At 48.7% G+C, this 57,671-nt stretch carries 52 protein-coding genes (1 of these 52 only partly in view); 29 read left to right on the top strand and 23 right to left on the bottom strand.

Annotation, left to right across the window (positions count from 1 at the left end; genetic code table 11):
- The 3 genes from DEU29_RS04080 to DEU29_RS04070 form a co-directional block, all read left to right on the top strand.
- A protein-coding gene (locus tag DEU29_RS04080; RefSeq protein WP_133538975.1) for an MBL fold metallo-hydrolase crosses the window boundary here: on the top strand, positions 1–523 show its 3' portion. 374 nt of this gene lie to the left of the window's left edge; 523 of the gene's 897 nt are visible here — the last part of the coding sequence; its start codon lies off the left edge, out of view; the stop codon is at positions 521–523.
- Between the two features lie 42 nt (positions 524–565).
- Positions 566–1,195, top strand: coding sequence for a peroxiredoxin (locus DEU29_RS04075; protein ID WP_133538974.1), 630 nt, complete (start codon positions 566–568; stop codon positions 1,193–1,195).
- Between the two features lie 188 nt (positions 1,196–1,383).
- Positions 1,384–2,136 (top strand): sulfite exporter TauE/SafE family protein, encoded by a 753-nt coding sequence (locus DEU29_RS04070; RefSeq protein WP_133538973.1) that lies wholly within the window; start codon positions 1,384–1,386, stop codon positions 2,134–2,136.
- On the opposite strand, the gene yghU is transcribed toward DEU29_RS04070, so the two are convergent.
- Genes yghU through DEU29_RS04045 form a run of 5 tightly spaced genes read right to left on the bottom strand, consistent with a single transcriptional unit; the run spans position 2,133 to position 6,851 of the window.
- Positions 2,133–2,972, bottom strand: a complete 840-nt coding sequence (gene yghU / locus DEU29_RS04065) for a glutathione-dependent disulfide-bond oxidoreductase (RefSeq protein WP_133538972.1) — start codon at positions 2,970–2,972, stop codon at positions 2,133–2,135. The two genes, DEU29_RS04070 and yghU, sit on opposite strands and share 4 nt — an antisense overlap.
- A gap of 26 nt (positions 2,973–2,998) precedes the next feature.
- Positions 2,999–4,240: a kynureninase gene (gene kynU / locus DEU29_RS04060; RefSeq protein WP_133539008.1), complete on the bottom strand. Its 1,242-nt coding sequence runs from the start codon at positions 4,238–4,240 to the stop codon at positions 2,999–3,001.
- Positions 4,236–5,054 (bottom strand): alpha/beta hydrolase, encoded by an 819-nt coding sequence (locus DEU29_RS04055; protein WP_133538971.1) that lies wholly within the window; start codon positions 5,052–5,054, stop codon positions 4,236–4,238. Before DEU29_RS04055 ends, kynU begins: the two co-directional genes overlap by 5 nt.
- Before the next feature lie 40 nt (positions 5,055–5,094).
- Positions 5,095–6,360, bottom strand: a complete 1,266-nt coding sequence (locus DEU29_RS04050; protein ID WP_133538970.1) for a mechanosensitive ion channel family protein — start codon at positions 6,358–6,360, stop codon at positions 5,095–5,097.
- The gene (locus DEU29_RS04045) at positions 6,357–6,851 is read right to left on the bottom strand and encodes a DUF962 domain-containing protein (RefSeq protein ID WP_133538969.1); all 495 of its coding nucleotides are present in this window, start codon (positions 6,849–6,851) and stop codon (positions 6,357–6,359) included. The genes DEU29_RS04050 and DEU29_RS04045 overlap by 4 nt, the downstream gene beginning before the upstream one ends.
- A 162-nt stretch (positions 6,852–7,013) precedes the next feature.
- On the opposite strand from DEU29_RS04045, the gene DEU29_RS04040 reads away from it, so the two are divergent.
- Positions 7,014–8,579 carry a methyl-accepting chemotaxis protein gene (locus tag DEU29_RS04040; protein WP_243734467.1) on the top strand — a complete coding sequence of 522 codons (1,566 nt, stop codon included), beginning with the start codon at positions 7,014–7,016 and terminating at the stop codon, positions 8,577–8,579.
- A 25-nt stretch (positions 8,580–8,604) separates the two neighbouring features.
- Entirely contained in the window at positions 8,605–9,180 is a 576-nt protein-coding gene (locus tag DEU29_RS04035) for a gamma-glutamylcyclotransferase (protein WP_133538967.1), read from the top strand.
- A gap of 147 nt (positions 9,181–9,327) precedes the next feature.
- Here the strand turns inward: DEU29_RS04035 and DEU29_RS04030 are convergent, their stop codons facing one another.
- The 3 genes from DEU29_RS04030 to DEU29_RS04020 all read right to left on the bottom strand — a co-directional run bounded on the left by DEU29_RS04030 (position 9,328) and on the right by DEU29_RS04020 (position 13,614).
- Positions 9,328–9,648, bottom strand: a complete 321-nt coding sequence (locus DEU29_RS04030) for an ArsR/SmtB family transcription factor (protein ID WP_133539007.1) — start codon at positions 9,646–9,648, stop codon at positions 9,328–9,330.
- 70 nt (positions 9,649–9,718) lie between these two features.
- The gene (locus DEU29_RS04025; RefSeq protein WP_133538966.1) at positions 9,719–11,944 is read right to left on the bottom strand and encodes a bifunctional diguanylate cyclase/phosphodiesterase; all 2,226 of its coding nucleotides are present in this window, start codon (positions 11,942–11,944) and stop codon (positions 9,719–9,721) included.
- Positions 11,926–13,614 (bottom strand): EAL domain-containing protein, encoded by a 1,689-nt coding sequence (locus DEU29_RS04020; RefSeq protein WP_133538965.1) that lies wholly within the window; start codon positions 13,612–13,614, stop codon positions 11,926–11,928. The genes DEU29_RS04025 and DEU29_RS04020 overlap by 19 nt, the downstream gene beginning before the upstream one ends.
- Before the next feature lie 133 nt (positions 13,615–13,747).
- On the opposite strand from DEU29_RS04020, the gene DEU29_RS04015 reads away from it, so the two are divergent.
- Positions 13,748–14,803 (top strand): AI-2E family transporter, encoded by a 1,056-nt coding sequence (locus DEU29_RS04015; RefSeq protein WP_133538964.1) that lies wholly within the window; start codon positions 13,748–13,750, stop codon positions 14,801–14,803.
- Positions 14,804–14,805: 2 nt separating this feature from the next.
- Here the strand turns inward: DEU29_RS04015 and cfa are convergent, their stop codons facing one another.
- The 3 genes from cfa to DEU29_RS04000 form a co-directional block, all read right to left on the bottom strand.
- Positions 14,806–15,921, bottom strand: a complete 1,116-nt coding sequence (gene cfa, locus DEU29_RS04010) for a cyclopropane fatty acyl phospholipid synthase (protein WP_133538963.1) — start codon at positions 15,919–15,921, stop codon at positions 14,806–14,808.
- A gap of 124 nt (positions 15,922–16,045) precedes the next feature.
- On the bottom strand, positions 16,046–17,215 hold the full coding sequence (locus DEU29_RS04005; RefSeq protein WP_133538962.1) for an ammonium transporter: 1,170 nt from the start codon (positions 17,213–17,215) through the stop codon (positions 16,046–16,048).
- 10 nt (positions 17,216–17,225) lie between these two features.
- On the bottom strand, positions 17,226–17,564 hold the full coding sequence (locus DEU29_RS04000; RefSeq protein WP_133538961.1) for a P-II family nitrogen regulator: 339 nt from the start codon (positions 17,562–17,564) through the stop codon (positions 17,226–17,228).
- Positions 17,565–17,802: 238 nt separating this feature from the next.
- Here DEU29_RS04000 and DEU29_RS03995 point away from each other — a divergent pair, with 238 nt between their 5' ends.
- Both DEU29_RS03995 and glpQ read left to right on the top strand, forming a co-directional pair.
- A complete protein-coding gene (locus DEU29_RS03995; protein ID WP_133538960.1) occupies positions 17,803–18,870 on the top strand; it encodes a cysteine synthase A in 1,068 nt (355 codons plus the stop codon).
- A gap of 12 nt (positions 18,871–18,882) precedes the next feature.
- Complete coding sequence (gene glpQ / locus DEU29_RS03990; protein WP_243734466.1) at positions 18,883–19,929, top strand: glycerophosphodiester phosphodiesterase; 1,047 nt, start codon at positions 18,883–18,885, stop codon at positions 19,927–19,929.
- Here the strand turns inward: glpQ and DEU29_RS03985 are convergent.
- A complete protein-coding gene (locus DEU29_RS03985) occupies positions 19,904–20,371 on the bottom strand; it encodes a GNAT family N-acetyltransferase (protein ID WP_133538959.1) in 468 nt (155 codons plus the stop codon). The genes glpQ and DEU29_RS03985 overlap by 26 nt on opposite strands.
- Entirely contained in the window at positions 20,361–21,821 is a 1,461-nt protein-coding gene (locus DEU29_RS03980) for a RimK family protein (protein WP_133538958.1), read from the bottom strand. The genes DEU29_RS03985 and DEU29_RS03980 overlap by 11 nt, the downstream gene beginning before the upstream one ends.
- Before the next feature lie 77 nt (positions 21,822–21,898).
- Between DEU29_RS03980 and DEU29_RS03975 the strand changes: the two genes are divergently transcribed.
- Positions 21,899–22,405: a TIGR03546 family protein gene (locus DEU29_RS03975; RefSeq protein ID WP_133538957.1), complete on the top strand. Its 507-nt coding sequence runs from the start codon at positions 21,899–21,901 to the stop codon at positions 22,403–22,405.
- A gap of 2 nt (positions 22,406–22,407) precedes the next feature.
- Positions 22,408–24,168 (top strand): TIGR03545 family protein, encoded by a 1,761-nt coding sequence (locus DEU29_RS03970; protein ID WP_133538956.1) that lies wholly within the window; start codon positions 22,408–22,410, stop codon positions 24,166–24,168.
- 393 nt (positions 24,169–24,561) lie between these two features.
- Here DEU29_RS03970 and DEU29_RS03965 read toward each other — a convergent pair whose 3' ends face one another.
- From DEU29_RS03965 to DEU29_RS03955, 3 genes are read right to left on the bottom strand one after another with little or no spacing between them, the layout of a single operon-like run.
- Entirely contained in the window at positions 24,562–25,740 is a 1,179-nt protein-coding gene (locus DEU29_RS03965) for an E22 family MetX-like putative esterase (protein ID WP_133538955.1), read from the bottom strand.
- Positions 25,737–27,392 carry a long-chain fatty acid--CoA ligase gene (locus DEU29_RS03960; RefSeq protein WP_133538954.1) on the bottom strand — a complete coding sequence of 552 codons (1,656 nt, stop codon included), beginning with the start codon at positions 27,390–27,392 and terminating at the stop codon, positions 25,737–25,739. Before DEU29_RS03960 ends, DEU29_RS03965 begins: the two co-directional genes overlap by 4 nt.
- Positions 27,393–27,401: 9 nt before the next feature.
- Entirely contained in the window at positions 27,402–28,694 is a 1,293-nt protein-coding gene (locus DEU29_RS03955) for a GntP family permease (protein ID WP_133538953.1), read from the bottom strand.
- 223 nt (positions 28,695–28,917) lie between these two features.
- Between DEU29_RS03955 and DEU29_RS03950 the strand changes: the two genes are divergently transcribed.
- Together DEU29_RS03950 and DEU29_RS03945 are read left to right on the top strand one after the other, a co-directional pair.
- Entirely contained in the window at positions 28,918–31,131 is a 2,214-nt protein-coding gene (locus DEU29_RS03950) for a TonB-dependent receptor (RefSeq protein WP_133538952.1), read from the top strand.
- Between the two features lie 129 nt (positions 31,132–31,260).
- Positions 31,261–31,917 (top strand): response regulator transcription factor, encoded by a 657-nt coding sequence (locus DEU29_RS03945; RefSeq protein WP_133539005.1) that lies wholly within the window; start codon positions 31,261–31,263, stop codon positions 31,915–31,917.
- Here the strand turns inward: DEU29_RS03945 and DEU29_RS03940 are convergent.
- Complete coding sequence (locus DEU29_RS03940; RefSeq protein ID WP_133538951.1) at positions 31,867–35,232, bottom strand: PAS domain-containing hybrid sensor histidine kinase/response regulator; 3,366 nt, start codon at positions 35,230–35,232, stop codon at positions 31,867–31,869. The genes DEU29_RS03945 and DEU29_RS03940 overlap by 51 nt on opposite strands.
- 2 nt (positions 35,233–35,234) lie before the next feature.
- Positions 35,235–35,852: a trimeric intracellular cation channel family protein gene (locus tag DEU29_RS03935; protein ID WP_133538950.1), complete on the bottom strand. Its 618-nt coding sequence runs from the start codon at positions 35,850–35,852 to the stop codon at positions 35,235–35,237.
- A gap of 158 nt (positions 35,853–36,010) precedes the next feature.
- Between DEU29_RS03935 and DEU29_RS03930 the strand changes: the two genes are divergently transcribed.
- The 12 genes from DEU29_RS03930 to DEU29_RS03875 all read left to right on the top strand — a co-directional run bounded on the left by DEU29_RS03930 (position 36,011) and on the right by DEU29_RS03875 (position 46,331).
- Complete coding sequence (locus tag DEU29_RS03930; protein WP_133538949.1) at positions 36,011–37,534, top strand: sigma-54-dependent transcriptional regulator; 1,524 nt, start codon at positions 36,011–36,013, stop codon at positions 37,532–37,534.
- A gap of 128 nt (positions 37,535–37,662) precedes the next feature.
- A complete protein-coding gene (yajC, locus tag DEU29_RS03925) occupies positions 37,663–37,998 on the top strand; it encodes a preprotein translocase subunit YajC (RefSeq protein ID WP_133538948.1) in 336 nt (111 codons plus the stop codon).
- Positions 37,999–38,026: 28 nt separating this feature from the next.
- Positions 38,027–39,871 (top strand): protein translocase subunit SecD, encoded by a 1,845-nt coding sequence (gene secD, locus DEU29_RS03920; protein WP_133538947.1) that lies wholly within the window; start codon positions 38,027–38,029, stop codon positions 39,869–39,871.
- Between the two features lie 8 nt (positions 39,872–39,879).
- Positions 39,880–40,827, top strand: a complete 948-nt coding sequence (gene secF / locus DEU29_RS03915) for a protein translocase subunit SecF (protein ID WP_133538946.1) — start codon at positions 39,880–39,882, stop codon at positions 40,825–40,827.
- A 47-nt stretch (positions 40,828–40,874) separates the two neighbouring features.
- On the top strand, positions 40,875–41,654 hold the full coding sequence (gene yaaA / locus DEU29_RS03910) for a peroxide stress protein YaaA (protein WP_133538945.1): 780 nt from the start codon (positions 40,875–40,877) through the stop codon (positions 41,652–41,654).
- A 34-nt stretch (positions 41,655–41,688) separates the two neighbouring features.
- Complete coding sequence (locus tag DEU29_RS03905; RefSeq protein ID WP_133538944.1) at positions 41,689–42,600, top strand: DUF3014 domain-containing protein; 912 nt, start codon at positions 41,689–41,691, stop codon at positions 42,598–42,600.
- Entirely contained in the window at positions 42,597–43,199 is a 603-nt protein-coding gene (locus tag DEU29_RS03900; RefSeq protein WP_133538943.1) for a lysophospholipid acyltransferase family protein, read from the top strand. The genes DEU29_RS03905 and DEU29_RS03900 overlap by 4 nt, the downstream gene beginning before the upstream one ends.
- On the top strand, positions 43,199–43,849 hold the full coding sequence (locus tag DEU29_RS03895) for a GNAT family N-acetyltransferase (RefSeq protein WP_133538942.1): 651 nt from the start codon (positions 43,199–43,201) through the stop codon (positions 43,847–43,849). Before DEU29_RS03900 ends, DEU29_RS03895 begins: the two co-directional genes overlap by 1 nt.
- Before the next feature lie 59 nt (positions 43,850–43,908).
- On the top strand, positions 43,909–44,373 hold the full coding sequence (ribH, locus tag DEU29_RS03890; protein WP_133538941.1) for a 6,7-dimethyl-8-ribityllumazine synthase: 465 nt from the start codon (positions 43,909–43,911) through the stop codon (positions 44,371–44,373).
- A gap of 10 nt (positions 44,374–44,383) precedes the next feature.
- Entirely contained in the window at positions 44,384–44,803 is a 420-nt protein-coding gene (nusB, locus tag DEU29_RS03885) for a transcription antitermination factor NusB (protein WP_133538940.1), read from the top strand.
- 59 nt (positions 44,804–44,862) lie between these two features.
- On the top strand, positions 44,863–45,858 hold the full coding sequence (thiL, locus tag DEU29_RS03880; protein ID WP_133538939.1) for a thiamine-phosphate kinase: 996 nt from the start codon (positions 44,863–44,865) through the stop codon (positions 45,856–45,858).
- Positions 45,855–46,331, top strand: a complete 477-nt coding sequence (locus DEU29_RS03875) for a phosphatidylglycerophosphatase A family protein (RefSeq protein ID WP_133538938.1) — start codon at positions 45,855–45,857, stop codon at positions 46,329–46,331. The genes thiL and DEU29_RS03875 overlap by 4 nt, the downstream gene beginning before the upstream one ends.
- Here the strand turns inward: DEU29_RS03875 and dxs are convergent.
- The 3 genes from dxs to DEU29_RS03860 are packed head-to-tail and all read right to left on the bottom strand — an operon-like array spanning position 46,326 to position 49,301.
- Complete coding sequence (gene dxs, locus DEU29_RS03870; RefSeq protein ID WP_133538937.1) at positions 46,326–48,167, bottom strand: 1-deoxy-D-xylulose-5-phosphate synthase; 1,842 nt, start codon at positions 48,165–48,167, stop codon at positions 46,326–46,328. The genes DEU29_RS03875 and dxs overlap by 6 nt on opposite strands.
- 13 nt (positions 48,168–48,180) lie before the next feature.
- Positions 48,181–49,065: a polyprenyl synthetase family protein gene (locus tag DEU29_RS03865; protein ID WP_133538936.1), complete on the bottom strand. Its 885-nt coding sequence runs from the start codon at positions 49,063–49,065 to the stop codon at positions 48,181–48,183.
- Complete coding sequence (locus DEU29_RS03860) at positions 49,062–49,301, bottom strand: exodeoxyribonuclease VII small subunit (RefSeq protein WP_133538935.1); 240 nt, start codon at positions 49,299–49,301, stop codon at positions 49,062–49,064. The genes DEU29_RS03865 and DEU29_RS03860 overlap by 4 nt, the downstream gene beginning before the upstream one ends.
- 207 nt (positions 49,302–49,508) lie before the next feature.
- Here DEU29_RS03860 and pomA point away from each other — a divergent pair, with 207 nt between their 5' ends.
- From pomA to DEU29_RS03840, 4 genes are all read left to right on the top strand, one after another.
- Positions 49,509–50,276: a flagellar motor protein PomA gene (gene pomA, locus DEU29_RS03855; protein WP_133538934.1), complete on the top strand. Its 768-nt coding sequence runs from the start codon at positions 49,509–49,511 to the stop codon at positions 50,274–50,276.
- 5 nt (positions 50,277–50,281) lie between these two features.
- Positions 50,282–51,214: a flagellar motor protein MotB gene (locus DEU29_RS03850; protein ID WP_133538933.1), complete on the top strand. Its 933-nt coding sequence runs from the start codon at positions 50,282–50,284 to the stop codon at positions 51,212–51,214.
- 106 nt (positions 51,215–51,320) lie between these two features.
- Positions 51,321–52,781 carry a tRNA uracil 4-sulfurtransferase ThiI gene (thiI, locus tag DEU29_RS03845; protein ID WP_133538932.1) on the top strand — a complete coding sequence of 487 codons (1,461 nt, stop codon included), beginning with the start codon at positions 51,321–51,323 and terminating at the stop codon, positions 52,779–52,781.
- A 16-nt stretch (positions 52,782–52,797) separates the two neighbouring features.
- The gene (locus tag DEU29_RS03840) at positions 52,798–53,163 is read left to right on the top strand and encodes a VanZ family protein (protein ID WP_243734465.1); all 366 of its coding nucleotides are present in this window, start codon (positions 52,798–52,800) and stop codon (positions 53,161–53,163) included.
- A gap of 2 nt (positions 53,164–53,165) precedes the next feature.
- Here the strand turns inward: DEU29_RS03840 and srmB are convergent, their stop codons facing one another.
- Together srmB and DEU29_RS03830 are read right to left on the bottom strand one after the other, a co-directional pair.
- Complete coding sequence (srmB, locus tag DEU29_RS03835; RefSeq protein WP_133538930.1) at positions 53,166–54,380, bottom strand: ATP-dependent RNA helicase SrmB; 1,215 nt, start codon at positions 54,378–54,380, stop codon at positions 53,166–53,168.
- Positions 54,381–54,442: 62 nt separating this feature from the next.
- Positions 54,443–55,291: a universal stress protein gene (locus DEU29_RS03830; protein ID WP_133538929.1), complete on the bottom strand. Its 849-nt coding sequence runs from the start codon at positions 55,289–55,291 to the stop codon at positions 54,443–54,445.
- A gap of 143 nt (positions 55,292–55,434) precedes the next feature.
- Between DEU29_RS03830 and DEU29_RS03825 the strand changes: the two genes are divergently transcribed.
- Positions 55,435–57,612, top strand: coding sequence for a S9 family peptidase (locus tag DEU29_RS03825; protein ID WP_133538928.1), 2,178 nt, complete (start codon positions 55,435–55,437; stop codon positions 57,610–57,612).
- Positions 57,613–57,671 lie beyond the last annotated feature (59 nt).

The raw sequence follows: 57,671 nt of genomic DNA, 5'->3' as shown, positions 1-57,671 counted from the left end.
GTTCGATCCGACAAAAGATTTTGACCATCTGTTTAAAGAAGGTGACAAGTTCAAAATTGGTGAGCTTGAGGTAGATGTCTGGCTCTCACCGGGTCACACATTAGGCTCTATTACCTATGTTATCGGTGATGCGGCATTTGTCCACGATACCTTTATGTATCCGGACAGCGGTACCTCGCGGGCTGACTTCCCGGGCGGCTCTTCGAAAGATTTGTGGGACTCGTTGCAACGGATTTTGAGCCTGCCAGACGAAACCCGTCTATTTGTCGGACATGATTACGGCAAAGGTGGCCGTGAAGCGCAATGGGAAGCCACCGTGGCGCAACACAAGCAAAGCAATGTTCACCTGTCAGGTGATGTGAGCGAGCAGCAGTACCGCTCGGTTCGCGATGAACGTGATGCGACATTGGCATTACCGGACAGAATGTTACACGCACTGCAAGTTAATTTACGCGCAGGGCAATTACCACCGGCTGAGAATGATGGAGAACATTACTTCAAGATTCCAGCCAATAAATTTTAATCACTGATTAAATACATTGATACAATACAAGAGGAAATTATTATGAGTTTACGTATTGGTACTATCGCACCAAACTTTAAAATCGAAACGACTACCGGCACGATTGATTTTCATGAGTGGGCGAAAGGTTCATGGACATTTTTCTTCAGCCATCCTGCGGACTACACCCCGGTGTGTACCACTGAAATGGGCCGTACTGCACAGTTGGCACCTGAGTTTGCAAAGCGTAACGTTAAGCCTTTAGGCCTGTCGACGGATACAGTTGAAGAGCACCTTGGCTGGATCAAGGACGTTAACGAAACACAGAACACCGTGCTTGAGTTCCCTATCGTCGCGGACAAAGACAAGAAAGTGGCAGAACTGTACGACATGATTCACCCGGATGAAGACGACAACGCAGCGATTCGCTCGGTATACATCATCGATCCGGATATGAAAATTCGTCTGACCATGACTTACCCAATGACCGTGGGTCGTAACTTTGCAGAAATCCTGCGGGTAATCGATGCGCTGCAGACAACCGATAGCCAGGAAGTTGCCTGCCCGGCAGATTGGGAGCCCGGGAAGCCTGTGATCATTCGTCCAAGTGTTTCGGATGATGATGCTAAAGTTAAATTTCCACAAGGCTGGGAAACACTGCGCCCATACTTGCGCTTGACTGATATTAAATAGGGCCTGCGGCCGGTTTAGGCTCGCTGTGCTCGCGGTTTGGGGCCTGCGGCCGGTTTAGGCTCGCGATGCTCGCGGTATAGGGCTGCGCCGGTATATAGCTGGTGTGGCCCTTTTTTATGCTTTCAATTAACGAATAAATAAATTAAAATAGTTATAACGATATTCAATTAAGGAATATGAGGTAATTTATGTTACTCGCCATTTTAGGGGCTGTGATCATTGGTCTGTCATTAGGGCTATTTGGCTCGGGCGGTTCGATATTGACGGTGCCGGTGTTGATGTATTTGGTCGAGATGCCTGCAGATGTATCCATTGCATCATCGCTGTTGATTGTGGCGGGTATCAGCTTGTTTGGTTCTATTTCTTATATTCGCCGCAAAACGGTTAGCTGGAAGCACTTCTGGGTGTTTGGTATTCCGGGAATGATCGGCACCTATGGCGGCGCTTGGTTGGGTACGATAGTTGATAGTCGCTGGCAGTTATTGGTGTTCTCACTATTGATGATTGCGGCGGCGGTGTTGATGTGGCGCAGCAAGCCTAAGCCTGTTGAGCAGCAGCCGCAAATGAATTATGCCAAGGTCACCTTAGAGGGATTAATTGTCGGTATTATCACGGGTTTTGTGGGTGTTGGCGGTGGCTTTTTAATTGTTCCTGCATTAGTACTACTCGCCGGCTTGTCAATGCCGGTAGCGATTGGTACCAGCCTACTGATCATAGTCATTAAGTCGATCGCAGGGTTCTTCAAATATTATGCGGTGATGGCTGCTCAGGATGTTCAGTTTGACTGGTTTATTATTGGTTTGATGATTGCTGGTGGTGTTTTAGGTAGTGTATTCGGCTCTAAACTGGGTCGTTCATTGCCAAAAGAAAAACTGCAAAAAGGCTTTGCAGTTTTCCTGGTGGCTATGGGCATCTTTGTTATCGCCAAGTCCGTTATTTAATCAAAGTCTGCAGCTGAGTGGCGTTCGCGCAACTGTTCGCTCTCATCGCCCCACACTTTGTTTACGCGGCGACCACGTTTAACCGCCGGGCGTTCATTGATGCGGTTGGCCCAGGCAATAACATTTTTGTACTCATGTGCCTGTAAAAATTCAGCCGCGTCATAAACTTCGTTCAGTACCAAAGCGCCGTACCATGGGAAGATGGCCATATCGGCAATGGTGTATTCGTCGCCGGCGATAAAGTCGTGTTTAGCGAGCTGCCGGTCAAGTACGTCTAGTTGTCGCTTAACTTCCATAGTGTAACGGTTAATCGGATATTCCAGCTTCTCTGGTGCGTAGGCATAAAAATGCCCAAATCCACCCCCTAGCATTGGCGCACTTCCCATTTGCCAGAATAACCAGTTTAAACACTCGGTACGCTTGCCGGGTTCGTTGGGGATAAAGGCGTCAAATTTTTCGGCCAGATAAAGCAGTATTGAACCTGACTCAAACACGCGTGTTGCGGGAGTTTTTGAAACGTCCAGTAAGGCGGGGATCTTAGAATTAGGATTAATCTCGACAAAGCCACTACTGAATTGCTCCCCCTCAGTAATATCCACACTGTAGGCGTCATATTCGGCAGCAGCAATGCCTTTTTCCAGCAGCTCTTCAAACAGTATCGTGACCTTTTGGCCGTTTGGCGTTGCTAACGAATACAGTTGGTGAGGGTGTTCGCCTGCGGGTAATGATTTATCATGGGTTGCGCCGGCAACCGGTCGGTTAATGTTAGCGAACTTACCACCGCTTTCTTGATCCCATGTCCAAACTTTTGGGGGCTGGTATTCGTTAGTTGACATTAAAACCTCCACTTTAGATTAATTCGTTAGGTTACTGCCTGACGCTTTGACCAGCGCGGCTCTTTATAAGCTTCTGAAGCAATCACGTCATTAATCGCCTGCACCGCATGCCAGATATCTTCAAAACTGTTATAAAGTGGTGCAAAACCAAAGCGAATATAATTTGGCGCGCGAAAATCAGCAATCACCCCACGGTCAATGAGTGCCTGGCATAACTCGTAGGCGTAATCAAAAGCATAGCTCAATTGACTGCCACGCTGCTCTGGTTCTGTCGGTGACAGGCGCTGTAACTTATCCTGTAAGCCGTGTTGCTCAATGAGCTCGTCAAACAATGACCCTAATTGTAACGACTTAGTACGCACCGATTGTAGATCCAGATCGGCAAACAGTTCTAATGCAGCATCGACTGCGGCCATAGAAATAACAGATGGCGTACCGGCCAGAAACTGCTTGATTCCGGTATCGGCTACATAGTGGGGACTGAATTCGAACGGTGAACGGTGACCAAACCAACCAGCGATAGGTTGTTGCAGCCGGCCTTGCAGAGCCCGGTTGACGTAAACAAAGGCTGGAGCTCCCGGTCCGCCATTCAGGTATTTATAAGTGCAGCCAACAGCCATATCCACTTGCCAGTCGTTTAGGTGTATCGGCATAACACCGGCGCTGTGGGCTAAATCGACAATAATTAATGCACCGTGTTGGTGTGCCTTGCGCGTTAGTGCAGCAATGTCGAGTCGTTTACCGCTGCGAAAGTTAACTTCTGTTACCAATACAATGGCAACCGAGTCGTCGATTTGACTCAGTAACTGTTCCTCTTCAACATCAACGAAGTGACACTTCTCGCTACCCAGCAAGCCCTGCAGGCCTTGAGCAATGTATAGGTCTGTGGGGAAGTTATCACTGCTGGAAATAATTTTATTGCGCTGCCTGCTGGTATTAAACTGCACGGCAGCGCTCAGTAATTTAAATAAATTAACCGAAATAGAATCGCAGCAAATCACGTCGCCTGGGTTGGCACCAATGACGGGTGCAATCTTATTACCGACTTGTTGCGGTAAGCTGACCCAGTCATGGGTATTCCAGCTACTGATTAAGTCTTCACCCCACTGTTGTTCGGTAACCGCTTTGACGCGCTGCTTTACGCGCGTCGGTAAGGCGCCTAGTGAATTACCATCAAGGTAAATGGTATTTTTGGGTAACGAAAATTGATCACGATAAGAGTGCAACGGATCTTGCTTGTCTAACGTTTTAATTTCGTCGAGCTTAATCATTAGTTAACTGCTCCAGGGTGTCCAGCAAGGTAGTAAAGGCTTTGGTATTGGGATGAACCCAGTCAAAGTGTCCTGCTTCGGGTACGACTTTTACCGCAGCCCGAGGTAACTTTGCAGCGTAGGATGGCGCCACAATGCGATCAGCATCGCCTTGTAATAAGGTGGTATTGCTGTGAGCCGAGTAGTTGACGGGATTCGCATCCCGGTAAGCGTCGGCACGTTGCTGTGGTGTGCCACCCATAAAATCAGCGGTAACACGTTCACAACTGTTCTTGCCTTGCGCATAGGCATTAATATCGGTTATCGCAGCCAGGCCGATAACCCCATCGATTTGCTGCTTAAAGTCTTCACTGCTTGCTAATAATAAGCCCAAATGTCCACCGGCAGAATGACCCATAACGACAAGCGGGCGCTTTGAAGTCCGGTGCGTTAAAACTTCAGAAAAACCGCGTTGAATATCGTTATAGGTGGTCGGCCAGCCGCCGCCAGTATCGCCGGTGCGGCGATATTCGATTGAATAAACTGAATAGCCGGCCTCATTAAGCGCGCTACTCATCGCGTAAGTGTGCTTTATATCGTAAGCAGACAACCAGCAGCCACCATGAATAAAGACAATGTCAGCTTTGGCATCAGCGGCGGTCCAGTGCATGACTTTTTGGTTCTCGTCATGGCCATAAACAAGCTGACCGGATGGCTCGTTAAAAGGTTGATCAAGCACTGCGCTAAAACTGACATTTTGGTCAGCCGCGGCTGACGGTATCAGTAATAACGCAAAGGTAATAAAAAAAGTGTACCACTTGATAGTTGTCATGAATGCGCCTGTTACCACAAAGAGTCGTGGAACTATACAACTAACCTTTGCCAGGCTCAACGCTAAGACTTGCTAACTTCGCAACAGAGTTCCGGATGTCAATGCCGCTGGGCTCCTGGAACACAGCCAGGCCAAAACGCGGTAAAATGGCATACAAGTGGTCAAAAATATCAGCCTGGATGCCTTCATAATATTCCCACCGAATATCATTGGTAAAACAATAGATTTCCAGCGGCAGGCCCTGTGGCGTAGGGCTTAGTTGGCGCACCATCAGGGTCATGCCCTGATGAACTTTAGGGTGATGGATCAGGTAGTTCTGAACATAGGCTCTAAAGGTACCAATATTGGTCATGTGGCGACCATTCATGGCGTCTTTGCCCTGACTGACAAGCTCACGGTTCCAGTCGTTAATCTCACATTGTTTGGTATTGACGTAGTCTTTTAATAGCGCCAGTTTGCTTAATTCGTTGAGTTTATCCTGGTTGAGAAAATCGATACTGGTTTGATCGATAAACAGCGAGCGTTTTATACGGCGGCCACCCGCATCTTGCATGCCGCGCCAGTTTTTAAAAGAGTCAGATATCAGACGCTTAGTGGGGATGGAGGTAATGGTTTTATCCCAGTTCTGAACGCGTACGGTGTGTAGCGCCATATCAATAACTTCACCGTCGGCATTAACCTGGGGCATTTCAATCCAGTCACCGACGCGGATCATATCGTTTGATGACAGCTGAATGCTGGCAACAAAAGATAGAATAGTATCCTGAAAGACCAACAGTGTTACCGCACCCATAGCACCGATACCGGACAGTAAAATGACTGGTGACTTATCAATTAACGCGGCAATGATCAGAATGGCAGCTATCAGATAAACAATAATCTGGGCAATCTGCAAATAGCCTTTTATTGGCTTTAAATAAGATCCGGGGCGGCGCATGTAGATTTCATTAACGCTACTCATCGCGGCGCTAAAGGCACGAGCCACAGTTAATGCAATATAGGCTATGGCAACGTTACGGATAACGGTAACGACCCACTCGGGCAACTCGGGGACATAGGCGATACCGGCTGACAATATCAAGGCCGGAACAACTTGTGCCAAGCGCCCAACAATAATTTTTAAGCCGACACTTGGGTCACTGCCTAGTTCGGTACGCGACAGCAGTTTGCTGACCCCGCGCAGCAGGATGTGCTTAGTAATAAACTGCGATAGCCAAACCGCAATAATCAGGATAGCCAGGGCAGCCATTGTGTAGGCCCAGGGCTGTTGGTCAGCCCAGTCTGTAAACCACTGAGGGTAATTCATCGCTGTTGCTCAACTTGACGCTTCAGTTCCGGACGAAGTCCCAGCATAAATACTACCTCAGCAACGACAAATAGCGGGCCAATCGCTAAACCGATAATGTCGTCGACAAATGCCGGTTTACGGCCTTCGTAATAATGCCCGATAAACTGAAAAGTCCAGCCAACAATGAATAAGCCGATTCCCCAGCTGAGCCAGGCTAGGGTACTCATCGCAGCAATGTCACGGCCCAGACTTAGGCAGAGCCACAGCAGCACAGTCATCAACAGACCGAGCTTAATGTCTAGCCGAATATAGAAAATGACAGCGGCAAAAACCACAATATTGGCCGGCGTCAGCAATAGATAGGCCACCGAGAACTCGGGACGGCTGAGTAACGTCAAAATGGCGATAACGATCATCGGTATGCCGACTAAGTGGGTCATGATATTACGGCGGTCACGATGGTAATCGCCGTATTGGGCTAAATGTTCAGCAACGGTTTTGTTGCTCATGGCTTGCTCCGTCCGCAGCTAGAGTTAATTGTGTAAAGAGTGCAATGTCCTTTGTCGTGTGTCAATTAATACGGCTATTACGACTATCGTCGGGTTTACTTTGTATGTTTTTTGCGCGAATCATAGCCAAGTAGACAATTTTAGCGTTGAGGAGTTAGACCATTGAGTACGCGCTATTTGGTTTGGATAGTAGCCGTTGCCAGTGCTGTTGGGTTGGTGTTGTTGCCACTTCTGTTTCAGGAATCAGTTTTAATGATGTTCATAAACGCGATGTTAATGGCGTTATTACTGAGCTCGATGTTTGTACTACTGCGTCGGCAACAACAAATACAGACGTCGGCTGCGTCTGCTCAGGATACACAGCCGCTCGATGACACCTTACGTTACGTCACTGAAAACTCCGGTTCTAACGCGATTGCTACCGCTGAGCTGAGTTTTGCAATTAGTGACCTGGTAAAAGTGATTAGTGCGGTCAATGAGCGATTAGATGAGTCGGCAGCGTCTGCTAATCAAGCGCAACAGCAGGCAGAACAAATTAACCTGGCGACGGATTCGGTTGCTGCTACCACGGAGCAAACCAAGACCATTAGCGAACGTGGCAAGTTGTCTATGCAGCAATTAGCAAATGGTATTAGGAAGATCGTGGAACAAAATCGCGAAGCTGCGGCTACGCTGGACGAGCTGCAACAAACCGCTGATAAAATTGCCAAGGTTACGGATGTGATTGAAAGCATTGCAGAACAAACCAATCTGCTGGCATTAAATGCATCAATTGAGTCGGCTCGAGCGGGAGAACATGGACGCGGATTTGCGGTGGTTGCCGACGAGGTAAGAACGCTCGCGGGACGAACGGGCACAGCCACTGTAGAAGTATCTGAACTGGTTGGTAGTATTCGTACACGTACGTCGGCGGCGGTAACAAGTATTCGACAATTAGCCGAGGATATTAGCGTGCAGGCGGCTAGTAGTGAACAGTTGTCGGAGCAACTACAGCAGCTCGCGGAGCAGTCATCAGATGCCAGTGAAAAAGTAGCAACGATGGCTAGTTTATCGACCAATAACCGTGAATTGATGCAAGCGAACGCTGATAATGTGCTACATGCGTTAAACGACCTCAGTACACGCAAGCAACAGCTGGGACAAGTAGAAAAGCAGGCAAAACAATTAGAGCAGCAGTCAGAGCAACTATTTGGGCTACTGGTTGACGAAAATGATGGTACCGAACATGGTGAAATATTCCGTCTTGCACGTGCGGCTGCTGATCAAATTGCAGTTTGTTTTGAGAATGCGCTGGCGCGCAATGAATTAACCCGCGAGCAGCTATTTGATCGCAATTATCAGCCAGTCGAGGGCGTCTCTCCGGCAAAGTATGAAACCGCATATACGGCATATCTGGCACAACACCTACCGCCCATTCAAGAGCCAGTGCTCGGTCAGAATAGTGATCTTATCTATGCGATTACCACGGATCCCAATGGCTATGTTGCGCGCCACAATGATCGTTTTAATCAGCCTTTAACCGGTGATTATGAGCAAGACTTAGTGGGTAATCGTTCACGTCGTATTTTTGATGACCCAACGGGTAGCCGCTGTGGTGCTCATACGCAGAAATTGCTATTGCAGACTTATAAACGTGACACAGGTGAAGTCATGCACGACCTTTCCGTTCCGATTTATGTGGAGGGTAAACATTGGGGAGGTTTTCGGGTAGGCTATAGGCCTGCATAACGATGCCAACAAGCGAGAAAGCTGTATGCCGCATGACACCACCGCGATCAATAAACAACGTCAGGATTTAAGTCAGCATGAGTCCGTTTGGCTGTTTGGCTACGGGTCACTAATCTATAAGGTAGATTTTCCATACCTTGAACGCCAACCTGCTTCTATAGAGGGTTGGAGTCGTCGCTTTTGGCAAGGCTCGCATGACCACCGTGGCACACCGGAACAGCCAGGCAGAGTGCTGACATTAATAAAAACTCCCGGCGAGCGTTGCACAGGCATGGCCTACCGGGTTAGTCCGGACGTCTTTGAGCACCTGGATCATCGCGAGAAAAACGGCTACTTGCGCTTTTTTACCCCAATGACATTTACTGACGGAACTCAGGCTGAGGGCTTGGTTTACATCGCTACAGAGGATAATGCAGCGTTCTTAGGTGAAGCTGACGAGGCTGATATCGCAAAACATATAGCTGATTCAGTAGGACCCAGCGGTAAAAATACCGAGTACTTGCTAAAGCTGTCGGATGGGTTGGCCGAACTCGGGGTCACTGATCCTCACGTCGAGGCGATTCGTCGTCATCTTGAACCGATGTTACAGGACGAGCCTTAGGTTGGTCAGCAATTGAACCTATGCACATGCGGCAGTCGCCGTCAGCCGGGGCCGATGCCTCGACATAGCGCAGCTTGTGTGACGAGCGACCGCGATTAGTGGACACTTGATAAATGCGGTCTCTATCGCGATCGTTGCTATCTGTGGTCATACTGATGTCTCAACTGATTTTGCGTTGTGACAGTATAAACTGTATAGAAGATTCATTATTTTTTCCGTACGCTCGTCAGCTAGCTGATAATGAATGTATTTACCTTCACGTCGCGTGCTGACCAGGTTTTGTTGACGCAAGCGGTTTAAATGTTGCGACAACATCGGCTGGTGTAACTCGAGTCGTTGCTCGATTTCACCTACAGTAAACTCACCTTCGCTAAGTAAGCATAAAATTAATAACCGGTCAGGGTGCGACAACAGTTGCATCACTCGCGCCGCCTGAGCGGATGAGGCTCTCATCACTTCCGGGTTCATAGTCACTATTATCTCTTAAGTTAGAATCGTTCCCATTAATAATAACAAATGTTGTACTTAACAGGGGATATTAGTCGAGGTTAATTAGTTCACCGACAGGTTTTGCGGGATGAATTAAATGACCCTGCCACTTCTGACAGCCAAGTTGCAGTATCAGTTCCAATTGCTTTTCATTCTCGATACCTTCGGCGATAACCTCGACACCGGCTTCTTTTGCAATTTTAATCATTGCCGCCACAATGCGTTGCGTGCGTTCATTATCGGTCAGGCTTCGAACTAAGCTACGATCGATTTTTACGGTATCAATGGGGTAATCGGCTAAATAGTTTAAACTAGAAAAGCCGGTACCAAAGTCGTCAATAATTACTGCGATACCGAGTTGTGATAACTGCTGAATGGTGCCGTTGATGGCCTCATCAGCTTCATTAAGCGCGCCTTCTGACACCTCTATCGCCAATCCACCTTGTAACTCGGGATTATCGGCTAGTTGACGCGCAAACTCACTGCTCAACTGGCTGGACAGCTGTGAAGTTGATAAATTTATGGACACCCGTTTGATGGGCGAATTGTCATCTTGCCATTGCGCTAATTGGTTGCATACCGATGACAATACCCAAAAACCGATTTCAGTTAAGGCGTTGCCATGCTCCGCATGGCGCAGGAACTCACCGGCACTCAATAAACCGAACTCTGGATGATGCCAGCGCAACAGCGCTTCGGCGGCGACAACGCGGCGCTGATCGTCCAGGATAGGCTGGTAAAACATTTCGAGTTGTTGTTTTTGTAAGGCTGACTGAATATCCTCGGCCAATTGCAATTGTGTATGTGACGGCTGCTCGACATCCTGCTGAAAAATGACTGCATTACTGGCGTGACCATGGCGAGCGGCTAACATAGCCGCTCTGGACTGAGTGACCAGTTGCTCACTATCATAACCATCCAGTGGATAGATACTGGCACCTGCGCTGCAGGTTAGGTGAAACTGTGCATCGTGATTAATAACTAATTTTTGCTCGAAAACTGAGAGTAACTTATCGCTAATAACCTGAACATCAATGTATTCAGTGATGTTATTAATCAACACAATAAACTCGTCGTTACCGGCGGAGTAAAGTTTACTGCCAAAAGGCAAGGCCTCTTTTAAGCGGCGGGCTATGCGTTGCAATGCCTGAGCGCCAACTAGCCCACCATAGCGCTTGGTAAGCTGATAAAACTGGTTGATGTTAATGGTGACCAATGCGGCAAGGCGATCATCAGGTAAGCTGTTGATCAACTCATTAAAGCTCTCATGTAAGTTACGAAGGTTGGGTAAGCCCGTTGTTTCGTCGTGATAAGCCTCTTGCACAAGCTGGTGATATTGTTGCTCGATATGAGAGAGGTCGGCCAGACAGGCAATTAAGCGGTCGGTTTTGTCACACTGTTTTACAATAAGTTGTGCTTTAAAACGTGTGAAATCCTTGCGTCGGCCCACAACAGCTAGGGTTTCGCCGGGCTCAAATGTGGCACTTTTCTGTGAATGAACTGGGGTGAGAATATCCTCCAGCCGTGTACCTTTGACTTCGTCGTTACTCAGGCCGATGATTTTCTCAAAATGTTTATCAATGTGGCTGACGCGTCTTTCGTTATCTAACTCCGCCTGGCCAATCATAAAATGTTGGCTGATCTCAGTATTGGGAGAGTCGGCAGGGGAATTAAATTCCGTCGAAATATTTAGCCAGGAGCCTTTTATGCGCTTGCCGGAGTCGTCGTCCTGACGGATTTGATCGCGGATCCAGATGTAATGCCCATCGGCATGTTGAAAGCGGTATTCGTAAAGAAATTCAGGTTCTTCGACGCCGCGAATTGCTTTTTTAACTACCGTATTGCGGTCCGCCGGATGTAAATGATTGAACCACCAGTTTGACGCTTTAATTTCATCGACAGAATAACCTAAAAGCTTTTCTGCATTCTTGCTAACCCAATGCACTCGAAAATTATCGTTCTCACGACGTAACTCAAAATGAATAGTAGGGCTATTCTCCAGGTAATCACTGAGCAAGTCAGTGGGTCGGCGGTAGTGTTTTTGCCAGGAGCGACCATATATGACAATAAAAATAACCGATAAAACAATTACCACCCACGGTTGTGCGTGGCGTAACCAGAGCGTAACGTCATCAGGTAGGCTCGCCCATTCGGACACGACAATCATGATAGCTTCCATGGCTACAATCAAGGTAACATACAACGCAACAGAGCGAAGCGTTGAGCGTTGGTACCAAGGTTTGTCTTGCTGCTTGCTCATCGTATTCTTGCCCATGGTATTTCGTCTTTTGGCTGTGCTTTACTCAAAATAGCGCCTTGTAACTCCTCACAACCAATTTGTTTTAATAGTAATAACTTACTACGGTCATCTACCCCTGTCGCGATCGTTTTTAAGCCGCGCGAACGTGCCATTTTAACCATGGATGACAAGGCCCGTTTTTTATCGCTGTTAGAGGTCGCCTTTTTAACCAAGTCTTCTGAGAGCTTCACGGCATCGACGGGCAAAACGAATAAGGACTGTATGGTAGAAGCGCCTTCACCAAAATGATCGGCAATAATGTTTACACCAATACCACGTAGTTTTTCTAAATAACGTTTTGCTTTATCGGATATTCGCATCAACGACTTTTCACTCACTTCCAGGCTGAAGTCGCGGGGCGGGAACTTGGATTCCTGTAGCTCTCGGGCGACCGCGTTGAGGACGTTGGGCTCGACGATATCATTTAAGGTAATGTGCAGTGAAACGCGTACCACAAAGCTATTCTTTTGCCATTCGCGAATATCTTCAAAGGCTTTTTTCACCATCCACGACGTAAATTGTTCGGTTAACGCTGCTTCTTCTATGAGAGGTCGGAATTCATCGGTAGTCATATCACCGCGCTTGGGATCGGTCCATTTAACAATGGCCTCTAAGACCGAAAAATAGCCGGTATTGGCGTTTAGCCTTGGCTGGTAATATAAGCGGATGTCATTGCTTTCGATGGCTTCGGTTAGCTGCCGTGAGAACGACACGTCGGAAATAGATTCTATGGCATCGTCCTGCTCTAAAAACGAAAAGTTTTTATTTTGTTCACGGGCTTCGAACGCGTGGTGTTGTGCTTGCTCGACAACTTGCTCTGCTTTTTCTTTGACTTGCCCGCGGTTGGTGCGCAGAACACCGGTTGCGCTATCAAGTTGATAGGGTACACCATCAATGACAATAGGGCGTTCGAGTAACTTTTTTAGTTTTTGTTCGAGTTCTTTGTGAGAGTGCTGCGTGTCAGTACTCACACCAACTAGTTCGTTATTAGAGGTCTGCCCAATGTGAGCTGACTTACCGATAATATTGCGTAGTTGTTCTGCTAACTGGCGCATTAGCTTTTCGGTTCGTTCAGTACCTATTTGATGCTGGATACGCTCCATGTTTTGCAGCTTAAAGTTAAATATGTCGACTAAATCTTTGGTATCGGCGTCTTCTTCGTTACCTATGGATTTGAGTTGCTCAACAAAGGCTGCCATATTGGGTAGCTCAGTACCCTGGTAGGTATGTTTGGCTTTTTTCTCCAATGCCACCAGGTCTTTAACGGAATTCGCTATAAGACCGGCAATTAATGGCATTAAGGTCAACAATAATAATCTCAGTAGCCAACCGGTACTAATTTCGCTGTCGGCAAATGCGGCATCGGCGAATGACAGAGGACTTAAAGCAACTCCGCACACAAATCCGCCGAGGGCGCCAATACGAGGCCCGAGTAATAGCCCGGCAAAAAATAGTGGCACATAAATAAGGTGTTCGTAGACACTGGGTAAGCCCGTTGTCGTCTCGATAAGTTTTACGCACGCAGCGACAACAATAGCCAACACAAAACCAATAAACACCTGTTTTTCGGCGTTTAACTTGGTAAAGTCAACAAGGCTCTCGCGGCACCAGGCCGCAAAGCTGTATGGATCGTTGGGTTTGGTCATTGTTGTTAAGTAGACTAACCTTTTTGTTCTATATACGGTTACAGAGTGTTAATTAAGTTGCGTTGTGTCAAGCATTTAGCATGCGTAATATCATAATTACAACAGTATAACGTACGTTTTAAAGGAAACTTTAATGAAAGACAAGTTAGAAACGCGTTCATTTATCATTATGCTACTGCTGGTAAGCATCGCGTTTTTATGGGTGCTTAAACCTTTCTGGATGTCGATTTTCTGGGCTTGCGCGGTGGCGGTAATTTTTTACCCATTACAACGTAAGTTACAACATTCTTTGGGTGACAAGCCCAACCGCAACGCGCTATTAACATTGCTCATTGCCGTTGTGATTGTGGTGATACCCGTGTTGGGCATCGCTTATTCCTTTATTCAGGAAGGTGTTCAGTTTTATCAGAAAGTAGATTCGGGCGAGATTCGCCCCGGTCAGTTTATTCAGCAGATAGAGACGGCCTTTCCGTTTATTCCGGAGTTACTGGAAAAACTCGGTATAGAAACCGATAACCTGCGCCAGAAAATTTCTGAGTTCGCGGTAAGTGCCAGCCGCACACTGGCAGAACAAGCGCTGACGGTGGGGCAGAACACCTTTAGTTTTGTGGTGAGCGTTGCGTTAATGATTTACCTGGTGTTCTTTTTACTACGTGACGGGCATTTATTGATTAATTTAATGGTGCGAGCGTTACCGCTGGGAGATCAACGTGAACGCGAATTGTTTGGCAAGTTCGCAGAGGTAACCCGGGCCACGGTAAAAGGCAATATTGTTGTCGCCATGGTGCAGGGCGCACTGGGCGGTATAATATTTGCGATTCTCGGTATTCCGGGGGCATTGCTTTGGGGTGTGGTGATGGCCTTTTTATCGCTTATCCCAGCCGTTGGTGCCGGCATTGTTTGGTTGCCGGTAGCTGTTTATTTGCTTGCTACGGGTAGTGTATGGGAAGGCGTCGTATTGATCACTTACGGTGCGGTGGTTATTGGCTTAGCCGACAATATTTTGCGGCCCTTACTAGTGGGTCGCGATACCAAACTGCCTGATTATATTGTTTTATTTTCAACCCTGGGCGGACTATCACTGTTCGGTATCACAGGGTTCGTGATTGGGCCGCTGGTAGCGGCCCTGTTTATGGCGTTTTGGGATATTTTCATGCGTGAATTTAACGTTGACGGGCAGTCAGGTTAAAATCAGTAAAAAGGCCGTTCGTATCCCCCCTCAAGGCCTTGCGGTGATAACACCCACTGCCATAGCTGGATATCGCGGGCGCGGAATGCGCCTGCGCAGGACAGCAGGTAGTAAGTCCACATGCGGTAGAAGTTATCGTCAAAATCGCCTTTGATTTCCGGCCAGGCCTGATCAAAGTTGGCAAACCAGGCCATTAATGTTCTGTCATAGTCAGCACCGAAATTATGCACGTCTTCGCATACAAAGCGCTCTTCAATAGCCTGTCCAATTTGTGCGATAGAGGGGATCTCGCCGTTAGGGAAGATATAACGACTAATCCAGGGGTCGGCGGCAGTATCGGATACATTCTTGCCGATGGAGTGTAGTAAAAATAACCCATCCTCTTTGAGGCAGCGTTGGGCGACGGTCATGTAGTCGTCGTAGTTTTTTTGTCCAACATGTTCGAACATACCCAGGCTGATGATACGATCGAAGCGTTCGTCGAGGTCCCGATAGTCTTGCAGTCTAAATTCAACCGGTAACCCTTCACACCGTTGTTGGCCCAATGCAACCTGCTCTTTAGATATGGTTACGCCAACACATTCGACCTGGTAATTCTCAGCTGCATATTGCATAAAACTGCCCCAGCCACAGCCTATATCCAATACCCGCATGCCGGGCTTTAGGCCGAGCTTTTGGCAGCATAGCTCTAATTTATCCCGCTGCGCGTCATTCAGGTTATCGCTGTGACGCCAGTAGCCGCAGGTGTAAACCATACGTGGATCCAGCATGTGTTGATAAAGCTGATTACCGATGTCGTAATGGTGTTGGCCGACTTCCCAGGCTCGCTTGCTGTCCTGTAAGTTAAACATACGCGCTTTCAGGGAATGAAATATCAGCCGCGCCGGATTAACTTCGTGTTGAACCCCGGAACGAAGCAGCCGGTGAAAAAACTGGTCCAGCTTGGCAACGTCCCAAAGCCCTGCCATATAAGATTCTCCCAGGCCTAGATTGCCCCGCGAGAGTGCCTGATCAAAAACGCTTTCATCATGCACCTGCATATCCCATGGGCGTTCGCCATTGATACGGATATCGGCGCGAGCTAACAGCTCTTCCACATAAGCTTTCGAGGTTGCCATGTGATTCCCTTTTTTGAGAATGTTGTTGTTATGGTTAAAAAATTAGCGCATTCAACAGGAATACGCTAACAGGATGTACAACTTATGACAACGCTCAGCCCGATGGGAGCAACTATGTCGGCAATTACCGTGGACTTGAGCGAACAAATTCGGGATAGGCTTCAACGCCACAGTCGACGCTGTCAGCACCTTGGTACTCCTGTTCCTTCGAAACACGAATGCCGATAATTTTGTGCAGAATCCACCACACGGCCAGGCTGGTAAAAAACATCCATGCGAAGATAACCGCGGCTCCGCTGAGTTGTCCGCTAAAGGTGGCTGTGCTGTCACTAAGCGGCACAATCAGCAAGCCAAAAATGCCGCCAACACCGTGTACCGAGAGCGCGCCGACAGGGTCATCAATGCGTATTTTGTCGAACAATAGAATTGATACCACGACGACTAAGCCCGCAACGAAACCGAAAACGGCAGCGAGTTCAGGGGATGGTGTGGCAGGTTGCGCGGTTATCGCCACTAAACCGACTAACGCACCATTTAGGATCATGGTAAGGTCGGCTTTTTTGGCTGTTAGTTTGGTTAATAGCAGTGCGCCTAAGGTACCGGCCGCCGCCGCACTATTCGTGTTTACAAAAATCAGCGCAATGGCATCAGCATTACCTGCTCCGCTTAATTGTAACTGCGAGCCGCCATTAAAACCAAACCAGCCAAACCACAAGATAAAGGTGCCTAATGCAGCCAGTGGCATATTGGCACCCGGAAAGGCCTGCGGTTTGCCGTCTTTGTATTTACCGCGGCGTGGGCCCAACACAATAACACCAGCTAGCGCAGCAGCGGCGCCGGCTAAGTGAACAATGCCCGAACCCGCAAAGTCAACGAATCCCCATGCTGATAAAAAGCCTCCGCCCCAACTCCATGCGCCCTGAACTGGATATAGAAAGGCGGCCAGGACGATGCTAAACAACAAGAAACTAATGAGCTTCATGCGCTCAGCAACCGCACCGGAAACAATAGAAAGAGCGGTTGCCACAAAAACACTTTGAAAGAAAAAGTCCGCGGCGTCAGCGTAGGTATCAGAACCGCCCTCGCCGTACATGAGCTGATAGCCGATGAGTAAATAACAGACACAAGCCAGTGCATAGAGGGTGATATTTTTAGTTAAAATCTCAGTGGTATTCTTAGCCCTTACCAGCCCGGCTTCCAACATGGCAAAGCCTGCGGCCATCCACATAACTAAGGCACCGGATATTAACAGGTAAAATGTATCAAGGGCAAAAGCCAGGTTAGTTGATTCCATTATCTGCTCCTTACAGCGCTTGCTGATCAGTTTCGCCGGTGCGAATGCGGGTACAGTGTGTCAGTTCCCAAACAAATACTTTGCCGTCGCCAATGTTGCCGGTATGAGCATGTTCAGCTATCGCCTCGGTTACGCGCTCCTCCATGTCATTAGCGACCGCTATCTCAATGCGGATCTTGGGTAAAAAATCGATTTGGTATTCGGCTCCGCGGTATAGTTCGGTATGCCCCTTTTGCCGGCCAAATCCACGCGCTTCGGATATCGTCATGCCGGTGCAGCCGATATCGGCCAGCGCGCGACGCACGTCATCGAGTTTAAAAGGTTTAATTAATGCAACGACCATTTTCATTGTTGTCTCCTGGATATGGACTAACGATGACTAGCGTTACAATTGTCGTGCCAAACTATAATGCTTTGAAAAATAAAAGATTATTGTAATTTTTTGAATTTACCCGGAACCGAGCTGGTGCATCCTGCGGTGCAGTTGCACCGCAGATGTGCATGGCTTATAACGCAAAGTTAGTTGAACCAATAACAGAGTGACGAGATACTATATTGAACGAACATATCAACGTGAGAGGGCGCCAATGTTAGTAGGCCAGCGCATGAGTGACTTGATTGGGCAAACTGATCTGGTAAAAATTCCGTCGCTATCCAAGCTTACCGGTAGTGATATTTTCTTAAAGTGTGAATTTCAAAATCCGGGCGGGTCGATTAAAGATCGTGCCGCTAAGCAGCTCATCGAAGACGCTTTTGAGCGCGACGAATTACGTCCGGGTATGACGGTAGTTGAAGGAACAGCGGGCAATACAGGTATTGGCTTGGCGCTGGTGGCAAAGTCTTACGGCTTGAATATGCTGGCTGTTATGCCGAATGACCAATCGCCGGAAAAGGAACGCATGATCGCCTTACATGGTGGCGAGCTGATGGCTGTCGACCCGGTGCCGTTTAAAAACGAAAATCATTTTTACCACACAGCCCGCCGTATAGCCGAAGAACGTGACGATTACTGGTGGGCTAATCAGTTTGAAAACACCAGTAATGCACGTGCCCATTACTTGCACACCGGCCCTGAAATCTGGCAACAGATGGAGGGTCGAATTGATACCTTTGTATCGGTCGCAGGTACCGGTGGAACCATCGGCGGCAACTCGATGTTTTTTAAAGAACAGGATGAAAACGTTGATGTCTGGCTGGCTGACCCGGACGGCTCCGGTATATTCGAGTTCTTAAAGTCAGGTGACTATGTATCTGAAGGCGGCTCGATGACCGAAGGAATCGGCATAATGCGGTTAGTCGAGAACTTTAATCAGGCAAAGATTGATCATGCCGTTAATTTGCCGGATCAGGACTTGGTTACCTTGTCACGCTATTTGCGTGAACAGGATGGCATTGTGTTGGGCAGCAGTTCTGCATTAAATGTTGCCGCGGCACTGGCTGCGGCGTTGCATAAAGGCAAAGGCCAGCGCATTGTTACCTTTGCCTGTGACCTGGGCGAGAGATCAGCAAGTAAGCTGTACAATGAAGCCTACTTAAAAGGCCGTGGTCTTAACCCACAGCCTGAGCCCATTGAACAATTGCTCGAGCGCTATGGCAACTTGGGTGATAAAATCATATCAACACATTGGCGCGGGCAAGCAGCGCGCGGTAAATAAAAGGTGAGGCTAATGCGGCTCAAGTTAGCAGTTGGTGTTTTTTCGTGTTTGTTGGTGGCTGCGCAGAGTGTTGTTGCCGCCAGCATGCAATCGATGGATGCAGCTGCCGAAGTCGGTTCATTAAAGACGCTCTCGGTACCTGACTTTATTGACGTGGCTCACCGGGGAGCGTCGGGCTACCTGCCGGAGCATAGTCGCGAGGCTACCGTGATGGCGCATGCGCTGGGTGCCGATTACATTGAACAAGACGTGCAGTTAAGTCGTGATGGCATTCCGGTTGTTCTGCATGATATATACCTTGATGCGATTTCGAATGTGGCAGAGGTTTTCCCTGATCGCCATCGTCCCGATGGCCGCTACTACGTTGTTGATTTCACCTTAAATCATTTGCAGCAGCTGACCTTGTCAGCCCGCCATAACGAGGCGGGTGAGCGTGTTTACCCCGCTCGATTCAGTGCATCTGACCTAACCTTTAAAATTCAAACGTTAGCAGAGAACCTGAGTCTGATTCAGGAGATGAACCGGGTCAGAGATACTAACACCGGCGTGTACGTTGAAATCAAAGCACCACGTTGGTACCACCAACAAGACTACGATATTACAGCGTCAACAATGCGGGTATTAGAAGAGGCGGGCTATAAAGATGATGCGTTGCCGACGCCTATTTATCTGCAATCGTTTAATCCAGAGACATTGCGGCGCTTGAAGCGAGAGTTTCACGTTAACTATCCGTTGGTTCAGCTAATAGCAGACAATAGCTGGAACGAGAGCGATGTTGACTATGATGCGATGAAAACATACGCCGGGCTGGAATCGTTGTCCGCTTATGCCGACTCTATTGGGGTATGGTTAGATCACGTGTTGGTCGGTGTAAAAGACGGTGAACCGCAGTGGAGTGGTATTTTGGATGATGCCAGTCGCGCTAAATTACCGGTGTTCGTATATACCTTGCGCGCTGACGATTTGCCGGACGGCGTAAGCTCCCATAAGCAATTACGTGAATGGTTAAAAAAAGCAGGTGCAGTTGGCGCCTTTAGTGATTTTCCAGACCAAAAGTAACACGCATTTTAAGACCATCGGTGCCGTCATCGTAATAGCCGGGCAGCAAGTCGATGGTCTCAAAGTGATAGTGTTGGTACAGCGCAATAGCGGCGCGGTTATCAGACTTCACTTCCAGTGATAGTCCGCGACACTGCGCCTTTTTAGCTTCAATAATAACGTGTTCTAACATCGCTCGTGCCAACCCCCTGCCGCGATGATGCATGTCTACAGCTAACGAGTACACACGCCAGTACCGGCTATTGCTGCGGCTTAATGCAACGGCATAAGCAATGACATTTTGTTGCTCAATGACAACCCAAAAATGTGCAGACGGGGATTGCATCAGTCGCCTAAAGTTACGACGACTAATGCGGCTGTAATCAAAGGTTCTTTGTTCAAGCCGCACCAGGCTATCCAGGTCATCGGCTGTTGCGCGTCTGATGGTCGGGTTATTGCTCATCCAGTCGACGTCCGAAATCTGCCATGATAAGGCGGTAAAGTTCGTAGCCTAAATGCTTATCCTCAACGCCTGACTCAATTGATGGATTATCATTAATCTCGATAATCACCGGACCATCACGGGTCATTTTTACATCAACCCCATATAAGCCATCGCCAATCAGCCGGGTTGCCTGCAAAGCGACTTTAACCACGTCTTTGGGGGCCTGATGAACCCCAAAAGTCTCGAACGAACCACTCTTGGCACGCGCTGACGACTCTTTATGGTTATAAATCTGCCAATGGTTGCGTGCCATAAAATATTGGCAAGCGTATATCGGACGGTTGTTAAGTACACCAATACGCCAGTCATAATCGGTTTTAAGAAACTCCTGTGCCAGCAAAATAGTCGACTGTTCAAAGAGCTTATTGGCTACCTGCTCAAATTCTTCAGCGTTATCGGCTTTCTCGACACCAATCGAAAACGAACCATCCGGAATTTTGAGCACAACGGGATAACCCAGCGACTCACCTAACGCGGCATAATTAAGGGAAGTACCACTTAGCAGCAGTTCGGTTTTAGGCATACCGACATTATGCTGTTCTAACAGCTCTTTTAAGAACACTTTATTAGCGCACTTCACAATGGATTCTGGATGGTCGATGACGACCATGCCATTCGCTTCGGCTTTTTTAGCAAAGTGGTAGGTATAATGATTTATGCGCGTAGTTTCACGAATAAATAGCGCATCAAACTCTAATAAGCGACTGTAATCCTCAGCTGTTATCAGTTCCGCCTCAATGTCCGCCTCTTTCGCTGCTTTAATAAACTGTGTTAGTGCTTTTTTATCACTGGTTGGTATGGCTTCGTCAGGGTTATAAAGAATCGCTAAGTCGTAACGGTATTCCTTTTTGGCACGAGCTTTTCGCCACACGCGTTTATTAAAGGCGTCGAGCGAATCGCCAAAAAACGTTTGTTGCTCATCAGATAGTTGATTGAGTTGCCCCGCGGTGAGCGAGTGAATATACCAACGGCTCTCGTGGCGCAACTGTACCCGCAGAATCGGGCAGGGATAGCGTTCGAATAATTGTCGCGCAAAACCAGCAAAGGCGGCAATGGGAGAGACGCCAAAACAAATGATCAATTCGAGCGTATTATCGGTATAGTTAAGAAGATACTTAGACGCTGTTTTATCCAGCACATTCGTCAACAGCTGGTAGTGACGAAAATTATTTAAGTCATTGATCGTGGTTACCGATGGCAGCACACGTTGCCCACGAGCCTCGCCCAGCAAGCTAACATAGTAGCCGGTGGACAAATAGCTGAGGTCATTACATAAGTTGACAATATGCGAGCGCGCTTTACTTTTTTGCGTACTCAAATATTCGTTAGCCGTTAACAACGATTGGCTGGGGTAATAGGGTTGCCAGTCGTCGATATCATTGATCACTACGTGAACGTGTTGCTGCATAAAGTGAAAAGTTAGTTGCGAGAGAGACTTAAGCGACACTATATTAGAAAAGGAAATAAAGACAAGGAGCTTTGTGTATGTTGACGTTGTTGGCCAAACTTTTTAAGGCCCTGAATTCAGAGACCAGTCCCTGGGCGTTGGCTATGGCAATGGTGCTGGGTATGTTTTTGGGTCTGACGCCGCTATGGCGAGTACACAACCTTGTGATTTTACTGGGGGCATTAATTTTTCGGGTCAACCTGACGCTGTTTTTGCTCTCGTTTGGCTTGTTCTCGGGTATTGCCTACCTGCTCGATCCCATGTTTCACGATTTTGGTTTAGCTATTTTGCAAGCATCAAGCTGGCAAGGTATTTATGAGGCCGCGTACGCAACGGCGGTGGGTCGGGTAAGTCAGTTTTACCACACCATTACCATGGGAAGTTTTGTGTTCAGCTTGTTAATTAGCCCGGTTGTTGCGGTGGTGACCTATTTTGTGGTCAATAATTACCGCAAACGCATTCAAAAAGCCTTGCTAAAATTAAAAGTGGTGCAAATGTTGCGAGGCAGCCGCTTTTGGCAACTGTACACGGATTTACGGGGGTAGTGATGAAGCGTAGTGTAATTCGTTGGCCGGGATTGGCCGTATTTGGTGGCATCGTCGCGTTGATAGTAATTGTATCGTGGCTGTTTTTAGACGCGATTTTAAAAGTCTCGATGGAATATGGACTTGGCCGTGTCAATGGTGCGGAAGTCAACATAGCGCGGGTTGAGCATGAGTGGTCACCGCTAACTCTTAGAGCCTATGGCGTTCAGGCAACAGATGCCGCCAAGCCGACTCACAACCAGGTACAGTTGGAAAGCTTCAGCGCGGACATATCTGCAGCCGAGCTTTTATTAGGACGTATTCATATCGAACAGCTTGACGTGCTGGGTGTGAGAGTTGATCAACCGCGTGAACAAGGCGAAGGCGAGGTTTATGTCACGCCGTCAAAAGATGATGTAAAAAACTGGGCATCGGCAAACTGGGAGCAATTGAAAGTATCATTGCCCTCGACCGACGAAATCGTTCAGCAAGTTGGCCTGCAAACCGATCAAGTGTTGGCCGACGCGGAACAGAAGATTGAGCAGCAGCGGACTCAGTTCAATGACGCTAAAGCAGCGTTACCGGATAAAGAAAAAATTGCCGCCTACCAGCAACAGATTAAAGAAATTACAGAGGGTGACGTCGAGGGCTTAGGCGATGTGGCCGCGCGGAAGAAAAAACTCGACCAGTTGAAGGATGCTATTCGCGAAGATAAAGCCGCAATAGAACGCTTTAGAGCGCAGTTAAGCGAATCTGCTGAGATCGTAAAGACGCAAATAGCTCGTGTTAAAGATGCCCCGGGTAACGATATCGATCGAATCCAAAACTTCTTTCAGTTAAACGAAACCGGTCTGCAAAATGTTACCGGCTTACTCTTGGGTGATAGAGCACGTCAGTGGAGTGAGTATTTACTACTAGCATACGAACAACTCGCACCGATGCTAGCGCGTTCAGCCAATTCGCAAACAGTAGAAAAGGCACGTGGCGCTGGCGAAAGCTTGTCATTTGTCGAGGCTGATGCACCGCCTGAATTCTGGATTAAGAATGCCCGCACCGAAGTATTGATTGCAGGCACAGCGGTTAATATCGATTGGCAGAACATTACTCATCAACATAATTTACTCGGCCAGCCAACAACCTACCAGGCGCGGGTAGATAACAGTGATCTGTGGAACGCGTTTAACCTGGATGGTGAATTGTCGTTACTGGAGTCGGGCATTGATGCCAAGCAACAATGGCAGTTAAAAGGCGCTAACCTGAAAAGCCTGGGGCTGAGCGAAAGCGACGAGCTGACCGCGTCAATCGCGTCAGCGCTGCTCGACAGCGACGGCACCGTGTTAGTGCGTGGCAACCAACTTGATGGTGAAGCCATTATTCGCATGCTGGATTTAGAGATGCTGGCGCAGGGTAGCAGTAAAATTACCAATGCCATCGCCGCTGCATTAAAGCAATTGAACCGGCTGGACATTAATACCGAAATTGCCGGCGATATCCTAAGCCCAAGCTTAAGCTTAAACTTAAACTCCGACCTAGACCAACAGCTCGGCAAACTGCTGGGTGACACCGCCATGGCAGAAGCACAAGGCAAGCTGAACGAAATAAGAGCCGACTTGACCGCCAAAGTTGAACAACAGCTAGGCCCCAACACCGAGTTGCTACAAAACATTACGCAACTCAACAGCCAGGCCGGCGACTTCAACCAACAGCTGGAAGAACTGTTAAAATCCAAAATCGAAGACAACCTAAAAGACAAACTCAAAGACCGCCTCTTCGGCAACTCGTAGCTCGCGCATCCTGCGCGAGGGGGGCCGGGGCGTACGGGCCAATAACGGCGGGCGATTGACACTCCTTAGCCAAGGGACGCCCGCAAGTACATCCCTGTAGGGCTTGACTGGCGCCATCCATGGCGCCAGACACCCTTGGCTAAGGAGCTGCTCAATCACCTTAACGCCGTTTTTGACCCGTACGCCCAGTCACTTCCAAGCATTTATTCCAGCAGTCAGCAAGACAAGCCCTTAGTCAGCAGCGTTCCTGTATTCAGGGGGTGTTGGAGGCCATGGATGGCCGGAAACAAGCGTACATGGATGTACTTGCAGCGTCCCCCTGAATACAGGAACGCTGCTGGCTAAAAAGGGCTTGTCTTGCTGACTGCCACGCCCTCGCGCAGGATGCGCGAGCTACTGTAGGAAGAATTTTAACTTGTCGGCTTTTTGCTGGATGCTGTAGATGCCGTCCAGGTGGCCCCAGGGGCCGTCGATATGATCGATTTCGACTTCTTTATCCAGTGCTTTGAGTTGTTCGGCGGCGTTTTCTGCCATGTAAGGCATTAGCAGTAAGTCGTTGCTGGCGGGCAGGAATAACGTTTTTGCACTGATGTTGTTCAGGCCTTCTTTTAGTGTTTGCTGGTGGCCGGCAATGAACAATTGATTGGCACGTACCAAGTACAAAATATGATTGGCATCGGCCAGCGGGGCGCGTTGGCGGCTGCTGTCATAGAGCCATTTGGCTGCTGGTAGCTGGTTGTTAACGGTAGCCAGACCTTCGGTGGGCAGGGTTTGCTGGGCTGGCGCTACCTGGTTGAAAATCGTTGGGTACATTGCGCCGTGGGTGATTAACGCTTGTGCCATGGTGACTCCATCTAGCGGTGCTTCGCCGTCGTAATAATCACCGGCGTTCCAGTTGGGATCCAGTTTTATTGCTTGCGACCAGGCTTCCAGGCCGGCTATGGTCCAGGCATCCATGGATGCCGTGCCGATTACCGATACCATGCGCTCTACCCAATCAGGATAGGCTGCAGCCCACTCAATGGCTTGCAGTGACCCCATTGAAGCACCGATAACCGCGTGCAATTTATCAATACCCTGTGATTCTAATACCGCCTTTTGCACGTTGACGAAGTCGCGGATGGTGACAACCGGGAAGTCGAGACCATAAGGTTTGCCGGTTTCCGGGTTAATACTGGCGGGGCCGGTAGTAACAACCGTGGGTAAATTGGGGTAAGCGTTAACCAGCGAGTCAACACTCACGACATAAAACTCATTAGTATCTATGGCCTTACCCGGACCAATAATGGCGTCCCAATAACCGGCCTGAGCATCATCCGGCGTATACTTACCGGCGGCGTGACTGTTTCCCGAAAAAAAGTGGGTGACTAAAATCACGTTGTCTTTAGCTTCGTTTAGTTCACCATAGGCTTCCCAGCCGACTTTAACATCACGGATGGTTTCGCCGCCGTGGGTGGTGTACTCATCCAGGGTAAATGTCTGTTTTTCTACCAGTAGTGATTGCTGAGCGATACTCGCGACACTAAATAGCCCTGCAAAAAGCAGGCTACCCAGTTGAATTAATGGTTTCATTTTACGATCTCCGTTGAGTTTTCTGTTAGGTAGTTTTGGTAGGCTTTTCGCAACTCATTTTTTACCAGCTTGCCGGTGCCGGTATGCGGCAATTCATCAACAAATACAACGTCGTCCGGCGTCCACCAGCGGGCTATTTTGCCATCCAAAAATTGTTTGATTGCGTCTTTTGTCAGCGTTTCGCCTTTATTAAGGACCACCAGCAATAGCGGACGTTCGTCCCACTTAGGGTGCTTGACGCCAATAACACAGGACTCATTAACGGCGGGGTGTTGGCTTACAATGTTTTCGATATCGAGAGAACTAATCCATTCACCGCCGCTTTTAATCACATCTTTTTTCCGGTCCACGACCTTCATAAAGCCTTCTTCGTCAATCACCGCAATGTCGCCGGTTGCCAGCCAGCCGTCGGGAAAGCTGCTGAGGTCGTCGTTACGGAAGTACTGCGAGGCAATCCAATGCCCCCGAACCTGAAGCTCGCCGCGGGTTTCGCCGTCGTGCGGCAAGGGTTGGTTATCGGCATCAACAATACGTGCGTCAATGCCAAACACCGGCCGTCCGGCGGTGGTTTGTATGCGATACTGCTCATCTTTACTGCGTGACAATATGTCGGCCTGGGGTGGGGCTGAATGTACTAGTGGACCCGTTTCGGTCATGCCCCAAATAGGTTGCCAGTAAACACCGTAGGTTTGGTCATAGGTTTTAACCAGCCCCAGTGGTGATGCCGCGCCGCCGACGCATACGCGTTCTAAACTGGGTATATCCAGACCATTTTCAGCTAAATAATTGTGCAAGGTTAGCCAAATGGTTGGCACACCTAACCCAACCGTGACGTTTTCTGAACGGATCATTTCAGCCATTGCTTCGCCAGACGTTCCATCGCCGGTAAATACTAACTTACAACCTGAGATAGGCCCGGCATAGGGTGCTCCCCAAGCCGCTACGTGGTACATGGTCACCATTGGCATCAGTACCGTGTTGGTGCTTAAGTCGAGCATGTCACGACTAATGGTTGCCTGAGCATGCAGCACCATCGCTCGGTGAGAAGCAATAACGCCTTTGGGGTTTCCTGTTGTACCCGAGGTATAACACAATAATGCTGCGCTATTTTCATCGATGTCAGGCCAGTCATAATCGCGGGGCTGCTCTTCAATAAGAGCCTCGTAGCAGTGAACATTGGGTAGCGATGTTGATGGCATATGGGCTTTATCGGTCATAATAATAAAGCCTTTTACCTGAGGCAGCTGGCCAGCGATTTGCTCCAGCAATTCAACAAAGCTCAAGTCAACAAAGACCCAGCCACTTTCTGCATGGTTGATAATCCAGCTAATCTGCTCAGCAAACAGTCGTGGGTTGACGGTGTGCATTACCGCACCGATGCCGCTAACGGCGTAATAGAGTTCCATATGACGATAGGTATTCCAGGCAAGACTGGCAACACGCTCGCCGGGGCTGATGCCTAAAGCCGTTAACGCATGGGCCATTTGTGCGCTACGCCGGTAACAATCGGCATAGGTATAGCGGTGGATGTCGCCTTCTAAACGGCGCGTTACAATTTCTTGTTTGGCATGGCGGGCAGCGCCGAACTTAAGCAAGTCAATAACTTGCAACGGCCGCTGCATCATGTTTCCTGAGGTTGGTGATACTAGCATGTTTATTCCTTACAGCATGAATAAGCCAATAGCGACAGCAAGTCCCATTAACGGCACAACAACCGTAACCGCGGCAACAGCCCAGTATGCTGCACTGTGTGTCTCGTTACAGATGGCGCGGATGGTAGTAACTACGTAGCCATTGTGAGGCAGCGAGTCGAGTGCACCTGACGAAATAGAAACAATACGATGCAGTTGGTCGGGATTAACGCCGGCCTGCAAGTAATGTGGACCGACTTCCGGTAGTGCAATAGCCTGTCCGCCTGATGCCGAACCGGTTAAGCCGGCGATGACACTTACTGCTACAGCGGCACCGACGAGTTCGTTGCCGGGTAAGTTGGTCATTGCGGTTACTGCGGTATCAAACGCAGGTGTGATCTTGGCAATACTGCCAAAACCAACCACTGCGGCGGTGTTACCAATGGCAACCAGAGCGCCGGTAGTTGCTTCGGATATGGCTGTTTGGGGACGATGAAAGTGTTTAAAGTTAATGATGGCAATAGAAATGACGCCGCCAAGTAAGGCTACGATCAATGCGTTTTGTGCCAATGTGTCATGAAAACTAAACGATAGCCCCAGCACCACAAGCAGTGGAATAAGGCTTAAAATGGGACGCGGTAGCTTACGATCCAGTAACACCGGATCACCCTCACGGGCTTCAAATTTTTCGCCATTGGCAATTGCCCGGTTGATAATTTTACGTAACCACCAGTAGCCAAAGGTTGCCATTAATACAGCAACCACCAGGCTGACCTCCCAGGCTGCATAAGGCGATGTGCCCAGATATTTAATGGGGATCCAGTTCTGAATTTCGGGTGAGCCGGCCGAGGTCATGGTAAATGTGACGGAACCAAACGCCAGTGCGGCAGGAATAAACCGACGGGGCAAGTTGGCATCTTTAAATAGTGACAACGCCATGGGGTACACGGAAAATGCCACCACAAAAACGCTGACACCGCCATAGGTCAGGATCGCACAGGCCAGAACTACCGCCAATACGGCTTGTTTACGGCCGAGTTTGTTGATAATCCATTGCGCGACGCTATCGGCGGCGCCGGTATCCTCCATAAACTTACCGAACATGGAGCCGAGTAAGAACATAAAGAACCAGGCGGCGACAAAGCTGGCAAAGCCATCCATGTAGGCAGCTACAAAATTAACCTCACCAGTAAATAGCGGTATGCCACTGCACAAGGCAACGACGACGGCACACAAGGGCGCACTGATAAACAGGTTCATTCCCCGAAGGGTAAGGATAATCAGCAGCACCAGGCCACCGACAAGTCCAATCATACTTAACATGAGATACCTCGCAACGAGTCAATAGAAACAGCCATGCTCCAGTCGTTGCATGAGCTGTATTGTGCGCTATCTACAAAATTTGCCCCATAGTACTATGGTACAGATCACTTTTTTAACAAATTGCGCTAGCTTAATAACCAGCCATGACTCTGGTCCGTTCAGAACACAACGTTAACAGCAACGGAAATCTAATAAGAATGACAATATTGTCAGGGGAACAACAATGAATACACCCAAATTTAAACATTCGTTAGTCGCAGCGGCGGTCGCTACTTTGCTCTCCAGCCCAATGGCTTTGGCTCAGGAACAACAGGATACAACGGAGGCCGAAGACGGCAAGCTGGAGCGTATTGAAGTCACCGCGCGCCGAACCAGTGAAAGCTTGCAGGAAGTGCCGGTTGCGGTAACCGCCTTCGGTGAAGGCGAACTCGAGCGTGATGGCATCGAGGATATTACTGAACTGCAATATAAAATGCCGAACACAACCTTCCAGGTTAGCCGTGGTACTAACTCTACCCTGACGGCCTACATTCGTGGTGTGGGTCAGCAGGATCCATTGTGGGGTTTCGAACCGGGTGTCGGTATTTATATCGATGATGTTTATGTCGCCCGCCCGCAAGGTGCGGTGCTGGAAGTGTTGGATGTGCAGCGGGTAGAGGTGCTGCGCGGACCGCAGGGAACTCTGTATGGTAAGAACACCATCGGTGGTGCCATGAAGTATGTCACCCGCGAATTGACCGGCTATGACGAGTTTGAAGTAAAAGGAACCGTCGGATCATACAGCCAGGCAGATTTAAAAGTTTCCGGACAGACCGCGCTGGCTGACAATTTTTATGTTGGCGGTGCGTTCGCGACCCTGAATAGTGATGGTTTTGGCGAGTTCGTTAATACCGGTGACGAGAACTATAACAAAGAGTTAATGACCGGTCGTCTGAATGCGAAATGGCTGGTAAGCAAAGACATCAACGTTAAATTTGCGGCTGACTGGACCAAAGACGACTCCAATGCGCGTGGTGGACATCGTGAGCAAGAGTCTCTGCTTAGCGACGAACCGCGACTACATGACGTTTACGACGCCTACACAGCAATGCCTACCTGGAACGAAGTCGAGACCGAAGGTTATTCAATGACCGTGGACTGGGCAATTAATAACGACTGGATGTTCAAATCAGTAACGGCATACCGTGAGGGTTTAACCAATACCAACATCGACTTTGACTCAACGGTTAACCCAGTACTGCTCGTTCCTGCTATCTACGAAGATGAGCAAACCACGCAGGAATTCCAGTTCATGTATCGTGACGATCGTTTGGACTTTGTCGGTGGACTATATTTTTACGACGGCGAGGCTTGCGGTGAATTTGGAACGGTCTTAGGTTTACTGGGTCTATCGATTGATAATGGTGGTTGTGTTGATACATCCAGCGAGGCATTATTTGGACAGGCGACTTATCAGCTTGATGACCAATGGTCAGTGACTGTAGGCGGACGTTACACGCGGGACGATAAAACTGCTGATGTTTACCGTTACACCTATGCCGGCGTTAAGTTTCTTGACCGCGGCAATTACTCCGCTGATCCGATTGTAATCAACTCTGACTTTACTACCCAGGCAGACTGGAGCAAGTTCAGTCCGCATGCTAGTGTCAGTTACCAGGTCGATCCGGCCGTTATGCTGTATGCAAGTTATAGCAATGGCTTTAAGTCGGGCGGTGTTGACATGCGCGCAGACGTATCACTAAACCCTGATGCCTCGAACCCTTACGATCCAGAAACTGTGGATACTGTAGAATTTGGTGTTAAGAGTGAGCTACTCGATGGACGCATGCGCGTAAACGCGGCGACCTTCTTCTCCGATTATCAAGACATGCAGGTAACCGTACAGCGCGCGATTGAGGGCGGTGGTGTGGCCTCTCAGGTGTTAAATGCTGCTGATTCGACGGTACAGGGTTTTGAAATTGAGTTGACTTTTGCCGCGACATCAACGCTGAACTTTACCGGCTCTTTGGGTTATATCGATGCCGAGTTTGATTCAGTTGAATTCTTTAACCCCGAAACCCAGCAGGTTGAAGATGTGTCCGACTTGTGGTCATTCCAAAATACGCCAAAAGTAACGGCTAACCTTGGCTTTACCAAAGAGTTTGCGCTGGAAAGTGGCTCATTGGTGTGGTCGGGTAGTGTTTCTTACCGCGACGATACACAAATCTTTGAAGTGCCGTCACCATTGGATGAAGAAGCTTATAGCCTAACCAATACCAGTCTGGTGTGGTATTCAAACTCTGGACAATGGACTGTTGGCTTGCACGCCAAAAACGTGCTCGACGAGGAATATCGTGTGTCAGGTTATAACTTCGGTTCGACCTTTGGCGAAAATATCGTCACTGGTTACTACGGCGACCCGCGCACGGTGTCACTGTCAGTTGGCTATCGCTTCTAGTTAATCTGGCAAGCAAACCCTCTCGTGGTTTGCCGGCGGTTAGGCCACTCCCTGTGAGCCTGGCCGCTGGCATTTTTTTAAAAAGTGGTTAGCATGGTCATTATCAATTCTTCAACACCGACAACACCAATGGCCAGAGCTATAATTGCTGACGATCATCCGTTATTTCGCGCAGCGATGAAACAAGCCATCGCCGACTGTTTATCAGCAGATATTATCGAAGTTTCAAGCTTTCAACAGCTTGAAGAAGTATTGCCGGAACACCCCCAGATTGAACTGGTTTTTCTCGACCTTTCCATGCCGGGCAATCAAGGCCTGACAGGCTTGTCGCTACTGCGCAGCCAGTATCCGGACGTGCTGGTGGTCATTGTCTCTGCCAACGAAGATACGCGCGTCGTTCGTCAGGCGATGGCACTGGGTGCCAGCGGCTATATTCCTAAATCGGTGCCCTTACCGGAGTGGAAAGTAGCTGTGCAGACGGTATTAGCTGGTGATAATTGGCTACCTGCGACGATGCAGAACGTTATCGATGATACGGATGAAGAAATGACCGCGTTCGCCAATAAACTGGAACAACTCACGCCACAGCAATTTAAAGTACTTAAGTGCATCGCTGATGGCTTGTTAAACAAGCAAATTGCTTACGAGCTGGGCGTGCAGGAGACAACGATTAAACAGCATGCGTCAGCGATTTTGCGCAAGCTAGATTGCATCAACCGTACGCAAGCTGGCATTTTATTCAGGCAAATGCTGGCTGCTTCTGAGTCGTTTGATGAGTCTTTTTAAAGCGCCACTTTTTAACGGCTTAGGAATAAAATGTGCGCCTATTTCCAGCGCCTGCTCGCGTAATTGCTCGTCAGGATCAGCTGAATTAATAATGGCAGTGACATCAGCATGCCACTGATTGCGCAGCGTTTTAACCACCTCTATACCGGTTAAACCGTCATCCAGATGATAATCGACAAACAGTAAGTCAACGCGTTGAGCTGATTTGGCCTGTGCCAAGTTTTGTGCGGTTTGTACGTCTGCCCCCCATTGTTCCAACAGTGACGCCGTCGCGTTTAATACGCGAGGATCGTTATCAACCACCAAAACCCGCACGTTATTTAACAATGCTTCGTTAACCAGGGCTGGCGCCTGAGTGCGTTCTTCAAGAGGTTGCTTGCTCCAGCTTACGACCGGGAGTTTTATGCTAAAGGCTGTGCCCTTGCCGGGTTTAGAATACAGATCAATGCTGAGGTCCATGAGCCGGCAAATACGTTCCACAATGGAGAGTCCCAAACCAAGCCCGGGGTTATCACCGCCAGATTGCAGTTGATGGAACTCTTTAAAAATTTCTTTCTGCTTATGCTCCGGAATCCCTTCGCCGGTGTCGATAACCCACAGTTCAAGTTGTTCGCCGCGGCGTCTGCTACCAACGACAATGCGACCCTGGTGGGTATACCGCAGCGCATTGGAGAGGAGGTTTTGAATGATACGGGTGAGCAACTTGCGATCACTGGAAATTGATGCAGAGCTGTATAAATAACTTAACTTTATGCCTTTTTCCGCTGCCATCGCGTGGTATCGCTCAACCAGCGGAGTCAGAATAGAGTCAAGCGAGATAGTTTGTGGTTCGGGCTTAAGATTACCGGCATCAAGCTTGGTCATATCGAGTAGCATGGTGAGTAATTCTTCAGCATGATCCAGTGAACGACGCACATTTAATACCATCGGTGCTTGTTGCGGGTTACTTTGTGCCTGTAGCATTTCGCAGAATAAGCTGGCGGCGTTAAAGGGTTGCATCAAGTCATGGCTGACGGCGGCAAAAAATCGCGACTTACTCTGATGCGCTCGTTCCTCTGCTTGCTTAGCCTGCAGTAACTGCTCGGTTCGTTCGTTAACGCGCTGTTCCAGTTCGGTATTGATACGTTGCAATGCTCGCTGAGCCTGCACCCTTTCAGTAATGTCACTGTAGGTGGTAACAAAGCCGCCGCCGGGCATGGGATTGCCCTGTAGCTCGATAATCGAGCTACCCTGGGCGCGCTGGTATTTATAAGCACTACCTTCGCGTAAGTAGGTTAAGCGCTTTTTAATTTCAGTCGCGGTATCGCCATTTTCAACGCCACTGAGCAGGCCACGGTCCGCGTTGTACTGCAATAACTCTTTAACCGGCATACCGGCGCGTACCAAACCATCGGGGTAATCAAAAATTTCCAGATAGCGACGGTTCCAGGCTACCAGACGTAAATCACCATCAATAACGCTTATTCCCTGCGGGATATTTTCGACCGAGGCTTGCAGTAATTCACGATTAAATTGATAAAGTTTAGATGCCTCTGTTGCCCAGTCAACGACCTTGGTTACCGGCAAATCCTGTTGCTCAGAAATGGTGTCTAACAACAGCCGTGTCGCTGAGGTTCCGATAATACTGGCAAGTTCACGCTCTAGTCGCATTAGGGTGGGAGCAGGAACACCGGTGTAACTATCGTGACTGACCAGATCAATGGCCAGTTTGCGCTGCAGGGCGCTCAGTTGGGTCGGATTGTAAAGGCGCTCGAGCAATAACCGTAACCGTTGCCAGGTAATGCTCGGCTGACGTGAGAACTCTGCATTGAACGCTGAACCACTACCTAGCTCGGTTACCGGCCGCGAGCATAGCGAGACGACGATATAAGTGAGTAGGTTTAACGATAAGCTCCATACAACGCCATCAGCAACCTGTACGTCAGAAATCGGATTAGCCGTATCCAGTGCCGGTATAAATAATAATAAAAACCAAACTAAGGTGCCTAAACTCAGCCCGCTAAAAACAGCTAACTGACTATTGCGTTGCCAAACCACACTGCCGACGATACCCGGACCGAGTTGTGCCAGCAGAGCCAAAGACAGTAGCCCCGAGTTAACCAGCGGTAAAGAGTCGATGGTTAGTTGGTAATAAAAGTACGCAAGCAGCATAACAACCACAATGGTGATGCGGCGAACCCAGAGAATACGGCCAGGTGAGAAATTAAACGTGGTTAACCGTCGACGCGCAATGCGCAACCACAATGGCATCACCACATCGTTAGAAATCATGATGCTCAGTGCCAGTAGCGCAATAATCACCATGCTGGTGGCAGCTGCCAGCCCGCCGATAAAGGCGGTAAGGGATAAGCTTTGCGAGCCGCTGGAAAGCGGAATAACCAGCATAAAAGTATCGGTGGACGCTTGTTCCGGCGCGATTAATAATGCTGCCAGGGCAATGGGCAAAATAAAGAGGTTAATGGCAAACAGATACAGCGGAAAACCCCATCGCGCAATACGAAGTTCGTCGCTGTGGGTGTTCTCTACATAACTGACATGAAACTGACGCGGTAAGCAGAACATAGACAGTGCACCCAGTAAAATATGCACGACATAGATGTATGTGCCACTCTCGGCGCCCTGCAGCGCTTCACGTGTCAGGTCGTTATTCAAGCTCTGTGTCAGTAGGTCGGTAAAGCCATCGAACAAACCGTAGGTCGCGTAAAGCCCAACCACAACAAACGCGATAAGTTTGACTACCGATTCAAACGCAACGGCGTCCATTAAGCCACCGTGCTGCTCGGCTAAGCTGAGTCGTCGCGTGCCGAATAAAAAGCCGAAACCAATCATCACCAGTGCAACTAAGGCCGACAGGTCAAACATCCAAAACGGCTCATGTTCAAAGCCGGTTACCGCAGCAAAACTTGCGGTAACCGCACGTAGTTGCAACGAGATGTAAGGAACCACTGCAATTAATGCGATAATTGCTACGATGCTGGCCAGTAAGGGGGATTTGCCGTAACGAGTACCGATCAGGTCGGCAATGGATGTGATATTCTGCTTTTTACAATAATTGAGTAATTTCAGTTGTACGCTATGCAAGACTAAAAACACAAAAATGGCACCGATATAGGTAGGGGCGAAGGCCCAGCCATAATGTGCCGACTGCGTTACGGTGCCAAAAAAAGCCCACGACGTGCAGTGAACCCCTTGTGCCAATGCATAGCGGTAGGGCTTAGGAGGTTGCGTGGAGGTGCGGTCACCGCGATAGGCAATGGTAAATAAAACCAGCAGGTAAACAACGGCAACCGCGACGGTTAGGGTAACTGAGAGCATGGTTAATGCGGCTCGTTATGATCGGGAAACACGGGTAGCGACCATAGATACTTTATCGCACCCAGCCGTATTACAAGCGTCGACAACATACCGGCCGCCAGGGCAATGACCGGATAGTAGGGAACCAACAGCACATAAACACTCGCACCCACCAGACAGGTTGTTGCATAAAGCTCGCTTTTTAGCACCATGGGTATATCTCTGGCCAGAACGTCTCGTATCATGCCGCCAAAACAAGCCGAAATAGTGCCCATAATGACTGCAATAAATGGCTCAAATCCTGCCGCTAATGCCTTTTGTGCGCCCATTGTCGCAAAGAATGCTAAACCGACCGCATCGGCGATTTGCAACGTGGTCATCGGGATGTATGCTTTATAGCGTAACCAGATAATAGTTAACAAAGCGGCGACAAGAATCGTGTATATATACGTTGGGTCGTGAGCCCAGAATACCGGCAGGCCGAGGATAAGATCACGGACGGTACCGCCGCCAATGGCGGTGGTTGATGCCAAAATAATAACGCCGAATCCGTCCATGTGCTTACGAAAGGCTAACAGCGTGCCCGCGACTGCAAATACCGCCACGCCAGCTTGGTCTGTCCAATAAAATATAATGTCCATTTGGGCTGCAATCCATAACGTACTTTTTAATGCAGTTTGTCATTATAACGGCGAGATTGGTAGCATTGGGCGGTTTAAATTATTTGGCTATTTTATCATCAATCTCGTACAATGAATTATCTAACGAGACGTCGTAATGCTAAGGACTAGCGCTAAAGATGAATGTTGCAGAAATGAAAACCCAACATACTGACGACGATATTGCTTGTCGTGTAGAGTATGTGCCCACGTTAATTATCGCACTTCACCCGGACCTGGAGCGAGTCGGCGAGACAGCCCCTCTGCTTGGTATGGTTACTGACGAGCGGGATTACGTTAGCCGTAATCGACCCGACTTCAGTAAAAATGGTCATGCGGGAAAACCATTAAACGACCCTCATTTAAGTCGCTCCCCGGTAATCATCCAAAAGGACAATGATGACGTGTACCGGATTCGGGGACATTCAACCAGCACGCGTGTTCGTATTGAAGGTCGTGCGCAGCAAAGTGAATATTTACTGAGCCAGAGCGATATAAGCAGCGGGGTTACTATCACCCTGAGTAATAAAGTCGTTTTGCTACTTAAGCTTTTGCCGTTGCAAGACAGTCGGTTAAAAAAAGACGCCTTGTTAAAAGGCATCAGTCCGGATATTCATGCGTTAACGGGTAAGCTTGAGCACATCGCGCAACTGGATATTCCGGTGATTATTCGGGGCGCAACAGGCTCGGGGAAAGAGCAGGCCGCCTATAAAATTCATTGCGATAGCTCACGCTGCGACAAGCCATTTGTGGTGGTCAATCTGGCGGCGATTCATGATGTGGTCGCAGAAGAAGAACTGTTCGGTGTAAGCCGTTCGGGGCAAACATCGCCGGGCTATTTTTCGCAAGCCGAAGGCGGGACGTTAGTACTCGAAGATTTAGAGGATGCCTCTGAAGTTGTAATCTCAAGCTTATTTGCTGCACTGGCGAGTGGTTCTTATGTGGCTGTTAATGGCGATCAGCAGCAGCCGGTGACCTGTCGTATTATTGCCACTAGTATTTATGATGCCTGCCCTTGTTCACATGGTTCCAAATTGTGGCAATTAACTAATTTACTTGCTGCTTATCAGGTATTCTTAGCGCCATTAGGCGACAGGCTGGAAGACGTAAGTATTTTGTTTTTGCACTTTGTTAAGCAACAGTGGCAAAAGATTTATCCGGGTCGACCATTTGAGTTGCGGATACCTCCCGCTATTATTGCCCGGATTTTAAGTTTCAACTGGCCCGGTAATGTACGGCAGCTGCGCAATGTTGCCCGGCAGGCGGTTATTGATAGCCGTGAACAAGAATCGCTACAGTTAGATCAGCAACTGTTGTCTATATTAAAGCCAAAACCCAATCTTCGTGATGTGACCGATACCGTTAAGCATAATGGCAATGGTCGCAAGCCCAATACCATTGGGCGTGAGGAATTGACCGAGGCATTGCAGAAAAACCGCTTCGAGTTGCAGGCAACGGCGCGTGAACTATCGATATCACGTGCGTCGGTTTATCAGTTAATACAACGCTTTGATGGTTTAAGAACTGCCCAGGATCTGGCTGAGCAGGAGCTAAAATCGTGCTACGAAAAATATCGCGGGGATACCGAACAGATGATGTGGGAACTGCAGGTTTCTCAAGTTGGTATGCGGCGGCGATTGAAAGCCATGGGTTATGATATTTGATTGAGTATTCTTTCCTGCCAAATTTTTGCTAGACTATCCGACCTGTTCCACTTGTAATTGCGGCACCTTGTCCCTATGTATGACAGGGTGCAATAAAACAATATAAATTAATTTGATTGGGGAAACTTATGAGCTTTTTTATTAGTCCTGCTTATGCTCAAGACGCTGGCGCAGCGCAAGGTGGCGGTATGGAACTTATCTTCATGCTGGTCATGTTCGGTCTGATTTTTTACTTTTTAATTTATCGCCCGCAAGCGAAGCGCGTTAAGCAGCACAAAGAGTTGGTATCATCGCTAAGCAAAGGCGACGAAGTTCTTACCCAGGGCGGAATGGTTGGTCGCATTACAAAAGTAAGCGATGACAAAGATTTTATCGTGATTGCATTGACTGAAGAAATGGAAGTCACCGTGCAAAAGGCAGCGGTAACCTCGGTACTACCTAAAGGCACCATGAAGTCACTGTAATTGCAGTAACAACAAAGGCAGGCACGACGTGTTAAATAAATACCCGTTGTGGAAAAACCTGCTGGTTATTTTTGTCGTTCTGGTGGCAGCGCTTTATGCGCTGCCAAATATTTACGGCGAAGACCCAGCAGTTCAAATTTCCGCAGATCGACAGGCCACTATTGATACCGCGACACTTGATCGTGTACGCAATACGCTCTCAAGCGAGAACATCTCGCCAAAGTCAGTTGCTTTAGAAGAGCAGCAGATCCTGGTTCGACTTAACTCTGACAACGAACAGCTCAAGGCGCGGGAAGCGTTAGTTGACGCATTGGGCGATAATTATATCGTTGCGCTTAATTTGGCCCCGGCAACGCCTGAGTGGCTAAAAGCCGTTGGCGCACAACCCATGAAACTAGGCCTCGACTTGCGTGGTGGTGTTCACTTCCTGATGGAAATCGACATGGATGAAGCCATGCGCAAAATTCTTGACGGCATGAAAGACACCGTACGCAACGAATTACGTGAAGAGCGTATTCGTTATACGGCTGTCGATGTTGATGGCACTGGCGTTCGAGTCGAACTTCGCAGTGACGAAGCTTACCAGGCGGCTGCGACTTACTTGGATAATCGCTACCAGGGTTACCAGCTGTTCGAAACACCCGATGAGCAATTGCTTGAATTGCGTATGACCGAGCAAAAGCTGGCGGAAACTCGTGATTATGCGGTATCTCAGAATATCACGATCATGCGTAACCGCGTTAATGAACTGGGCGTGGCAGAGCCGGTCATTCAACGCCAGGGCTCTAACCGTATTGTTGTTGAGCTACCGGGTGTGCAGGATACGGCGCGAGCTAAGGAAATTCTGGGCGCTACTGCGACGCTTGAATTCCGCATGGTAGATACTGAAAATGACGTGCGCGATGCGACCAGTGGTCGCGTGCCATTCGGCAGTGAATTACTGCCAATGCGTGACGGTCCGCAGCAGTTGCTAAAAGAAGATGTCATTTTAACCGGTGATCATATCGTGAATGCTGGTGTTGGTTATGATGAGTATAACCGCCCGCAGGTTAACATTACTTTGGACGGAGCCGGCGGTAACAAAATATCGATGGCAACCAAGGATAATGTTGGCAAACCCATGGCAACCGTATTTATTGAGTACAATGCCACTGGAGAGCGCGACGAGAACGGTAATTTACAGTTCACTAAGAGCGCTGAAGTAATCAACGTCGCGACTATTCAGTCACGCTTGAGTAGTAGCTTCCGCATTACTGGTGTCGGGGCGCAAGAGGCGCAAAACCTCTCCTTGCTACTTCGTGCCGGGGCTTTGATCGCACCCATTCAAATTGTTGAAGAACGCACGGTCGGCCCGAGCCTGGGTCAGCAAAATATTGATGCGGGTACGCAAGCCATCATGTGGGGCTTTATCTTAGTGCTACTGTTTATGGTCGCCTATTACCGTAAATTTGGTCTGGTTGCGAACTGTGCACTAGCAGCAAATCTCGTGTTGATCATTGGTGTTATGTCGATGATTCCAGGCGCGACACTGACCTTACCGGGTATGGCAGGTATCGTCTTAACTGTTGGTATGGCAGTGGACGCAAACGTGTTGATCTTTGAGCGGATACGCGAAGAAATCAAAGACAAGCGTAGTCCACAGCAAGCAATACACCACGGCTATGACAGCGCCCTATCGACCATTGCCGACGCCAACGTGACCACACTGATTGCGGCATTAATCTTGTTCGCGATTGGTAATGGTCCAATCAAAGGGTTCGCGATAACCCTGGCAATCGGTATTATTACCTCGATGTTCACAGCAATCGTCGGTACGCGCGCTATTGTTAATTCAGTCTGGGGCGGTAAACGCCTGAGCAAACTCTCGATTTAGGCGATATTATGCGAGAAATAATAAGTACAGACGAACGAATTCCGTTTATGCGCTTCCGGGGCGTGTTCGCGATAATCAGTGGCTTACTGCTGGTTGCATCGATTGTGTCCTTGTCGGTTAATAAGTTGAATTTTGGACTAGACTTTACCGGCGGTACTTTAATCGAAGTTGGTTTTCAGCAACCGGCTGATCTGAATCAAGTGCGGTCGGTACTTGATGATAACGGCTTTGGCGACGCGGTAGTGCAAAACTACGGTACTCAGCAGGACTTGTTGATTCGTCTCGAGCCACGCACTGACGTCAAAGCAGAGCAGCTTGGTACAACTATACTCGACGCGTTAAGGGCAAATATCGATGCGGGTATCGAAATGCGCCGTATCGAGTTTGTTGGCCCGAACGTCGGTGATGAGTTCATCGAACAAGGCGGCCTGGCGATGTTAACGGCGCTGATCTGTATCCTCATTTACATCGCATTGCGCTTTGAATGGCGCCTGGCGGTGGGTGCAGTTGCAGCCTTGGCTCATGACGTGATTTTAACGCTGGGTTTATTTTCGTTCTTGCAATTAGAATTTGATCTTACCGTGTTGGCAGCATTGCTGGCGGTGATAGGTTATTCGATAAACGATACCGTGGTGGTGTCTGATCGTATCCGGGAAACCTTCCGCAAATATGCCAAGCTAACCCCAATGCAAACGGTTAACAGAGCGTTAACCGATACATTGAGCCGGACATTGGTAACCTCGTTAACCACCATTTTAGTGTTGTTAACGCTATTCTTTTTAGGTGGGCCATTGATCCACGGCTTCTCTACCGCGTTACTATTTGGTGTTGTTATCGGTACTTACTCGTCAATTTTCATCGCGAGTTCGGTTGCGATAACCTTTGGCGTGAGCCGTGAGGACTTGATGCCAACCGAGGTAGAAAAAGAGGGTGCCGATCAGGACCCATTGCCTTAACCCAGCGGTTAGGGCAATAGCCTTTTTGCTAAAGTGAGGAATAAAAAATGCTAGCAGTATTGTCACCGGCGAAAAACTTAGATTATGAGACGGAATACGCTTCAGTCGATGTAACACAACCACGGTTACTGGATGATGCTCAGTCTTTGGTGGAGGTTTGCCGTGATTTGAGTCCACAACAGTTGGCTTCACTGATGAAGATCAGCGATAAACTGGCCGGCCTCAATGCTGCTCGCTTTAGTGATTGGCAGTTGCCGTTTGACGAGGGTAACGCAAGACCTGCGGTATTTGCGTTTAACGGTGATGTTTACGCAGGCCTGGATGCTGCAACCCTGGATACACAAGCATTGACCTCGGCGCAGCAACAGTTACGTATTCTTTCAGGTTTATACGGATTGTTGCGGCCGCTCGACTTGATGCAAGCCTACCGTCTGGAAATGGGCACAAAGCTAAACAATCCCCGTGGCAAAAACCTCTATGAGTTCTGGGGCGATACCATTACCGAGTTGTTAAATAACGACTTGCAAGAGCAGGGCGCTGATACGTTGGTTAACCTGGCTTCTAATGAGTACTTTTCGGCGGTAAACGTTAAAAAGTTAAACGCGACCGTGGTGACACCAGTATTCAAAGACGAAAAAAACGGTCAGTATAAAGTGATCAGTTTTTATGCCAAGAAAGCTCGTGGCTTGATGGCACGCTTTATGGTGAACCAAAAACCACAATCTGTGTCTGACTTAAAAGCGTTTAATTTGGCTGGATATCAATTTGACGCCGATGAATCCAGTGATAAACAACTGGTATTCAAACGCGCAGAAGCTAATCGGTAGGCTCCTTAATCCTTGTAGCAATGGCGGAAATATTATGACAGATAATAATACGGAACAGCAGCAAGAATATGCCGATGGTGCGGCTTCAAAAAGTCGTACTACCGTTATCGCGGTTGCTATTGTTATTATTGCGGTAATTATCGCCGTTGTATGGTGGTGGCTGCCGGCAGACCAGCAGACCACGACCGAAAAAGTAGCGGAACCTGCCAACACAGTGTCTGAGACGGCAGTAGTGGATGAACAGCAGGCCACAACTGAACCTAAACCGGAACCATCGCCTGCAGCCGTTGAAGTTGATGAGCCCGAACAGGCTGCAACGCCTGAGCCCCAAGCAAAGCCCGAACCAGAACCTGTCCCCGAGCCACAGCTACCGGCGTTAGATGAGAGCACCCCAACTGTGTTGCAAACTCTGGACACCAGCGGTGTGGTAATACAGCCGTTGAAGAGCTCACAACTGGTTCGCGATGCAGTAGTCATTATCGATAATTTGCGCAACGGTACGCTGGTTAGAGACAGAACCATTGTTCAGCGTCCCGACGGCCGTTTTCAAGTGATGGAAATAGACGGGGAACTCTATATTGATGAGCGCAGTTATCAACGCTACGACGCATTGGTTGACTGGTTCGTCAGCATCGAAGAGCAGGCACTAATTGAAAATTACGAACTGTTTAAACCGCTAATGCAGCAAGCCTACGGCGAAATCGGTTATCCAGACGCTGACTTTACCGATGCGATGTTGGACGCAATTGATGTATTGCTGGCAACACCGGTACCAGAAACATTGGTTCAGGTAAAAGATGACGAAGTTATGTATACCTATGCTGACCCTGCTTACGAGGGCTTGCCGCCTGCGCAAAAACAATTGTTACGCATGGGGCCTGACAACATAAAACGTATCAAGCAGAAATTGCGCGACATTAGACGAGTATTTAAAGCAAACCTATGAATGAGATAGAGAAGGTTCCAGCCCACGCAAAAGGCGAATTCCCTACACGTAAAGGGCGGTTTTTAAAGTGGGTTGGCCGCGTTGGGTTACGGTTATTCGGAGGCTGGAAGATCAATGGCCAGATGCCGGATGTCAAAAAAGCGATAATTCCGATAGCCCCACATACTTCCAACTGGGACTTTCCTGTGGGCGTGTTTGTGATGCTGGCACTGGGATTAAAACTTAATTATCTTGGTAAAGCCAGCTTGTTCCGTTTTCCTATTAAGGGGTTAATGTTAAAGCTGGGCGGCATTCCGATTGACCGCAGCGCGGCCAATGGCGTCGTGGGTAAAATGGTGTCGGAATTTGAAAGTCAAAATGAACTTATTTTGGTCATAACGCCGGAAGGAACCCGAAAAAAAGTCCAGCAATGGAAGAAAGGCTTCTTACATATGGCCAAACAAGCTAATGTGCCGATTATTCCTGTAGCGATGGATTTTGCTCGTAAAGCTATCGATATTGGTCCGGCAGTCATGGTTGCTGGTGAGATAGAAAAAGAACTGGAACGCGTAAAAAGCTTTTTTGCCCATGCTCAGGGTAAGCGCGCGGAGTATAGTTGATGAACCGGCTATTGGCTTGCTGTGGCATTGTTATAGTCAGTCTGTGTTGGGGATCATTCGTCAATGCCGCTGAATTTTGGCAATCCGGTTGGTCGACACCGCAAAAGGCGGAGTCGTCATCATTGCTAGTGCGCCCCATTGAGGCTGCCGATGCAGAGCGTCTCTTCCATAGCTATATGGGGTCTCAACGCTATCTCTATAGCCAACTCGGTTGGAGTTGGCCTTCAGAAAAAAGCTCCTTAGAACAAAACCAATCCATGGTAAAGCTGCATCTAAAACAGTGGCAGCAACAAACAGCGTTTACCTATCTTGTTATTGATCGCGAGCGCGATATGGTGGTCGGAGCGGTGTATTTTGTGCCCGTTCCGGAACAACGCGGTCAATCAGGTACAATACAGGGCAGCAAATTTAATGCAGAAATTACCTGGTGGCTTACTGAACCGGCCGTTAATGCCAGCCTGCATAATGACCTGTTTCAACTATTAGTGGATTGGTTACGTTCCAGCTGGCCCTGGCAGCAAGTTTTATTCCCCGTCGCCGACAACAACCGCGTGACCATTTCATTATTAGAGAGCAGCTCAGCACGGTTTGTTGGCCAAAACCGTGATACTCAGGAGCGCTTCTATTCTTATACTTTAGCGCGCAAATAAACCGCAAATAGACGGATTTTATGCTATTATTCGCGCCAAATTGAATAAGGGAAATTGATATGCAAGTTATCGAAGGCGGTATCGCCGCTAGCGGAAAAAAATTCGCCATCATTGTTTCACGGTTTAACCACTTTGTTGTCGAAAGCTTGTTAGATGGTGCAGTTCAAACATTGCAACATTACGGCCAGGTCAGTAGTGATGATATCACCGTGATCCGGGTGCCAGGCGCCTATGAAATGCCGGTCACCGCAAAAAAACTGGCTGCATCGGGTGATTACGATGCGATTATTGCTGTTGGAGCGGTAATTCGCGGCGGCACGCCGCATTTCGATTTCGTTGCAGGTGAATGCAATAGCGGATTGGGTCGCGTTGCTACTGAGTTTGGACTGCCTGTTGCTAATGGTGTTATCACCACCGAGAACATCGAGCAGGCGATTGAGCGAAGCGGTTCGAAAGCCGGCAATAAAGGCTCGGAAGCTGCGCTGAGCGCGCTCGAAATGGTTAACGTTTTAGCCAAGCTGTGAGGAGAAAATAATGAAACCTGCAGCACGACGTAAAGCACGCAAATTAGCGGTACAAGCGGTCTATTCCTGGCAGTTGTCACAAAATACGTTTTCTGACATCGAAGCTCAGTACCTGACAGACACCGACACCAGTAAGGTTGATGTCGACTACTTCCTCGATTTATTGCGTGGTGTTGGTAGCTATTATAAGAGCCTCGATGAATCGATAGCTCCTTTTCTGGATCGCCCAATTAAAGAGCTTGACCCGGTCGAATTGGCAGTGCTGAGAATTGCCGCGTTCGAGTTAAGAGAGCGTCTGGATGTACCTTATAAAGTAGCCATTAACGAAGCGATTGAACTAGCTAAATCCTTTGGCGCTGATGACAGTCACCGTTTTGTTAATGGTGTGCTGGATAAAGCGGTTGACTCTCTGCGCCCTGTGCGTCAGTAATTTAAAAATCAACATAGCGAGCAGCCTACGGCTGCTCGCGACCCGCCACGGCTTTCCCCATGCAGAACGAATTTAACATTATCGAACACTACTTCAAGCGTCAGGAAAAACAACGCAGCGACGTGGTCATAGGTATTGGTGACGACGGTGCTGTTACCCAAGTTCAGCCTGAACATCAGTTAGTCACGGTTACCGATACGCTGGTTGAGGGGGTGCACTTTGATCAGACCACGCCCGCCCGCGCGGTTGGGCACAAATGTATCGCGGTTAACCTAAGTGACTTGGCCGCAATGGGCGCTGAACCTTGCTGGATCAGTTTGGCGCTAACGTTACCTGATATCGATGAATTGTGGCTAAATGAGTTCGCCGCGGGATTACACGAGGTTTGTCAGTATTACGGCTGCACCCTGATTGGTGGTGATACGACCCGCGGTCCGTTAACAGTTACGGTAACAGCACAGGGACAATTACCAACCGGTTCGGCACTGACTCGAGATGGTGCAAAGGCCGGTGACTGGTTGTATGTGAGTGGCCCCCTCGGGGACGCGGGGCTAGCACTTGATATCACCCAACAACGCTATCCGAAAGCGAGTCCGCACCTGCAAAAGCTGGTTGAGCGCTTGCACTATCCAACGCCCAGAGTAGCCCTTGGGCAATCATTACGCGGCGTCGCCAGCGCCTGTATAGATGTGTCGGATGGATTATTAGCCGACCTGCAACATATTTTGTCAGCCTCCGGTGTTGGTGCTGAAATAGAATTAGACCGATTACCGCTGTCGTTAGCGATGACGGAAACGTTATCGCAAGAAGATGCATTTGTTAAAGCACTTACGGCCGGTGACGACTATGAATTGTGTTTTACGGTCGAAGAGTCTAATCGTGGACGGCTGGAAACACTAACCGCACACCTTAAAAATCGCCCAATTTGCATTGGACGAATACAAAAGGTGGCGTCGGAACCAATTACCTTTAAATTGTTCGGTGAGGAATACACATTAAGCTTGCCGCGTTCCGGTTATAATCATTTCGCCAATATTGAGGCTGACCCATCATGAAGCGCTGGCCCGGAATCAGTCTGCTTAACCCAGTACACTTTCTGGCGCTGGGTTTTGGTAGCGGGCTGATAAAAAAGGCGCCTGGCACCTGGGGCACGGTGGCAGCTATTCCAGTGGTAGGGTTATTAAGTTTGTTCCCGCTTTCTGTGATGGCTGTATTTATTGTTGTTGGAACGTTGGCGGGTATCCTTATTTGCCGTAAAACCGCTGACAAAATGGGGGTTCATGACCATCCGGCGATTGTCTGGGACGAGATTATCGGCTATGCAATCGCGATGTTTGCGTTACCGTTTAGCTGGACTTATGTGCTCGCTGCTTTTGTTCTATTCCGTTTTTTTGACATTTTAAAGCCCTGGCCTATTGGCTGGGTCGACAAGCGACTGACGGGCGGTAGCGGAATTATGATGGATGACGTATTAGCAGGCATCGTCAGCTGCCTGCTAATACACGCCGGGCAGCACGCGTTGTTATAGCTGCGATTTTATTTGAGCTTCGATGCCAGCGGCGTCTAAACCAAGCTCGGCCCTAACCTGATCTTGCGAGCCATGCTTAATAAATTCGTCAGGTAGCCCCAGAGTTAGCGTGTTAACTGATAATTTGTGTTGTGCCAACACCTCCAGCACAGCACTGCTGGCGCCACCGCTAACCGCATTTTCTTCTACTGTCACAATAAGTTGATGAGCTCTAGCTGCATCGATGATCGCTTGTTCATCTATCGGTTTTACAAAGCGCATATCGATAACGGTCGCATCCAGCTCCTCAGCTGCTTGCATGCAGTCAGGTAACAACACCCCAAAGTTCAAAATGGCAATGTTTTTACCTTGCCGAACAGTGTTTGATTTACCGAGGGTTAACTGTTGGTCAGCTTCGCGCAAGGTAACGCCGTTACCACTACCGCGCGGGTATCTTACTGCGGCGGGGCCTGCGTAATGATAGCCCGTGTATAACATATCACGGCATTCTTGTTCATCACTGGGCGCCATGACCACCATATTAGGAATACAGCGCAGATAACTCAGATCAAATGCACCCTGATGGGTAGGGCCATCAGCACCGACCACGCCAGCCCGGTCGATAGCGAACAACATATCGAGGTTCTGAAGTGCAACGTCGTGAATCAGTTGGTCATAAGCGCGCTGTAAAAATGTCGAATAGATAGCGACTACAGGTTTAAGACCGGCAATGGCCAAACCTGCCGCATAAGTAACGCTATGCTGTTCGGCTATAGCAACATCAAAATACTGCTGCGGGAAACGTTTTGAGAACTCAACCATACCCGAGCCCTCGCGCATTGCGGGAGTGATCGCCATGAGTGCAGAATCCTGACTCGCAACATCACAAAGCCACTGGCCAAAAATTTCTGAATAACTGGGAATGCCCGGGGCTTTCACCGGTAATGACGACAGCGTGGGATCAAATTTTGGCACGCCATGATAACCAATCGGGTCGTTTTCCGCCGGCTGATAGCCTTTACCTTTTTGCGTCACAATGTGAAGTAGTTGCGGACCTTTTAAGTCGCGCATGTTGGCCAGGGTCTCGACCAGTTCGTCAACATCATGACCATCAATCGGGCCAATATAATTAAAGCCAAGCTCTTCAAAAATCGTTCCCGGCGCCATCATGCCCTTCATGTGCTCTTCGGCGCGGCTGGCGAGGTGATGAATTTGCGGCAGTGGCTTGAGTAACTTTTTGCCTTGTTCACGTATCGAGGTATAGACTTTACCCGACAATAATCGCGCAAAGTGTCGGTTAAGTGCGCCAACATTTTCCGATATCGACATGTCGTTGTCGTTAAGCACCACCAGCATGTCGGGTTTAATATCACCGGCGTGATTCATGGCCTCAAAGGCCATGCCTGCCGTCATTGCGCCATCGCCTATGATAGACACGACTTTTTCCCGGCTGCGACGACGCTCAGCTGCAACAGCCATACCCAGAGCAGCAGATATTGAAGTACTCGAATGGCCGACCGAAAGCACGTCATAAGGGCTCTCGTCCCTCCAGGGGAAGGGGTGTAAACCATCTTTTTGACGAATCGTATGTAGCTGCTGTTTACGGCCGGTTAAAATTTTATGCGGATAGGCCTGATGGCCAACATCCCAGACCAACTTATCGTCCGGGGTGTTGTAAACATAATGCAAGGCAACGGTCAGTTCGACGGTTCCCAGGCCCGACGCTAAGTGGCCACTACTTTTGCTCACCGAGTTTAGTAAAAATTGGCGAACCTCATCACAAACCTGCTTGAGTTGGTGCTTGGGCAGGCGGCGTAAATCCGCAGGTAACTCGATACGGTCAAGAAGTGAAGTCATAATACTCTTTGGTTTAATGGTCCCGGGTTAACAGAACCGTAGAAAATTGTTCTAGCTGTGTAGTATTGTACGGTATATCCGCTAGCGACTGTAGTGCTTGTTGGTGCAATAAAAGCAGTTTTTGCCGGGCGCCGTCAAGCCCGAGTAGCTTAACGTAAGTTGATTTCTCGGCAAGTTCATCAGAACCCTGAGGCTTCCCTAAAACATCGGTAGAGCTGGTGACATCCAAAATATCATCCTGAATTTGAAATGCTAACCCCAGCTGTTGTGCGAATTCACTAAATTGTCGCCGATAAGCCAGGGCATCTTCTTCGCCACACAAAGCACCCAGCTCAGCACTGGCTTGAATCAATGCCCCTGTCTTGTGCAGATGTACCTGCTGCAATTCGTTTTCTGATAGTGTTTTATGAGTGGCTGCTAAATCCAGTGCCTGACCACCGCACATGCCGTTACCACCGCTGGCTTTGGCTAGCACATGCATCATCTGTAACTGGCGCTCCGGAGTTATGTTGGGCAGAGGCTGCGATAGCAACTGAAAAGCGAAAGACTGCAGGGCGTCACCGGCTAATATAGCTGTGGCCTCGTTAAATTGAATATGGCAGGTTGGCTTACCTCGCCGCAGGGCGTCGTCATCCATGGCCGGCAAGTCGTCATGAATCAGCGAGTATGCGTGGACTGATTCGATGGCGCATGCGGCAGTTAATGCGGCTGACATATCACCACGGCATATTTCAGCTACAGCCAGTGTCAGATAGGGCCGGATACGCTTGCCGCCAAGTAACACGCCGTACCGCATCGCTGCGGCCAGGGACTCGTCAATGCTGGCGCGCTGCAAATGTTCATCAAGGGCGTGGTCAACGCGTTGGCGAACGTCCTCGGTAAGCGATTTGATACTCACTCACTGGCCTCATGATCTTGTAATTGTTGCTCGCCGTTTTGCGCAATCAACTGTTTAACTTTTAGTTCCGCTTGTTGCAGTTGCTGCTGACTGGAACGAGAGAGGGCGATAGCCTGTTCAAACTTTTTTAATGAATCTTCCAGCGGTAAATCACCATGTTCCAGTTCATTTACCAGTTGTTCAAGTTGTTGTAGCGCCTGCTCAAAAGATGGTTCTTGTGTTTTTTTATCAGTCATAATGTGTGCTCGTTGCCAGCGGATAGTCGCCATTATCTAATAAAGATTTAGCAATGTCAGCCGATGATAAGCTAACTTGGCGCAGGAACTTTGTGTAATCGCTTGTCAGCGGCGCCGTGATGATTAAAAATGAACGTACTGCAATGGATAGACTAACGCGCTGCAACCGGAATACCGGCCAGCTTAATTGATTTCGGGGGACGCTGAGTGGATATCGCAACGCTGATAGGAATTATAGGTGCAATAGGTTTTGTTGTTGCGGCTATCGTGTTAAGCGGAGACGTGGGCCTGTTTATCAACGTACAGTCCATTCTTATCGTGGTGGGTGGTTCCCTGTTTGTGGCGTTAGCCAACTTTTCCTTAAGCCAGTTTTTTGCCACCGGTAGAGTTATGGCAAAAGCTTTTTTCTTTAAAATTGAGCACCCGCAAGAGCTTATCGACACCGCTGTTGAAATGGCAGATTCCGCCCGTAAAGGGGGCTTTCTGGCATTGGAAGAGGCAGAAATACCAAATCGATTTTTCCGTAAAGGTATCGACATGCTGGTCGACGGGCATGATGCCGAGGTGGTTCGCCAGACACTTTCTAAAGATATTCAGATGAGCTACACCCGCCACGAGGAGGGCGCTCGGTTCTTCTCGGTTCTAGCCGACATCGCACCGGCGATGGGTATGATCGGTACTTTGATCGGTCTGGTGGGTATGTTATCCAATATGGATGACCCTAAGGCTATCGGCCCGGCCATGGCAGTTGCGCTACTGACCACACTCTATGGCGCCTTTATGGCGAACGTGTTCTGTATCCCGGTTAAAAACAAGTTAATGCTACGTGCTGATCAGGAAAAGCTGAATCAACAATTAATTCTGGATGCCATTTTGGGTATTCAGGATGGTCAAAACCCGCGGGTAATCGAAGGGATGCTGCGTAACTATTTAGCAGAATCGAAACGAGCCACCGCGGATGAGGGCGACGAGTAAAACGCATGGCTGTAGCAGCGGAAGACAAAGAAGAGTGCAAATGCCCGCCCCCGGGGTTACCGGGCTGGATGGCGACGTTTGCCGATCTTATGACACTGTTGATGTGCTTCTTCGTGTTGTTGCTGTCGTTCTCCGAAATGGATGTGTTGAAGTTTAAACAAATAGCAGGCTCGATGAAGTTTGCCCTGGGTGTACAAAACAAAATCGAAGTCAAAGATATTCCCAAAGGAACCAGCGTTATAGCGCAAGAGTTTCGTCCGGGACGCCCTGAACCGACGCCAATCGAAACGATTCAGCAGCAAACGGTAGAGATGACTCAGCAAATGCTGGAGTTTCAGGAGGGCGAGTCTGACTTTGCCGGTGGCCAGCAAACGGAACGTGGTGGACAGCAGGCAGAAAGTGAAGAAGACAAACAAAGCGCTGAGTCGGAGAGCAACTCAGAAGCCGCTAGCGAAAAAACCAAAGAGTTACTGGAACGAATTCAACGTCAACTGCAACAAGAAATGCAGGCCGGCACACTGGAGCTTGAGCAGTTTGGTCAACAGATTTTAATTCGGATTCGTGAGCGCGGTTCATTTCCCGAAGGCTCAGCGTTTTTGCAGCCACAGTTTAAACCGGTAATACGCGAGGTGGCTGAGGCGTTAAAAGATATCCCGGGCGAGATTACGATTTCCGGACACACCGATAATCAGCAGTTGGTATCGGAAATTTATACCTCTAAGTGGGACTTGTCGGCCAAGCGAGCTGTTGCTGTAGCCGAGGAAATGTTGCAAGTCGAGGATTTTGAAGCAGACCGTCTGGTCACTATGGGTTATGCAGACACTAAACCCATCGTGCCGAATAACTCGGCAGCTAACCGCGCTCAGAATCGCCGTGTCGATATTGCAATTATGCAGGGTAAAGCAAAAGAGTCAGATCCGGTTAACGTGGTGGAATAGCCGTCAGTCTAAAAATTTCGTATAATAAGCAGGTTTTCTTAATTAGCCGCCATCGGCGTTGCAAAACGTTATGGCGGCTTTGTTGTTTGTTTTAATTGGTTAATCTATGAAATTTGTTGCTCGCCTCCACGCAGAAATTACTATCAAAAGCCGCTCTGTCCGCAAACGTCACGGTAAAGTACTGACTAACAATCTGCGCAAGGTGTTGGCTCGTGACGATGCCGATGTTTATGTAAAGTGGTTATGGGACCGCATCGAGGTTTCGGTTACACCAGAATCGGCTACTGACGCCAATGCTATCGGTAAGGCGATTGCTGAGGGGGTGAGCTGTACGCCCGGTATTTCATGGTTTGCAGAAGTACAGGAACGAACGCTGGGCGACTTTGATGATGTCGCCAATTGGGTTGGCGAGCACTGGGCCAAAAGTCTGCAAGATAAGAGCTTTGCTGTGCGGGTAAAACGCAAAGGTCATCACGAATTTAAATCGCAGCAACTCGAGCGCTATGTTGGTGGCTACCTACTAAAGGCCGCACCTAATAGCCGGGTGCAGTTAAAAGATGCCGATACCGAAATTAACTTGCAGATTACCGACCAGACGATTTATTTGCTGGGCGACCGGCAGGAGGGGCTGGGCGGTTTTCCGATCCCAACCCAGGAAACTGTCGTTAGCCTTATGAGTGGGGGTTTCGACTCCAGTGTCGCAAGTTTCGAATTCATGCGCCGGGGTGCGCGCACGCATTTTTGCTTTTTTAACTTGGGTGGTGACGCGCACGAGGTAGCTGTAAGGCAAATTAGTCATTATTTGTGGCAGCGCTATAGCTCATCGCATCCGATAAAATTTGTCAGTGTCGATTTTGCGCCAGTGGTTGAAGATATTCTCAGTCATTGCGATAACGGCGTAATGGGTGTGGTATTAAAACGGCAAATGTTACGAGCAGCCTCGCATGTTGCGCGCTTTTTAAAAGCTCAGGCGCTTGTTACGGGAGAGGCCATCGGTCAGGTATCCAGCCAAACCTTGTCCAACTTGCGGGTTATAGATTCGGCTACCGATGCTTTGGTGCTGAGGCCATTGATTACTAAAGATAAACAAGAAATTGTTGATGTCGCTAAGCGCATAGGTACCGAGGCATTAGCTAAGTCGATCCCGGAATACTGTGGCGTTATTTCGATAAAGCCTACGGTCAGAGCCTTACCTGACGAAGTCGAAGCAGAAGAGGCGAAACTGGATATGGACTTGCTCAAGCAGGTTGTCAGGAATGCGGATGTGCTGAGTATGCAGGATATTGCGGAACAGGCTGAACAGCAAACCACAGTAGCCGTTGATCAAGTCAACGAAAGTAAGCCACAAACAATTATTGATATCCGCAACCGCGACGAAATTGAAGAAATGCCGCTACGCAGTGAGCTACCGGTTATGGAAATTCCGTTTTTCAAGTTACAGTCAGAGTTTGTAAAGCTGGATGCTAACCAACATTACTTGTTGTATTGTGCGCAAGGCGTTATGAGTAAAATGCAGGCGCTGTTACTGCATGAAGCCGGCTACAGTAACGTATCCGTCTATCAATAATATAAAGGAAGTCAGTTTGTTACGCTCCAAACGTTCAAAGCTTTTGGCTCGGCTCGTTTTTATCGGTTTGTTAATTGCCGCGACGGTGGCGTTTTTTGTTCAGGTACCAACGACTGGAGCAAGTAAAATACCGTACTTTGATAAATACGTTCATGTCGGTGTTTTCTTCCTGCTGAGTTTTACCTTGCATCAGGCGTTCGCATTAAGCGGGCGAGTGTCATTTTTATTACTAGGCTTATATGGCCTGTTGATAGAAATAGGGCAGAACTATATTCCCGGACGGGGCTCAGATTTTTATGACTGGCTGGCTGACGCCGCCGGCGTTATTGCTTATTTCTCGTTGGTTTTATTGTTTAAACAACGTAAAAAAAACGCTAACTGATGTTAGCGTTTTTTGTTTTTCTTCGCGGTTTTCTTCTTTTTACTACGTTTTTTATCCGTCGCCGGAAATTTATGCTGGGGCTTTAAGTCGCTGAATACCCGCCGATCTAAGGCCTGGCCAGTATAACGCTCGATGCGACCAAGCAATAACGCGTCGTGCGCTTCGACCAGTGAAATAGCAACGCCCTTTGCTCCGGCACGCGCAGTACGACCAATTCGGTGCACGTAGGTGTCCGCTTGTTTCGGCAAATCAAAATTAACGACAACACTAACGTCATCAATATCAAGCCCACGCGAGGCAACGTCAGTCGCGACTAATACGGCTTTTGGATGCGCTTTAAATTGTTCGATGATCCGTTGACGCTCTGCTTGTGGCAGATCCCCGCGTAGATGCAATACCGGGTAGCTTAAATTTGCTTGCAAGGTGCCAGCTAACTGAGCGACTTTGTCACGAGTTTTAACAAAAACAATCTGACGACCTTCAAATTCTTTAAGTACCCGTAGCAACAAGTTCTGTTTATGCTCCAGGGTGTCTGCCAAATACACATACTGGAGAATTTTGCCACGCTCGCGTTTTGGGGGCTCTACTTCGATGCGCACCGGTTCATTAAGCAATTTTTTGGCAAACGACTCTACTCCGGCGCTGGCCAGAGTAGCTGACGATAATATACTCTGCTGACGATGGCGGGCGTGCCGGGCGATCTCTTCTACCGGCTTGGCAAATCCCATGTCCAGCATACGGTCTGCCTCATCGATGACTAGCCATTCTACCGTTTCAAGCTGATATTGCTCAGCTTGTAAGATATCCAGTAGCCGTCCGGGCGTGGCAATCAGTAAATCATGTGATTTTTCTAATTGACTGAGTTGAGAACCGTAGTTGATACCGCCGGTTACCACGACTGCGCTAAGGCCTGATGACTTAGAAAACAGGCATGCCTGTTGATAAATTTGCTCGGCAAGCTCGCGAGTCGGAGCCAACACTAAAATGCGCGCGCCACCGGGTGATTTGCGCGGGAAATCACGCAAATGCTGCAATGCGGGTAACAGGAAGGCTAATGTTTTACCACTACCCGTTGGCGAGCTGAGCAACACATCCATGCCATCCAATGCTGTAGGGATGACTTCTTGCTGCACTTTAGCCGGCTTGTTTAAGCCTTGCTCCAGCAACGGGAATATTAGTGATTCGTCGAGTTCTAAATCTTGCCAGTCGATTGCCATGAAAGCCCTTAATCGATATGCTGGTTAAGCCAGCGGTTTTTCTTCGCGAAGTATCGCACTGTTTACCGAAGTAATAATAACGGAACGTCCGCTGCCTGCAGAAGTTTTCGGGTGGTACTGCCTAAAAACCATTGCCGTGCCCTGGAGTGCCTAAACGCACCCATGACTATCAGATCAATATGATGCTTACGCTGATAGTCAAGCAATGCAGACTCTACCTCACCGGTAATAATTTCAAAATCTACCTGATGGCGATATTCACGTAAATGATTAGCAGCAGCTTCAATTGCAGCAACTACCTCGTTGCTATTTTGACCTACAGTCACCAGCGTAATTTGCATCCCTTTAAAAATTGGACTTTCCGCTAACATTTTAACACCTTTGCGCGATGCATCACTGCCATCAAAAGCCAGCATGACACTGCGCGGTGCCCGGAATAACTTAGGTGTCACCAAAGTAGGCTTTTGCAACGAGCGAATCAATGTCTCTAGCTGGCTACCGACGCGCAAGCTGTCATTACTATCAATTCCATGTAACCCCACAACAAGCAGGCGTATCGAAGCCTCCACTTCAGCCAAAGCTTGCGCTAGCTGACCATGGCGTTGACTTTTAAAAACTTCACCGACACCATTTTCGATAGCGCGGCGATGGCCAGCCTCGAGCATATTACGGCCATGCTGCAAAGCGAGTTCGTTGCGCTGGTGCTCCAACTCAGCAAGTTGTTCAAGCAATTGCTGTTGCTCGCCCAGTCCTATAGTGCCGGTTAAGTCTGAGTTAACTGGATATCGTAACTCGTCAAGTACATGTAATAACGTTAACGGAGTGGCGAGTCGTTGAGCTGCCCAACTGGCGTAATCACAAACTGCGGTGGTCGACGCGGAACCGTCGACGCAGGCAAAAACATGCTTCATTAATGCATCCTTATTTTCGGCCAGAATACTACCATGGGATAGCGATTTTAGCTATGAGTTCCGCCCCCACGGGGGAACTTTCATTTTTTTGAAAAAGCGGTACATTAGTTAACACAAGAACAACAATCAGAAGGTTAATTATAATGCTTAAACGCAGCTCACTATCTGTTTCAATCGCCATAATTTTGGGTCTGTCACTCGCGGCTTGTAGTGATCAGACAGAGCAACAAACCAACAGCCAACAAGCCTCGCAGACGGAACAACAGTCGCAGTTGCCGGCACCGCCTGACGCGGTAGAAAAGGACTTTATCGTCGAGTCACCGGTTGCTGACCGCGTCGATACTTACTACTGGTTACGTGATGACGAGCGCAAAGACCCTGAGGTATTGGCTTACCTTGAGGCAGAAAATGAGTACTACGACGCTTACCGAAAAAGCTATGAGCAGCTGGAACAAACCTTAACCGACGAAATTATTGGGCGCATAAAACAAGACGATAGCAGCGTGCCCTACGTGAAAGGCGATTACGAATATTACACACGCTACGAGGAAGGCAGTGAATACCCGATCCATGCGCGTAAACCGGTGTCTGGCGGTGAAGAGCAAATACTTTTGAATGTGAACGAACTGGCAAAAGACCATGACTACTACACTGCAGCGAACTTAACCATTAGCCCGAATCAAAATTTATTGGCGTATATGGTTGATACTAATGGACGACGCCAATACCAACTGTGGATTAAAGACTTAACCAGTGGCGAGATGCGTAAGCAAAGTCTGGATGGATTATCATCCAGCATTGCCTGGGCGGCAGACAATAAAACTCTGTTTGTTATCGAAAACGACCCGCAGACATTGTTATCAACTCGCGTGCTTAAACATCAGCTTGATGCGCCCGCAGAACAAGCGGAGTTAGTTTACGAAGAGCAAGATGAGTCGTTTTATATGTGGCTTAGTAACAGCCGCGATAACCAGTACGTAAAAGTGCAGATGAGCAGTACTGTCGCAGATGAGTTACGTATCCTGGATACCAGCACTCCAGATGCCGACATGACTGTTTTTGCGCCGCGTGAACGTGGTGTTCAATACAGTGCTGAACATATTAATGGTCGCTGGATTATTCGCACCGACTGGAACGCGCCTAACTTTAAAGTCATGCAGGTTGACGCTGACGAGGTTGGTTCACGCGATAACTGGCAACCATTGATTGAACACTCCGACGATGTCTTTATTCAGGGCTTTACCACCTTTACCAATTACTTAGCCATTAACGAGCGTAGTGATGGTCTTCGCCGTATTCGCGTGCTGCCCTGGCAGGACTTTGAGCAACAACGCTATATCGAAGCCGAAGAAACACCTTTCGTGATGTACTCTCAACGCAACCCGGAACAGGATACTGACACACTGCGTTACGGCTTTAGCTCGTTAAAAACACCGACCAAGATCTACGCCTACGACATGAAAACTGGTGAACAAGAGTTACTCAAACAAGACGAAGTACTGGGAGATTTTGATTCATCGAATTACCGCACCAAACGTGTTTGGGCGAAAGCGGACGACGGCACGGAAATCCCGGTATCGCTGTTAATGCGCAGTGATTTTGAGCACGACGGCACCGCACCACTGTATCAATATGCCTATGGCTCATATGGCTCCTCGTCAGACCCGTATTTCCGCTCTACGGTGTTATCGTTGGTTGATCGTGGCTTTGTTTACGCAATCGCGCATATTCGCGGTGGTCAGGAAATGGGACGCGAATGGTATGAAGACGGCAAGTTGTTGAATAAGAAAAACACCTTTACCGACTTTATCGACGTGACCGAGCATTTAGTAAAAGAAGGCTACGCTCATCCGGACAAAGTGTTTGCCATGGGCGGTAGTGCCGGCGGACTGTTGATGGGAGCTGTCGCCAATATGGCACCGGATTTGTATCGCGGTATGGTTGCACACGTGCCCTTCGTTGATGTCGTCACCACTATGCTGGATGAGTCGATTCCGCTAACGACCAACGAATTTGATGAGTGGGGTAACCCAAAACAAGAAGAGTATTACAACTACATGTTGTCCTATTCGCCGTACGATAATATCAGCGCCCAGGACTACCCAGCATTGATGGTTACCACCGGCCTGCACGATTCACAAGTTCAGTATTTTGAGCCCGCAAAGTGGGTGGCTAAACTCCGCGATATGAAAACCGACAACAACCCGCTGGTATTTAGTGTCAACATGGAAGCCGGTCACGGTGGCAGTTCAGGCCGCTTCTCGCGACTTGAAGAAGTAGCTGAGGAGTATGCGTTTATTCTCGATCTTCTCGAGCAATAAGCGCGGTTAAGGGAGCGAGCTTGTCTATCAACTCTGCATAGATGGGCGTTGGTGTGCCG

Source organism: Idiomarina aquatica (genome assembly GCF_004362895.1).
Lineage (GTDB): Bacteria > Pseudomonadota > Gammaproteobacteria > Enterobacterales > Alteromonadaceae > Idiomarina.
The sequence above is the reverse complement of the archived record's forward strand: the minus strand, read 5'-3'. Positions and strand labels throughout refer to the sequence as shown.

Coding starts and splice junctions, on each gene's coding strand:
- DEU29_RS04035 (WP_133538967.1), top strand. CDS start 8,605: ATGCCGCATGACACCACCGCGATCAATAAACAACGTCAGGATTTAAGT.
- nusB (WP_133538940.1), top strand. CDS start 44,384: ATGAAACCTGCAGCACGACGTAAAGCACGCAAATTAGCGGTACAAGCG.
- DEU29_RS04030 (WP_133539007.1), bottom strand. CDS start 9,648: ATGAACCCGGAAGTGATGAGAGCCTCATCCGCTCAGGCGGCGCGAGTG.
- glpQ (WP_243734466.1), top strand. CDS start 18,883: ATGCGGCTCAAGTTAGCAGTTGGTGTTTTTTCGTGTTTGTTGGTGGCT.
- DEU29_RS03955 (WP_133538953.1), bottom strand. CDS start 28,694: ATGTTAAGTATGATTGGACTTGTCGGTGGCCTGGTGCTGCTGATTATC.
- DEU29_RS03985 (WP_133538959.1), bottom strand. CDS start 20,371: ATGAGCAATAACCCGACCATCAGACGCGCAACAGCCGATGACCTGGAT.
- yaaA (WP_133538945.1), top strand. CDS start 40,875: ATGCTAGCAGTATTGTCACCGGCGAAAAACTTAGATTATGAGACGGAA.
- DEU29_RS03965 (WP_133538955.1), bottom strand. CDS start 25,740: ATGAAACCATTAATTCAACTGGGTAGCCTGCTTTTTGCAGGGCTATTT.
- DEU29_RS03895 (WP_133538942.1), top strand. CDS start 43,199: ATGAACCGGCTATTGGCTTGCTGTGGCATTGTTATAGTCAGTCTGTGT.
- thiI (WP_133538932.1), top strand. CDS start 51,321: ATGAAATTTGTTGCTCGCCTCCACGCAGAAATTACTATCAAAAGCCGC.
- DEU29_RS03995 (WP_133538960.1), top strand. CDS start 17,803: ATGTTAGTAGGCCAGCGCATGAGTGACTTGATTGGGCAAACTGATCTG.
- DEU29_RS03935 (WP_133538950.1), bottom strand. CDS start 35,852: ATGGACATTATATTTTATTGGACAGACCAAGCTGGCGTGGCGGTATTT.
- DEU29_RS03945 (WP_133539005.1), top strand. CDS start 31,261: ATGGCCAGAGCTATAATTGCTGACGATCATCCGTTATTTCGCGCAGCG.
- secF (WP_133538946.1), top strand. CDS start 39,880: ATGCGAGAAATAATAAGTACAGACGAACGAATTCCGTTTATGCGCTTC.
- DEU29_RS04020 (WP_133538965.1), bottom strand. CDS start 13,614: ATGACCAAACCCAACGATCCATACAGCTTTGCGGCCTGGTGCCGCGAG.
- DEU29_RS04050 (WP_133538970.1), bottom strand. CDS start 6,360: ATGAATTACCCTCAGTGGTTTACAGACTGGGCTGACCAACAGCCCTGG.
- dxs (WP_133538937.1), bottom strand. CDS start 48,167: ATGACTTCACTTCTTGACCGTATCGAGTTACCTGCGGATTTACGCCGC.
- yghU (WP_133538972.1), bottom strand. CDS start 2,972: ATGTCAACTAACGAATACCAGCCCCCAAAAGTTTGGACATGGGATCAA.
- DEU29_RS04045 (WP_133538969.1), bottom strand. CDS start 6,851: ATGAGCAACAAAACCGTTGCTGAACATTTAGCCCAATACGGCGATTAC.
- DEU29_RS03830 (WP_133538929.1), bottom strand. CDS start 55,291: ATGAAGCATGTTTTTGCCTGCGTCGACGGTTCCGCGTCGACCACCGCA.
- DEU29_RS03905 (WP_133538944.1), top strand. CDS start 41,689: ATGACAGATAATAATACGGAACAGCAGCAAGAATATGCCGATGGTGCG.
- DEU29_RS03980 (WP_133538958.1), bottom strand. CDS start 21,821: ATGCAGCAACACGTTCACGTAGTGATCAATGATATCGACGACTGGCAA.
- ribH (WP_133538941.1), top strand. CDS start 43,909: ATGCAAGTTATCGAAGGCGGTATCGCCGCTAGCGGAAAAAAATTCGCC.
- DEU29_RS03975 (WP_133538957.1), top strand. CDS start 21,899: ATGTTGACGTTGTTGGCCAAACTTTTTAAGGCCCTGAATTCAGAGACC.
- DEU29_RS04005 (WP_133538962.1), bottom strand. CDS start 17,215: ATGGAATCAACTAACCTGGCTTTTGCCCTTGATACATTTTACCTGTTA.
- DEU29_RS03875 (WP_133538938.1), top strand. CDS start 45,855: ATGAAGCGCTGGCCCGGAATCAGTCTGCTTAACCCAGTACACTTTCTG.
- cfa (WP_133538963.1), bottom strand. CDS start 15,921: ATGGCAACCTCGAAAGCTTATGTGGAAGAGCTGTTAGCTCGCGCCGAT.
- srmB (WP_133538930.1), bottom strand. CDS start 54,380: ATGGCAATCGACTGGCAAGATTTAGAACTCGACGAATCACTAATATTC.
- DEU29_RS04055 (WP_133538971.1), bottom strand. CDS start 5,054: ATGACAACTATCAAGTGGTACACTTTTTTTATTACCTTTGCGTTATTA.
- DEU29_RS03940 (WP_133538951.1), bottom strand. CDS start 35,232: ATGCTCTCAGTTACCCTAACCGTCGCGGTTGCCGTTGTTTACCTGCTG.
- DEU29_RS03900 (WP_133538943.1), top strand. CDS start 42,597: ATGAATGAGATAGAGAAGGTTCCAGCCCACGCAAAAGGCGAATTCCCT.
- DEU29_RS03860 (WP_133538935.1), bottom strand. CDS start 49,301: ATGACTGATAAAAAAACACAAGAACCATCTTTTGAGCAGGCGCTACAA.
- DEU29_RS03850 (WP_133538933.1), top strand. CDS start 50,282: ATGGCTGTAGCAGCGGAAGACAAAGAAGAGTGCAAATGCCCGCCCCCG.
- DEU29_RS03930 (WP_133538949.1), top strand. CDS start 36,011: ATGAATGTTGCAGAAATGAAAACCCAACATACTGACGACGATATTGCT.
- yajC (WP_133538948.1), top strand. CDS start 37,663: ATGAGCTTTTTTATTAGTCCTGCTTATGCTCAAGACGCTGGCGCAGCG.
- DEU29_RS04025 (WP_133538966.1), bottom strand. CDS start 11,944: ATGGGCAAGAATACGATGAGCAAGCAGCAAGACAAACCTTGGTACCAA.
- DEU29_RS03960 (WP_133538954.1), bottom strand. CDS start 27,392: ATGCTAGTATCACCAACCTCAGGAAACATGATGCAGCGGCCGTTGCAA.
- DEU29_RS03825 (WP_133538928.1), top strand. CDS start 55,435: ATGCTTAAACGCAGCTCACTATCTGTTTCAATCGCCATAATTTTGGGT.
- DEU29_RS04070 (WP_133538973.1), top strand. CDS start 1,384: ATGTTACTCGCCATTTTAGGGGCTGTGATCATTGGTCTGTCATTAGGG.
- DEU29_RS04075 (WP_133538974.1), top strand. CDS start 566: ATGAGTTTACGTATTGGTACTATCGCACCAAACTTTAAAATCGAAACG.
- DEU29_RS03950 (WP_133538952.1), top strand. CDS start 28,918: ATGAATACACCCAAATTTAAACATTCGTTAGTCGCAGCGGCGGTCGCT.
- DEU29_RS04015 (WP_133538964.1), top strand. CDS start 13,748: ATGAAAGACAAGTTAGAAACGCGTTCATTTATCATTATGCTACTGCTG.
- thiL (WP_133538939.1), top strand. CDS start 44,863: ATGCAGAACGAATTTAACATTATCGAACACTACTTCAAGCGTCAGGAA.
- DEU29_RS04000 (WP_133538961.1), bottom strand. CDS start 17,564: ATGAAAATGGTCGTTGCATTAATTAAACCTTTTAAACTCGATGACGTG.
- DEU29_RS03970 (WP_133538956.1), top strand. CDS start 22,408: ATGAAGCGTAGTGTAATTCGTTGGCCGGGATTGGCCGTATTTGGTGGC.